Annotated in this window: 57 protein-coding genes, 1 pseudogene and 1 other annotated feature (1 of these 59 cut by a window edge); of the genes and pseudogenes, 25 read left to right on the forward strand and 33 right to left on the reverse strand. The window is 40.5% G+C overall.

The annotated features are described in order from the left end of the window. The 9 genes from greA to N4627_RS08740 form a co-directional block, all read left to right on the forward strand. A protein-coding gene (greA, locus tag N4627_RS08700; RefSeq protein WP_260964760.1) for a transcription elongation factor GreA crosses the window boundary here: on the forward strand, positions 1-175 show its 3' portion. The gene continues 344 nt to the left of window position 1, outside the view; 175 of the gene's 519 nt are visible here — the last part of the coding sequence; its start codon lies beyond the left edge, outside the window; the stop codon is at positions 173-175. 222 nt (positions 176-397) lie between these two features. After that, positions 398-1150 (forward strand): nicotinamide riboside transporter PnuC, encoded by a 753-nt coding sequence (pnuC, locus tag N4627_RS08705; RefSeq protein ID WP_003716423.1) that lies wholly within the window; start codon positions 398-400, stop codon positions 1148-1150. 100 nt (positions 1151-1250) lie between these two features. Next, the gene (locus tag N4627_RS08710) at positions 1251-1934 is read left to right on the forward strand and encodes a response regulator transcription factor (protein ID WP_003716422.1); all 684 of its coding nucleotides are present in this window, start codon (positions 1251-1253) and stop codon (positions 1932-1934) included. Next, on the forward strand, positions 1924-2910 hold the full coding sequence (locus N4627_RS08715; RefSeq protein WP_003716421.1) for a sensor histidine kinase: 987 nt from the start codon (positions 1924-1926) through the stop codon (positions 2908-2910). The genes N4627_RS08710 and N4627_RS08715 overlap by 11 nt, the downstream gene beginning before the upstream one ends. A 384-nt stretch (positions 2911-3294) precedes the next feature. Beyond that, positions 3295-4050, forward strand: coding sequence for an ABC transporter ATP-binding protein (locus tag N4627_RS08720; RefSeq protein WP_260964763.1), 756 nt, complete (start codon positions 3295-3297; stop codon positions 4048-4050). Positions 4051-4052: 2 nt separating this feature from the next. Then, on the forward strand, positions 4053-5990 hold the full coding sequence (locus tag N4627_RS08725) for an FtsX-like permease family protein (RefSeq protein WP_124031507.1): 1938 nt from the start codon (positions 4053-4055) through the stop codon (positions 5988-5990). Between the two features lie 125 nt (positions 5991-6115). Then, positions 6116-7003, forward strand: a complete 888-nt coding sequence (locus tag N4627_RS08730; RefSeq protein WP_003716418.1) for an ABC transporter ATP-binding protein — start codon at positions 6116-6118, stop codon at positions 7001-7003. Next, the gene (locus N4627_RS08735) at positions 6993-7742 is read left to right on the forward strand and encodes an ABC transporter permease (protein WP_260964766.1); all 750 of its coding nucleotides are present in this window, start codon (positions 6993-6995) and stop codon (positions 7740-7742) included. Before N4627_RS08730 ends, N4627_RS08735 begins: the two co-directional genes overlap by 11 nt. A 12-nt stretch (positions 7743-7754) precedes the next feature. Further along, the gene (locus tag N4627_RS08740; protein WP_003716416.1) at positions 7755-8447 is read left to right on the forward strand and encodes an ABC transporter permease; all 693 of its coding nucleotides are present in this window, start codon (positions 7755-7757) and stop codon (positions 8445-8447) included. Between the two features lie 128 nt (positions 8448-8575). On the opposite strand, the gene N4627_RS08745 is transcribed toward N4627_RS08740, so the two are convergent. From N4627_RS08745 to N4627_RS08775, 7 genes are all read right to left on the reverse strand, one after another. Beyond that, positions 8576-9085 (reverse strand): O-acetyl-ADP-ribose deacetylase, encoded by a 510-nt coding sequence (locus N4627_RS08745; protein ID WP_003716415.1) that lies wholly within the window; start codon positions 9083-9085, stop codon positions 8576-8578. A gap of 89 nt (positions 9086-9174) precedes the next feature. After that, positions 9175-9801, reverse strand: a complete 627-nt coding sequence (locus tag N4627_RS08750; RefSeq protein WP_040530655.1) for a helix-turn-helix domain-containing protein — start codon at positions 9799-9801, stop codon at positions 9175-9177. Between the two features lie 371 nt (positions 9802-10172). Further along, entirely contained in the window at positions 10173-12086 is a 1914-nt protein-coding gene (locus tag N4627_RS08755) for a M13 family metallopeptidase (protein WP_003716412.1), read from the reverse strand. Positions 12087-12131: 45 nt separating this feature from the next. Continuing rightward, a complete protein-coding gene (locus N4627_RS08760) occupies positions 12132-12425 on the reverse strand; it encodes a hypothetical protein (protein ID WP_003716411.1) in 294 nt (97 codons plus the stop codon). Further along, positions 12422-13717, reverse strand: coding sequence for a vWA domain-containing protein (locus N4627_RS08765; RefSeq protein ID WP_191336887.1), 1296 nt, complete (start codon positions 13715-13717; stop codon positions 12422-12424). Before N4627_RS08765 ends, N4627_RS08760 begins: the two co-directional genes overlap by 4 nt. Next, positions 13714-14889, reverse strand: a complete 1176-nt coding sequence (locus N4627_RS08770; RefSeq protein WP_260964767.1) for an ATP-binding protein — start codon at positions 14887-14889, stop codon at positions 13714-13716. The genes N4627_RS08765 and N4627_RS08770 overlap by 4 nt, the downstream gene beginning before the upstream one ends. A gap of 2 nt (positions 14890-14891) precedes the next feature. Further along, positions 14892-15527, reverse strand: a complete 636-nt coding sequence (locus N4627_RS08775; protein WP_124031512.1) for a DNA-3-methyladenine glycosylase — start codon at positions 15525-15527, stop codon at positions 14892-14894. Between the two features lie 64 nt (positions 15528-15591). Here N4627_RS08775 and N4627_RS08780 point away from each other — a divergent pair, with 64 nt between their 5' ends. After that, positions 15592-15990 carry a DUF488 domain-containing protein gene (locus N4627_RS08780; protein ID WP_003716407.1) on the forward strand — a complete coding sequence of 133 codons (399 nt, stop codon included), beginning with the start codon at positions 15592-15594 and terminating at the stop codon, positions 15988-15990. 165 nt (positions 15991-16155) lie between these two features. Here the strand turns inward: N4627_RS08780 and N4627_RS08785 are convergent, their stop codons facing one another. Beyond that, positions 16156-16473 (reverse strand): DUF7671 family protein, encoded by a 318-nt coding sequence (locus tag N4627_RS08785; RefSeq protein WP_260964768.1) that lies wholly within the window; start codon positions 16471-16473, stop codon positions 16156-16158. Between the two features lie 116 nt (positions 16474-16589). Here N4627_RS08785 and N4627_RS08790 point away from each other — a divergent pair, with 116 nt between their 5' ends. After that, the gene (locus N4627_RS08790; RefSeq protein WP_003716405.1) at positions 16590-17231 is read left to right on the forward strand and encodes an NAD(P)H-hydrate epimerase; all 642 of its coding nucleotides are present in this window, start codon (positions 16590-16592) and stop codon (positions 17229-17231) included. 149 nt (positions 17232-17380) lie between these two features. Continuing rightward, positions 17381-18382: a D-2-hydroxyacid dehydrogenase gene (locus N4627_RS08795; protein ID WP_148444419.1), complete on the forward strand. Its 1002-nt coding sequence runs from the start codon at positions 17381-17383 to the stop codon at positions 18380-18382. Positions 18383-18457: 75 nt separating this feature from the next. On the opposite strand, the gene hisS is transcribed toward N4627_RS08795, so the two are convergent. From hisS to N4627_RS08810, 3 genes are all read right to left on the reverse strand, one after another. Next, positions 18458-19735, reverse strand: coding sequence for a histidine--tRNA ligase (gene hisS, locus N4627_RS08800; protein ID WP_003716403.1), 1278 nt, complete (start codon positions 19733-19735; stop codon positions 18458-18460). A 146-nt stretch (positions 19736-19881) separates the two neighbouring features. Next, complete coding sequence (locus N4627_RS08805; protein WP_003716402.1) at positions 19882-21057, reverse strand: MFS transporter; 1176 nt, start codon at positions 21055-21057, stop codon at positions 19882-19884. Positions 21058-21154: 97 nt separating this feature from the next. After that, the gene (locus N4627_RS08810; RefSeq protein ID WP_003716401.1) at positions 21155-21775 is read right to left on the reverse strand and encodes an LVIS_2131 family protein; all 621 of its coding nucleotides are present in this window, start codon (positions 21773-21775) and stop codon (positions 21155-21157) included. 226 nt (positions 21776-22001) lie between these two features. Here N4627_RS08810 and N4627_RS08815 point away from each other — a divergent pair, with 226 nt between their 5' ends. Beyond that, complete coding sequence (locus tag N4627_RS08815; RefSeq protein WP_003716400.1) at positions 22002-22202, forward strand: LBP_cg2779 family protein; 201 nt, start codon at positions 22002-22004, stop codon at positions 22200-22202. Between the two features lie 97 nt (positions 22203-22299). Here the strand turns inward: N4627_RS08815 and N4627_RS08820 are convergent, their stop codons facing one another. Continuing rightward, the gene (locus tag N4627_RS08820) at positions 22300-23235 is read right to left on the reverse strand and encodes a LacI family DNA-binding transcriptional regulator (RefSeq protein ID WP_040530641.1); all 936 of its coding nucleotides are present in this window, start codon (positions 23233-23235) and stop codon (positions 22300-22302) included. A gap of 337 nt (positions 23236-23572) precedes the next feature. Here N4627_RS08820 and N4627_RS08825 point away from each other — a divergent pair, with 337 nt between their 5' ends. Together N4627_RS08825 and N4627_RS08830 are read left to right on the forward strand one after the other, a co-directional pair. Then, entirely contained in the window at positions 23573-25531 is a 1959-nt protein-coding gene (locus tag N4627_RS08825) for a LysM peptidoglycan-binding domain-containing protein (RefSeq protein ID WP_260964769.1), read from the forward strand. A gap of 134 nt (positions 25532-25665) precedes the next feature. Then, entirely contained in the window at positions 25666-25977 is a 312-nt protein-coding gene (locus N4627_RS08830; RefSeq protein WP_040530638.1) for an ArsR/SmtB family transcription factor, read from the forward strand. A 117-nt stretch (positions 25978-26094) separates the two neighbouring features. On the opposite strand, the gene N4627_RS08835 is transcribed toward N4627_RS08830, so the two are convergent. From N4627_RS08835 to N4627_RS08860, 6 genes are all read right to left on the reverse strand, one after another. Beyond that, positions 26095-26331, reverse strand: coding sequence for a hypothetical protein (locus N4627_RS08835; RefSeq protein WP_040530635.1), 237 nt, complete (start codon positions 26329-26331; stop codon positions 26095-26097). A gap of 187 nt (positions 26332-26518) precedes the next feature. Then, positions 26519-28498 carry an ABC transporter ATP-binding protein/permease gene (locus tag N4627_RS08840; protein WP_003716395.1) on the reverse strand — a complete coding sequence of 660 codons (1980 nt, stop codon included), beginning with the start codon at positions 28496-28498 and terminating at the stop codon, positions 26519-26521. A 122-nt stretch (positions 28499-28620) separates the two neighbouring features. Then, positions 28621-29307 carry an ABC transporter ATP-binding protein gene (locus N4627_RS08845; RefSeq protein WP_003716394.1) on the reverse strand — a complete coding sequence of 229 codons (687 nt, stop codon included), beginning with the start codon at positions 29305-29307 and terminating at the stop codon, positions 28621-28623. A gap of 14 nt (positions 29308-29321) precedes the next feature. Beyond that, positions 29322-30386 (reverse strand): ABC transporter permease, encoded by a 1065-nt coding sequence (locus tag N4627_RS08850; RefSeq protein WP_003716393.1) that lies wholly within the window; start codon positions 30384-30386, stop codon positions 29322-29324. A 5-nt stretch (positions 30387-30391) separates the two neighbouring features. Further along, entirely contained in the window at positions 30392-30910 is a 519-nt protein-coding gene (locus N4627_RS08855) for a TetR/AcrR family transcriptional regulator (RefSeq protein ID WP_260964770.1), read from the reverse strand. A 146-nt stretch (positions 30911-31056) separates the two neighbouring features. Then, a complete protein-coding gene (locus tag N4627_RS08860) occupies positions 31057-32070 on the reverse strand; it encodes a zinc-dependent alcohol dehydrogenase family protein (protein WP_003716391.1) in 1014 nt (337 codons plus the stop codon). Positions 32071-32427: 357 nt separating this feature from the next. Here N4627_RS08860 and N4627_RS08865 point away from each other — a divergent pair, with 357 nt between their 5' ends. From N4627_RS08865 to thrS, 3 genes are all read left to right on the forward strand, one after another. After that, positions 32428-34032: an Nramp family divalent metal transporter gene (locus tag N4627_RS08865; RefSeq protein WP_260964771.1), complete on the forward strand. Its 1605-nt coding sequence runs from the start codon at positions 32428-32430 to the stop codon at positions 34030-34032. 241 nt (positions 34033-34273) lie between these two features. After that, positions 34274-34849 carry a hypothetical protein gene (locus N4627_RS08870; protein WP_098044472.1) on the forward strand — a complete coding sequence of 192 codons (576 nt, stop codon included), beginning with the start codon at positions 34274-34276 and terminating at the stop codon, positions 34847-34849. Positions 34850-35188: 339 nt separating this feature from the next. After that, positions 35189-36994 (forward strand): threonine--tRNA ligase, encoded by a 1806-nt coding sequence (thrS, locus tag N4627_RS08875; RefSeq protein ID WP_003716388.1) that lies wholly within the window; start codon positions 35189-35191, stop codon positions 36992-36994. 84 nt (positions 36995-37078) lie between these two features. Here thrS and N4627_RS08880 read toward each other — a convergent pair whose 3' ends face one another. The 4 genes and pseudogenes from N4627_RS08880 to N4627_RS08895 form a co-directional block, all read right to left on the reverse strand. Then, on the reverse strand, positions 37079-37789 hold the full coding sequence (locus N4627_RS08880; RefSeq protein ID WP_098044471.1) for an MIP/aquaporin family protein: 711 nt from the start codon (positions 37787-37789) through the stop codon (positions 37079-37081). A 79-nt stretch (positions 37790-37868) separates the two neighbouring features. Continuing rightward, complete coding sequence (locus tag N4627_RS08885; protein ID WP_098044470.1) at positions 37869-38177, reverse strand: MGMT family protein; 309 nt, start codon at positions 38175-38177, stop codon at positions 37869-37871. Further along, positions 38178-39431 (reverse strand): annotated as a pseudogene (locus N4627_RS08890) (MFS transporter). Next, a complete protein-coding gene (locus N4627_RS08895; RefSeq protein ID WP_260964772.1) occupies positions 39432-40733 on the reverse strand; it encodes an alkaline phosphatase family protein in 1302 nt (433 codons plus the stop codon). A 206-nt stretch (positions 40734-40939) separates the two neighbouring features. Here N4627_RS08895 and N4627_RS08900 point away from each other — a divergent pair, with 206 nt between their 5' ends. Next, complete coding sequence (locus tag N4627_RS08900) at positions 40940-42298, forward strand: APC family permease (RefSeq protein WP_260964773.1); 1359 nt, start codon at positions 40940-40942, stop codon at positions 42296-42298. Positions 42299-42494: 196 nt separating this feature from the next. On the opposite strand, the gene phoU is transcribed toward N4627_RS08900, so the two are convergent. The 5 genes from phoU to N4627_RS08925 are packed head-to-tail and all read right to left on the reverse strand — an operon-like array spanning position 42495 to position 46627. Beyond that, positions 42495-43193 carry a phosphate signaling complex protein PhoU gene (gene phoU, locus N4627_RS08905; protein WP_003716381.1) on the reverse strand — a complete coding sequence of 233 codons (699 nt, stop codon included), beginning with the start codon at positions 43191-43193 and terminating at the stop codon, positions 42495-42497. Between the two features lie 11 nt (positions 43194-43204). After that, positions 43205-43960: a phosphate ABC transporter ATP-binding protein PstB gene (gene pstB / locus N4627_RS08910; RefSeq protein WP_003716380.1), complete on the reverse strand. Its 756-nt coding sequence runs from the start codon at positions 43958-43960 to the stop codon at positions 43205-43207. 10 nt (positions 43961-43970) lie between these two features. Next, the gene (pstA, locus tag N4627_RS08915) at positions 43971-44852 is read right to left on the reverse strand and encodes a phosphate ABC transporter permease PstA (RefSeq protein ID WP_003716379.1); all 882 of its coding nucleotides are present in this window, start codon (positions 44850-44852) and stop codon (positions 43971-43973) included. Then, positions 44852-45751, reverse strand: coding sequence for a phosphate ABC transporter permease subunit PstC (pstC, locus tag N4627_RS08920; RefSeq protein ID WP_003716378.1), 900 nt, complete (start codon positions 45749-45751; stop codon positions 44852-44854). The genes pstA and pstC overlap by 1 nt, the downstream gene beginning before the upstream one ends. A 3-nt stretch (positions 45752-45754) precedes the next feature. Beyond that, entirely contained in the window at positions 45755-46627 is an 873-nt protein-coding gene (locus N4627_RS08925; protein ID WP_260964774.1) for a phosphate ABC transporter substrate-binding protein, read from the reverse strand. Positions 46628-46740: 113 nt separating this feature from the next. Between N4627_RS08925 and N4627_RS08930 the strand changes: the two genes are divergently transcribed. Both N4627_RS08930 and N4627_RS08935 read left to right on the forward strand, forming a co-directional pair. Beyond that, positions 46741-47454 carry a winged helix-turn-helix transcriptional regulator gene (locus N4627_RS08930; RefSeq protein WP_260964775.1) on the forward strand — a complete coding sequence of 238 codons (714 nt, stop codon included), beginning with the start codon at positions 46741-46743 and terminating at the stop codon, positions 47452-47454. A gap of 82 nt (positions 47455-47536) precedes the next feature. Further along, positions 47537-48967, forward strand: a complete 1431-nt coding sequence (locus N4627_RS08935) for a C69 family dipeptidase (protein ID WP_260964776.1) — start codon at positions 47537-47539, stop codon at positions 48965-48967. Positions 48968-49023: 56 nt separating this feature from the next. Here N4627_RS08935 and N4627_RS08940 read toward each other — a convergent pair whose 3' ends face one another. Further along, positions 49024-49974: a ketopantoate reductase family protein gene (locus tag N4627_RS08940; protein ID WP_098044465.1), complete on the reverse strand. Its 951-nt coding sequence runs from the start codon at positions 49972-49974 to the stop codon at positions 49024-49026. 107 nt (positions 49975-50081) lie between these two features. After that, positions 50082-50318: a binding site (T-box leader), on the reverse strand. Positions 50319-50860: 542 nt separating this feature from the next. Between N4627_RS08940 and N4627_RS08945 the strand changes: the two genes are divergently transcribed. Then, entirely contained in the window at positions 50861-51997 is a 1137-nt protein-coding gene (locus N4627_RS08945) for a 5-methyltetrahydropteroyltriglutamate--homocysteine S-methyltransferase (RefSeq protein WP_098044464.1), read from the forward strand. Between the two features lie 179 nt (positions 51998-52176). Here N4627_RS08945 and N4627_RS08950 read toward each other — a convergent pair whose 3' ends face one another. Then, on the reverse strand, positions 52177-52413 hold the full coding sequence (locus tag N4627_RS08950) for a cytochrome b5 domain-containing protein (RefSeq protein WP_260964777.1): 237 nt from the start codon (positions 52411-52413) through the stop codon (positions 52177-52179). A 171-nt stretch (positions 52414-52584) separates the two neighbouring features. Here N4627_RS08950 and N4627_RS08955 point away from each other — a divergent pair, with 171 nt between their 5' ends. Continuing rightward, positions 52585-53100, forward strand: a complete 516-nt coding sequence (locus N4627_RS08955; RefSeq protein ID WP_003716368.1) for a hypothetical protein — start codon at positions 52585-52587, stop codon at positions 53098-53100. 95 nt (positions 53101-53195) lie between these two features. Here N4627_RS08955 and N4627_RS08960 read toward each other — a convergent pair whose 3' ends face one another. Then, positions 53196-53852 (reverse strand): SDR family oxidoreductase, encoded by a 657-nt coding sequence (locus N4627_RS08960; RefSeq protein ID WP_260964778.1) that lies wholly within the window; start codon positions 53850-53852, stop codon positions 53196-53198. 152 nt (positions 53853-54004) lie between these two features. After that, positions 54005-54313, reverse strand: coding sequence for a winged helix-turn-helix transcriptional regulator (locus N4627_RS08965; RefSeq protein WP_260964779.1), 309 nt, complete (start codon positions 54311-54313; stop codon positions 54005-54007). A 114-nt stretch (positions 54314-54427) separates the two neighbouring features. On the opposite strand from N4627_RS08965, the gene N4627_RS08970 reads away from it, so the two are divergent. Both N4627_RS08970 and N4627_RS08975 read left to right on the forward strand, forming a co-directional pair. After that, entirely contained in the window at positions 54428-55030 is a 603-nt protein-coding gene (locus N4627_RS08970; RefSeq protein WP_191336898.1) for a nitroreductase family protein, read from the forward strand. 64 nt (positions 55031-55094) lie between these two features. Continuing rightward, a complete protein-coding gene (locus N4627_RS08975) occupies positions 55095-55526 on the forward strand; it encodes a winged helix-turn-helix transcriptional regulator (RefSeq protein ID WP_191336899.1) in 432 nt (143 codons plus the stop codon). 55 nt (positions 55527-55581) lie between these two features. On the opposite strand, the gene N4627_RS08980 is transcribed toward N4627_RS08975, so the two are convergent. Together N4627_RS08980 and N4627_RS08985 are read right to left on the reverse strand one after the other, a co-directional pair. Next, positions 55582-56280 (reverse strand): dihydrofolate reductase family protein, encoded by a 699-nt coding sequence (locus N4627_RS08980; protein ID WP_191336900.1) that lies wholly within the window; start codon positions 56278-56280, stop codon positions 55582-55584. Between the two features lie 119 nt (positions 56281-56399). Beyond that, a complete protein-coding gene (locus tag N4627_RS08985; protein ID WP_260965092.1) occupies positions 56400-57542 on the reverse strand; it encodes an MFS transporter in 1143 nt (380 codons plus the stop codon). Positions 57543-57671 lie beyond the last annotated feature (129 nt).

Consider the following 57671-nt stretch of genomic DNA (forward strand, 5'->3'; position numbering starts at 1 on the left):
TGTTGGTAAGCAAGAAGCTGATTTACAAAAGCAAAAGATTTCATTTGACTCACCGCTTGGGCAAGCACTACTACATCAAAAGGTGGGGCAAACAGTTCCAGTTCAGGCACCACAGTCCACCTACCAAGTTAAAATTTTAGCTGTTCGATTAACCTCACCTGAGGAATCGGTTTAAACCAGCTTCGTAAAAAAATATTTTGAAATTAACTCGGTCCCCTGCACTAACCTAATTAAGGCAAATATCGACTGATTAATTGGCTAATTTTCTGCTTGTTTCGCTAGCGAAGAATGCTATACTAGATCTCGTTGCATTTGCACGATGTCCACAACATATTGTATTTTTTGCTTTTATTCATTTAACGTGGACACAATATATTGATATAGGAGACTTTGAGTAATGAAGAACTATTTACACTTTCTCGCTCACCAACTTAAGGGTTGGCCTCAACAAAACTACTACCTGTTTTTCTTCAGCCTTGGCTGTCAGGTAATGACCTTGGTAAACGATAAAATTACTTGGATCACGGTAATTACTTTTATCGGAACAACATTAGGAGTTCTTTGTATTTTAGCAATTAACGCTGCCAAATCCGTTAACGGTTGGTTAGGGATCCTTTCTGCTATCTGTTTTATCATTGTTGGTTTCAGCGCCAAGAACTACCTCAGTATTGGTGAACAGCTTGCCTACGTTATTACTCTGGATATTCCAGTTTTGCTCTCTGCTAATTGGAATATTAACATGGTCTCCAAAATCCGGAAATTCACTGGTAAGACCTGGGTTGTTGCTATTCTTTCAACAATTGTTGTTTACCTAGTTTCTGGTTACCTTATTGGTGCCTTAACTAATGATCCACGGCCATGGATTGATGCCATTAGCTTCTCAATTAGTTTGACTGCTGGTGTTATTTGTTTCTTACGGTACAACAACCAGTACTTCTGGTGGTTGGCTTCTGGAATCTTCCAAATGGTTCTTTGGGGGATCACATTTGCCCAAGGTGATTCTTCATTAGCAATGGCCGTTAACAGTATGGTTTACATCATCAATGATGTTTTGGCCTTTACCATTTCACCATGGTACAACAAGCGTGAACGTGCTCGTCTTGAAAAAGAAGAAGCTAAGTACTCCGCTAACTTAAATACCCAAGCCTAACATAAACTTACTAGTCCCCAACTCAGGTCCTTGTGATTTGAGTTGGGGATTTTCTTAATGTATGATCTGATTAGTTATTTGACTTTTTGGGGGTTCAAAGATGGCTAAAGTATTCGTTGTGGAAGACAATCCCACAATTATCAAAACGATCAGAACTGAATTAGCAAAATGGAAACACACAATCATCACCGTTAAAGATTGGGATCACGTGGCGGACGAAGTGGAAGAAGCTGACCCTGACCTAATCTTATTTGATATTACCCTACCAACCTTTGACGGCTTTTATTGGATTAGTGCTGTGCGGCAAATTACAAAAGCACCGATTATTGTTATTTCGGCAGCGGATATTGATAGTAATATTATGCACGCAATCGCCTCTGGAGCTGACGATTACATCATGAAGCCCTTTTCTACTGCTGTCCTGCTCGCTAAAATCCAGGCACTTCTCCGTAGAAGTCAGGAACCGGGCAATGTAGACAACCTCAATTGGGACACGAATGATCTCAATTCACTCACTAATGAATTAACGACACCCAAGGGAAGCGTTCAGCTATCTCCCACTGAAAGCGCCCTTCTCGGCGTTCTCATTACCCACCTAAATCAAACGGTTACTAAGGAGCAACTTCTTGAATGGCTTTGGCAGGGTGGTAAGTTTCTTAATGATAATACTTTAAACGTTAATATCAGTCGGCTGCGGTCTAAACTAGCAACTGTCAATTTGAATGATAATCTGCGAACTGAACGTGGAATTGGCTATCGGTTGGTGACCCGTCATGCAAAATAAAAAATTCTGGTTCTACCAATTAAAGTCATTTTTACCGCTTACCATTGGCTACCTTTTTCTTCTCGGGATTATTAAGCTCCTAACAATTTTGTATTACATCCCCAAGAGCTTTTTCTGGGATGTTATTCGCTTTAGCTTACCTTTCCTAGTAATTTGGTTCTTCATCAATAGCTACCAATCTGCTAAACGGCTAAAAGCAATCATTAAAGAACAGGGCATCCCTGCAAGCACTCCAATTGAAGCTCAACTTCTCCATACTAATAAGTTACAACGACGGAAAAGCGATCATTTAATCCGTAGCTTGCGTAATCATCAGCAAGAGCAGTTAGACCATGTTGAACTGTACTCTCACGAAATCAAAAATTCATTGACCAGTTTACAGGCAGCCGCGGAAAATAACGATATGGTTCCCAGCAAAGTAATCCGCCAAGCTGTCCAGCAAGCAAACTACCATTTAGAAATGTTATTAAATGATGAACGACTCGCAATGTCTAGTAATGACTTTAATTTTGAATGGGTTAACCTGGAAGCACTCATCATGACGATCCTGAAGCAAAACTCTTCTATTTTCATTAGTCGTCAGCTCGTCCCCAAACTCCAACACCTTAATGGGATTTCTGTCTTAACTGACAAAAAGTGGCTCCGCTTCTGTATCAACCAACTTCTAGCAAACGCAGTTAAATATTCGCCTAATGGAGCAACGATTTTCTTTAATTGGGTTGATAATAGTCTCCAAATTATTGATCAGGGGACTGGAATTCCCAGCAGTGATCTCCCCCGCATCTATGACAATGGCTTTTCTGGCAAAAACGGTCACCAAACAACTAAATCAACGGGGATGGGACTATATCTAGTTAAAAAGATCACCGCCCAGCTAAATTTCGATCTAACAATCACATCCAAAACCGGTCAAGGAACTTGTGCTACTCTCCATTTCCCAGGAAATAATGTCAGGCACAAGACCATTAAAAAGTAACAACCCAGCCCATAAACATTACAATTCTGTAAGGTTCTCCGCAATTCTGTAAGTACCAATTGCCGGAGAGCCTTTTTATAATAATGATAGAGTGTGAGCCATGAAATAGAGCGTGAAGCCGTAAAAAGCTCCCGGATGATAACGATTTCTCTCGACGAAGGCGACCTATCGCCTAGGAGAGAGGTCGTTATCTTGAGGGAGCTTAGGCTGAGCGCGTTTCGACTATGTTGCATTCGAAGCATTAGGGCGAACACATTTTGACTATGTTGCATTCAAACATTAGGCGGAAGTTGCGGTCACGGCGAACACATTTTGACTCAGTCGCCTAGAACCTCAGCTACCCAATCCTCACAAACTCAACCATCAAAGAAAGGATCAATCATCATGAACCTCTTACACCTTAGCCATATTAAACGAACATATAATGCTAATTCAAGTCACCCAGTTCACGCACTCAAAGATATTAGCTTTGACGTTAACGCTGGTGAATACATCGCAATCATGGGTGAATCTGGCGCTGGAAAAAGTACCTTGTTGAATATCATCGCAACCTTAGAAAAGGCTAGTGCCGGTGAAATTTTATTAAACGGGCAAGATTTAAGCGATCTGACCGCTGACGAGGCAGCTAAGTACCGTCGCGAACACCTTGGTTTTATTTTCCAGCACTTTAATCTCCTGGATAGTCTTTCCAACCGAGATAACATTTACCTCCCGTTGGTTCTAGCCCAGGTTCCCGTAGCAGAAATGGCTAAACGGGTTAAGCCGCTTGCTAAAGCATTAGGGATTAACAAAATCATTGATCGTTTTCCAACAGAAACATCTGGTGGTCAACAACAACGGGTAGCAATTGCCCGGGCATTAATTGCTCAACCCGATCTCCTGTTAGCTGACGAACCAACCGGTGCCCTTGATTCAAATACCAGTAATGAAATTCTTGATCTCTTTGATACTGTTAACGGTAATGGACAAACAATCATCATGGTTACCCATAGTGCTGCCGCTGCTAGTCATGCTAAGCGAACTCTTTTTATTAAAGACGGCAGAATTTACCATGAATTATTCCGTGGCGATGACTCGCTTAAGGAATACCAAGAGCAGATTAGCAATACAATGATGACCCTTACGAACGGTGGTGAATAAGGATGCTGTACTTTAAATTAATCAATTCTAGTTTTAAGCGAAACATGCGGAGTTATGGTCCCTACCTAATGGCGACCATTATGCTTGTCGCTATTAACTACATCTTTCTTGCAATTGAAGCTAACTCAAGCTTAAAGAAACTTAATACTGGGGCTGTTACTTCAGCAATGTTGGATCTTGGCTTCAAGTTCATTTTCCTCGTTACCTTAGCATTCCTAATCTATGTCAATCGCTTTCTTTGGCAGCAACGGAGCCGGGAGATCGGCCTTTATAGCATGTTAGGAATGACCAGTCATAATCTTCAACTCCTGACAATTATCGAGAAGTGCTATTTAATGGTCATTAGCCTAGTTGCCGGATTAGCCTTCGGAATCATCTTTGAAAAATTAGCCTTCCTTGGTTTCGGCTATCTTTTAAATATTGGACACATCTCTCAACCGTGGTTCGTTTCATCAGCAATTACTAAAACAATTATTTTAACCGGATGCCTTTTCGCGATCATTATGGTGATTGATCTAGTCAAACTTCACCGGTTAACTCCAAACCAGCTCTGGCATCCCGAAGCAGTAACACCAAAACGTCATGGCATTTTATATTCAATCGCCGGGATTTTAGGCTTTGCTCTTTTAATCTGGGCATACTACATTACACTCACAATTAAGCCCAAGATTTCTGCTATCTCACATTTCCTTTTAGCAGTAATTCTATTAGTAATCGGTACCTACCTAGTGTTTATCATCGGGAGCATCATTCTCTTAAAATTACTCCAGAAAAACAGCCACTTCTACTACAAGCCTCGCCATTTCATTGCTGTTTCCGGAATGATTCAGCGAATGCAGCAAAATGGCGCCAGTCTTGCCACTATTTGTTTGCTTTGTAGTTCAATCCTTGTAATTCTCTTCACTTCAATTACCCTTTACGTTGGGATTGGTAGTACGGTTAAATCCTACGCTCCAGAAGACGTTGTAATTACAAGCAATCAAGGATTAACAAAAGAGCAGAAAAGAGTAATCAACACCAGTGCTCGTCAGCACCACGCTAAAATTAATCATTACCTAACTTACAAAATGACAACTCCTCAGTATGGCTACTGGCGGGATAACAAATTCATTAGTCAGGGCAGTATTCAAAAAATGGACAGTAAAGCCAGTAGTTCAGTAATTTTATTAACAACTAACGAATATAATCGCATCACTAATCAGCATGTTCATCTCACGGGTAATGAAGCATTAACCTATACCAATAATAAGGGGCATGACGGGACGCTGATCGTTAACAATCAAAAGTATCATGCAAGAAAGCTTCAGCACTTCTCAGGATACTTCAATCCTGATCATAGTATTTATACCCCGACCTTTATTATCGCTAATAAGCTTCCGAAGTCCTTACCATTAACCACCGTAACCACCTTTAATTACCAATTATCAGGAAACCAAAAGCAACGAATTAAATTTGAAAACGCCTTACAAGCAAAGCTCGGGATTAATAACCTTTCATTTACCGGCAAGGCAACGATCACGTCGTTGATTAACAGTCTCTACGGCGGACTAGTTTTCGTTGGGATCCTTATCAGCTTGGCACTAGCGATCACAACAACAATCGTCATCTACTTCAAGCAAATTTCTGAAGGGTATGCTGACCGGAAACGATTTAAGACAATGCAACAGGTTGGGCTTAGTGAAAAGGAAACCGTTAAAAGTATTCACAGTCAGGTCTTAATGGTCTTCCTTCTTCCCGTAGTTGGTGCAATCGTTAACCTTTGTTTTGCCATTCCGGCAATTCGGCAAATCATGATTCAACTTAACTTCTACAACCTTCCGCTAATGATCACTGTGGGAATAATTGTAGCAATCAGTCTCCTTATCCTTTACCTTATTCTCTATGGATTGACTACCCGCACATATCGTCAAATTGTTGATGGCCAGGTTGAGGAAAATTAATCTCAAAAAAGCTCTTAGTATTACCAGATTCAGCGTACTAAGAGTTTTTAATTTGTTCACCTATTGATTAATGAACCCCCCCATATAGAATTAAGGTGAATTCAACTTATTGGGGAGATGATTCAATGCTAACCGTGAAGAATCTTAATATTTTCTATGGTCGTAAGCAGATAATCGAGAATGCTTCATTTAGTATCAAGCCGGGTGAAATCGTGGGTTTAATTGGACCGAACGGCGCAGGTAAAACAACCATTATGAAAACTCTTCTGGGTCTAACAAAATTCACCGGATCGATTACTTTTAACAATCAGCCCATTACTGCCAATAATCACAAGGCTCTACAAAATGTTGGGGCCTTGATCGAAAATCCTGCAATTTACCCATTTTTAAGCGGAAAGGATAATCTCTCCCTATATTCAACTGATAAAGGTGAGGTCGCTGAATTAATCACTAAACTACAAATGAATTCCTATATTCAGCGTCAGGCCAAAAGCTATTCAATTGGGATGAAACAAAAATTAGGGATCGCATTAGCTCTACTTAACCATCCCCAGTTTGTGATCTTAGATGAACCAATGAATGGTTTAGACATCGAAACTACCATTCTTATCAGAAAAATAATTCACGAGTATGCACACAAGGGAACCGCATTTCTTATTTCAAGTCATGTTTTAAGCGAACTGCAAAAGGTAATGACTTCCGTAATCATTTTAAACCAGGGACATATCATTATGGATGTCCCCGTTTCCCAATTTCAAGAAAGAGACAGTCAGCAATATCGCTTGGTAACCACTGATAATCAAACCGCCATTAAATTATTAACCGCTAATTCCATTACTGTAATCCCTACCTCTACTGGACTAATTGTTAATAAGGATGCACTCTCTCAAATTCAACAAATACTATTCAAGAACCAGGTCTGGTTACGGGAACTTGTTCCTAATGTCCCATCTTTCGAGAAGAAAATCATTACTGTCCTTAAAGAAAGGCGGGAGAATTCAAATGGGAAATAATTTGTCACAAGAAATTTATAAATTCACTCACCAGCGAACTTCTCTTTACGGCCTTCTTGTTATGATCGCGCTAATGCTTTATAGCAGCATTCCTGCATACAAGGTTAACCCCTTCTTGATCACTCAGGGATTTGGGGCTATTCAATGGTGTGCGATTATTATGGTTGCTGTCAGTGCTGATTCTATTTCAATGGAATATCGTAACAACACAATGGTCACACTTCTTTTTAAGAGTAACCACCCGTTTACCATTTACTTTGCTAAATTGATTACTCTAGTGGTTTATGGGATTACTTTGTTATTGGCTGGCTTTATTTGCTCACTGATTTTGATGCTGCTTCTAGGAAATAACTATTCGTGGTCTGACAATTTTCATGGTTATTCCCTGATTACAGCGTTAGGGTATAACTTTCTAGGCGCTTTTATCTACCTACTGTTTACAATTTCTCTCTCACTACTTTTGGTTATCTTGTTGAAGTCAAATTCAATTGTCATCATTATTGGCCTTGCAGTCGATTTTTTGGGAGCTAATTTTTCTGGGCTATTAATGAATATCCTTCCGAAACAATTATGGGCGTGGAACCCGCTTAATATGATTAACATCATTGTTCAACTATCTAATCAAAGTGTAATTAAAATTACCCATCTCAGTAATTTTGAATTATTTCTCGGTAATGGTTGCTATACCCTACTATTCATTATTTTGGGACTGTGGGCCTTTAAAAACTACCAAAAATAGGGAGGGACAAGTATGTATCCCGAATTACATCGTGAACTTTATAAACTCAGTCACCGCAAACTCACTTGGTGGATGCCCGTGATAATGATCGGCCTAATGATTATTATGGGATTAGCAACGGGGAGAGACTATTCCAATTTGCTTGTGATGACCTGTTATAATTCCAGCGACATTATTATGCTAATTCTTGTCATCCTTGGATCAACTATTTTTTCAACAGAATTTCAAAACAATACGATCCTTGCACTGATTTATCATTCATCGAGCAAACTAGCTACCTTTATGGCAAAGTACATTGCACTATTTATCTATAACGTAGCCCTTCACCTTTTAGCAATTATCTTTACCGTTCTTTTAAATATTATTCCGCTTCTCAATGCACCAGTATCATGGACAAGTATTTATAAATACCATCAGCCACTAGTAGTAAACATGCTAGCGACGACTGGTATTGACATCATAACTTCAACCTTAATTATCAGCTTACTGTGTCTCTTCTCTTGTCTGATTAACTCCGATGCAATTGTTATTGCGATTAATGCGATTATCATTTTTATGGGGAGAGGCTTTTCTGCAAGTTTACTAAACGCTAACTTGGGAATTGATCAAATCCTCAAGTGGAACCCCCTTAACATGACTAATCTCACAACTCAATATTATAATTACGCATCCTACCATCCCACTTCCATGCTTTCTAACAGCTAACTCTTCTGGGGAACTTGCTGCTATATCGTTTTGATTTCAGGACTAGGATACTTAGCGTTTAGAAGAAAAAGATTTTAAACAAATAAACTTCAAGAGCTTTACAATTAAGTTCTTGAAGTTTATTTTTACTATTCTTCTTTGATTTCTTTTTGGTAAGCTGCATAGGTGATTGGATCAAAACAGACCATCTCAACTTCATCGACAACCTGACTCGTTTTAAGAAAATCACGGATTGTTGTGATGGCAATGTGAGCAGCCCGAGCTAACGGAAAAGCATACACTCCAGTACTAATAGAAGGAAAAGCTACCGTACGACAATCGTTTTCTTCAGCAAGCTGCAAACTATTCCGGTATGAATTAGCTAACAATTCGTCCTCGTCATTAGTACCGCCATGCCAAATTGGTCCCGGCGTGTGGATAACGTACTTTGCTGGCAGACGAAAGCCATGTGTAATCCGTGCTTCACCGGTTGGACAACCATGAAATTTCAAACAAGCAGCGTACAATCCAGGGCCAGCAGCCCGATGAATCGCTCCATCAACACCACCGCCACCAAGTAACGTTGTATTAGCAGCGTTGACAATCGCGTCAACGTGAACCTGAGTAATATCTCCTTGGATTGCTTTGAGCTGGTGCATTTTTCTCCCTCCTGTCCTGATATTTTTTATTATAGAACTTAAGAGGAACTAAATCCCCTCTTTCAAAGATTTAATTCCTCTGTCGATTCTTACTGTTCAATTTTGGATTTAAATTGCGGATATAGCCAAATTGTAGCGGTAACGCAAAAGCCAAATAAGATATATCCCGTAACCCTTCCAGAAACATATCCTAAATAGTTATGGATATCTCCTGGCATTACTGAAAGTGACGAAGCAGTTAGCTCAAATTGCATCACAGCCAAGACAAGCCAACAAATATAGAATCCGTACTTCATCTTCAACCTTTTCCAGTCAATATACTTTAGAAGAACAACCGTATTGAAAATTAGCGCTAATACTAATACCCACGTGAACTTTCGCAGAGTTAAGTTACCCATTATCACAGGCTTTGCTAATAAAATTACTGACATAATAACGTTAATAATGTAGCTAAAGATAAAAGTCCGCCGTTCTTTTTTATTTATTTCATGTTCTTGCTTATAGCTATCAATCATTTTATGATCCTCCCGTAATAAATCATCTAAACTTACACGGTAGAGGTCACTAATTTGAACCAACATAAAGATATCTGGATAACTTCGGCTATTTTCCCAACTGGAAATTGTTTTTCGTGAAACATTTAGCCTTTCAGCAATATCTTGCTGGGTCCAATTATTCTTCTGTCGATAAGATTTCATTTTTTGAGCAAAATTCATCTCCAATTTAACCTCCACCGATATTAAATTGATTTCCCGGGAAATAATTCTGATACTAAGATAACCAAAAGTACGTTAAATGTCACGCTAAGCATCGTGGCAACAAAAAAGTTCCACTTGTCTATTCTCGCAAGACAAGTGGAACTTTTTGAACTTACCTTAGAAGTAGAAGTGCCGCAATCAGTGCTACTGCAGCATAGCTAAAACGTGCTCGCCAGGAACTTGCTAGAGCTAGCAGTTCTAATGCAACATTACCAAGGACTGTTAGCCGTGACCGCAACTTCCGCCTAGCTATCCCGTCCTTGATTGCAAGCCAATCATCGTCCGGGATTTTCTAGTGCTCAGTTGCTAATTCGTCACGGCTCACACACTCACCAAATATTCACCCGATCCTCAGGGGCTTTGAACATCGGATCATTAGGTTGGATGTTGAAAGCGGAGTAGAAGTCATCGAGGTTTTCGGCTTGGATATTAGCCCGGAGTTTTTGCGGAGCGTGAACGTCAATGGAAAGTAACAGTTGTTCATACTGCTTAGTGGCTTTCATTCGCCAAATTGTTGCCCAGTTAATAAAGAACTTCTTGGCGTCAAAGTCATCTTCTTGCTTGGCAGCCTCTAAGGCACAGCTCAAGCCACCGGCATCAGCAATGTTTTCGGAAACAGTCAACTTCCCATTAACCTTCTGACCAGCAAATTCAATTCCATCAAATTCTTTGATCATCTTTTGTGCTAACTGCTTGAAATGGGCGGAATCTTCTTCTGTCCACCAGTTATTGAGGTTCCCTAATTCATCAAAAAGGGCCCCGTTATTATCAAAGGCATGCGAGATTTCATGAGCAATTACCGCACCAATTCCACCATAATTCTCACTACTACTTTGCTTTAGTGAATAGAATGGTGCCTGCAAGATTGCGGCCGGGAAGACGATAATATTCTTAAACGGGTGGTAATATGCGTTTACGGTTGCCGCACTCATTTCCCAGCGCATCCGGTCAACAGGCTTGTTCCACCGACTAAACATCTCACGATTTGCGACAATGTTAGCTTGATTGAGGTTTGCAATTAATGACTCACCCTCATCAATTTTAATTTGATCATAAAGTGCTGGAATCTTATCTGGGTACCCGACCTGAATACCCAACTTGTCTAACTTCAAGATCGCCTTATCACGGGTAGCCTTGCTTAACCAGTCATTGTTAGCTAGTCGGCCCTTGTATACCTTGATCATCTGCTCAACCATATGGTGGACGTCTTCCTTGGCTTGGGGACCAAAGTACTTTTTCCCGTAATAGTCACCCATTACTTGGCTAAAGACATCTCGTGCCAAGTAATAAGCAAATTTCCGCTGATTGATTGGCTTTTTACTACCAGAAAGTGCTCGACTATAACGACCGTTAATCTCCCGCATCTCATCATCAAGGTAACTAGCATTAGCCCGGATAACGTTAATTAATGCCCAACTCTTAAACAATTCAAAGTGATCCGTTAAGATCCCATTAAGCGCCTTAAAGTATTTTGGTTCGGTTACAATGACCTTTTCCGGAGTCGTTTTAACCAACCGTTTAATCACATCTGCCAGGTCAAGCTGATCAGTTGAACCTGCTAATTCTTCGACGGTTTGCGGATTATACATTTTACTGTAATCAGCCGCTTCTTCAGCACTTTTGACATTTGGTGCAAGTAAGGCATCAAATTTCTTAGCATTTTCAATGTGTTTAGCAGCCTCATCTTTGCTATAACCCAGCTTGTCCATCAAGGTAGCAACCATTGATGACCATAGTTTCAATAATTGATCGTGCTGCTCTTTCTTATCGTCTTCATAATAGCTCTTATCTGGCAAGATCAATGAAGGAGCAGAAGCAAACAGAGCATAAACAGTTGCATTCTTCATATCAGCATCAATATCAAAGACAACCGGTGACGGCATCCCCGCCATAATCCAGTTCCGCCATTGACCCTGGTATTCATCATATGACTTTAATTCTTCAATACTTGTAAGCATCCGCTTAAGGGGCCGGGGACCAACTTTTTTACGGAAATCGAATTTTTTAGCAACCCGGTATAGCTTTACCATCTCGTTGAAACGAGAATCATCGCTTTTTTCTTTTCCCTCTGCATAAGCATCTAGATCATCCATGAGTTGCTTATCAATCTCGTCAACAAGGTCATTAAAGCCTCCGGTTGCTGGCTTATCATCAGGAATTTTGGCGGCCTTTAACCACTCTCCATTAACTGCTTCATATAAGTCATTTTTTATTTCTTGTTCATTCACTGTCACGCTCTTCATCCTCCTTATCAGTCATACATTTATTATACTATTTTTAATTATCCGTTATCCATTAAAGGGCTTTAAGAGCTCGAACCGCGCAGCTCCACTAAACCATTGAGAATGCTGGCTTAATAATTGACCAACCGCTTGATAATCATCAAGGTTAACGTTCCCGATTATTAAGTGATGGTGTTGTAGCTGACGAGCTAGAATTATATCCGCAGCCATTACCCGGTCCTGAAAGAGCATCTGATTTCCCAGATCCCAATCAACGTTCAGGAGCTTGACTGCCCGCTGGTATTCTTTCGAATGGGTTAAGATCTGTTTCATTACTGTCGGCTTTAATAATTCAGTCATTTTATTTCCTTCTTTAAGCTAAGAACCCGCCCAACCGGACGTTGAAGTGATAAATCTGTAGTTGCCCCCGTTACCAACCAATCGACCTGGTGGAAATTGTACGGGTTAATCTTTTGCTCACCCCATCCATCAGTCATGATTACTACTAATGAGTTTGTCGGATTAATATGACGATCATGGAGAAAATCAAATATGCATTGAAAACTTGTTCCTCCGCCACCAACTCGGTGAAAAATAACCCGCTTGCCATTTTCAATATGTTGATAATGCTCAGAATGAACACGCGCATCAAACGGATAAATTTCCACCGGAAGATGATCGCTATTCGTCAAGTAACTAATCTGACTTAATATCTTTTCCAGCTCATCATCAGTCACCGATCCAGAGTTGTCAACAAAGACTAAAACTCGGGGAACAAGTCGGCTAACTGCTCCCGGAAGCTCCATCCGCCAGGGTTGACGTCGATTGAACCTGTATGCTGCTTCTTCTCTTCCCGCAGCTAATGTCCCTACTTGGCGGCTAACTAATTGCTGCCAAGTAAACCGACTATTTATCTGTGGTTTCAATAAAGTTGTTAAAATATCACCTGGTAATAATCCACGATCCTTTTTCGGAGTATTCATATATGCCTGATGCAAGATCTTCTTGAACTGAGCTAACCGCAATTGTTGAATTCCTGAAGTAGGTTGAGCATCCCCTAGTTGCCATCCCTGATGCGTTTCTTGAACCACCTGAGAAGACTTTGCCTGAGTATCCTGGTCTGCACCCCGTTTACCTTTTCGTCGTAGCTTCTGCCTATCTTGATCTGACAGATTTTTTAACAACCGAAGATAGCTACTCGAATCTTGATGCGGCAAAATTCGCCGTTGCAAATAACGTTGCAGTTTTTCTAGCGTCATTGTTTCACGGGGAACTTCTGGTAAATATTGATTAACAGCAATATCCGTTGCCAATTGAACTAGTTCTGGCGTAGGAGAATTAGCATAACGTAGCGGGTGTTGCCATAATAAATGAAGAGCCTCATGTTCTAACAAAATTACTACTTCATCACTTCGCAATTCGGCTAATTTTTGAGGAACTACCCTTAACTCAATCTGATCTTTCTGCCAAAAGAGACCCAAAGTTGCATCTTGTTCCTGAACAACCCGTCGCGGAACTTGCAGAAGAATTTCACCAAGGATCCGCTGACTCTGGAGAACCTGAATAATAGCTTGAGTAAGAACACGCTGAGTCATTTCATAATCTGAAGTATTTTTTCTTAATTGCTCAAGCATTTTTGCTAGTTGATTCATTCGCCACGGTCTCCATAAGTAGCTATTTGAGCACCAGTTTCGTACAATTCTGCCACCGCACCGGCAGGATCTTCTTTAGCGGTATTATACATTTTATTTAATAATTCATCGTCTTCACCGACTTGCTGGATAAGCGAATATTGGCCATCCGGACTAATACCGGTTAAGTATGAACTAAAATTGGCTGCCCCGCTATTCTGGGCTAACGTTTCCGGATATTTTCTAACCCATTCACGTAAGAGCGATAATTTATCTGCTTCTTCTAATTGTTGGAAGTCAGTTTCTAGTCCGGCTTGGTTTATCATATCGCTTACCTTTAAGCGAACCCCGTGAGCTTGAACAAATTTAGCAAACGAAACCCCAATTTCAGTTCCCAAATCACCGCTAAACAAGTCAGGTGCCAATTGTGCTTGTACTTTTCCGGGAAGCTTCTGTAATTGGTCCAAGTTCCGCGAAACTCGCTCCCACGCTCTTGGTGTTGGTGTTAAATCAGAGCCAAATTGATGCGGCTGAACTAAACGGCTTGGATATTGTGTTAAATATTCAATTACCAACGGGTTAATTTGAGAACGCTTATCCTGTCCACGGGGCTTTTTAGCCCACTCGAGCCATTCATTAGTCGAACTAGCCATTACTAAACGAACAGTCCGATCCTTAATTGCCGCATCACCAGTTGAAACCGCATATTCACTATTTTCAAAACCTTCCATCGTGTTATCCGGATTTTCGGCAATCACAATTTTAACTGTTTCCGGAAGACGCAAACTGTTAATTTGACGTTGGAGAACCAGATTCATCAGTTCACTCTGAACAGACTGCGGTCCCCGATTAAATTCATCCAGGAACCAAATAATAGCTCGGTTAGGATTCTCTTCAGCATAGCGAACGATTGACACCAGCGTTTCAGAATAACCAAACTGAACATTTGCTAAACGGCCATGATTTTTTGTTTCAACAAAGAAGTCGCTAGTCAGCGGCGGAACCGGAATTGCAAGATCTCCCTTTTCACTCAAACTAACTACGGTGGTATATAGTTTAGCGTCCATCTTTTTAGCAACTTCCTCTACTAAGGCGGACTTTCCTAAGCCAGCTTCACCCACAATGCTGGGAACATTTCCAGCGCGTAAAACTAATGGGACCGTAATCAGGAGCTGCTGATATGTCAGGGCCATTGCTATTCCTCCCATCCATGGTTATCTAAGTTCATTTCGCGCTTCCGCAAACCAGAAACGTAAGGATTTCCCTTAACATAAAAGCGGTATGGTTTCCGACCATCCTTACCCTTTAAATTCACCCCGATCCGGCTTGTCGTTGTAATCTCACGCGGCTTCCGACCAGCAGTAAGTTCAATCGTTAAGGGGCTTGTTTCTAATGGATGACCATCCAATTCTCGTGAATGAATTCCGAGTGCTTGAACCAACTTTGCGGGACCATTACTAAGATTAAAGCCACTCATCCCCCGATTAATTGTCATTTGTTTCTGATTAACAGTCGGTTCTAGTCCCCGAATAAGGACTCCCTGAGGCTCTTCGGCATCCTGAACAACTACGTCAAAGCAGTAATGCCCCCTAATCTGGTAAAGATAAATATTTCCCGGGTTACCATAAAGCGATTCAGAATAATTCGTTCGTCGACCATTATATGCATGTGAAGCAGAATCATTTTCGCCAAGATAAGCTTCAGTTTCCACAATTAATCCACCAGTTTTTGACCCATCGACACTAGTATAAGTAATTAGTTTTCCTAATAACGATCGGGCAATCTCTTCTGTAGGACGACCTGTGAAAAACCGTTGATATTTTGTTAGCATCCTTGATTCCTCCTCAACTTGTACTATTCTAAAAGTATCACTAATTAGAAGGGGATTCACTATTATGGAATTAAAGTTAGAAAGAATTTATACAAAGCCTGCTGACCTAGATGGCTACCGAATCCTTATCGACCGTATTTGGCCCCGTGGGATCTCTAAAGAAAAAGCACACCTTGACCGGTGGATGAAAGAAGTTGCCCCAAGTAACGACTTGCGGAAGTGGTATGGTCACGATGTTGCCCGCTTCCCAGAATTTAAGGAACGCTACCTGAATGAGATTGCAACTGCGCCTTCCTACTACAACACCCTTCGTGCAATTATTCAGGAAGAACTAAAATCCCAAAACGTCATTTTACTTTACGGTGCCAAGGATGAAGAACATAACCAAGCTGTGGTTCTTGCGGACAAGCTCGCATCTGATTTGGGAGTTAAGGTTCACTCAGTTAAAAAAAGCGAAAATTAACATAATCTCCTTAATGCTCTAAAGATAAACGCCAAAAATGGATTTTTAGCATTTAGATATCCTTTTTAAGCAACAATAACCTCCGAAAATCGATTTTCGGGGGTTATTGTTTTAAATTATGATAGTAATTATGCTAAAAATTGTACTTTTGGCCTTAACAGTAACTTATTTTAATAGCTTCAACCCTTGCTGCAAAACCGCATCATCCACAAAAGTCTTTAGAAAACGTTGAAGTGGCGTTTCACTATGACGATCTTTAAATGCCATTGGCTCAGCGGCAATAATAACGGCCATCAGATTATTTTCCGTTAACATCAATTGCCCGGGCCGTTGATATTTTCCCTTTGTATGTTTCCCGGTTCGCCAAATATGGATCTTGGCGTTCCCTTGTTGATCTACTTTCAGTTGATACTGACCGTTATCATCTGTCTCAACCGGAATACATGTAAATCGTTGAACTTCATACTTTCCTTTTTTACTCACTATTCTCTTCCTCCAGCCATAAGTTAACCTAACCATATTCTACTCTCCTCTAGTCCCGCTCACAATTAACAAAAAGTGCTAAGCTAAAGGTAGTTTATATTCAGGAGGTTTCCATTATGGCAGACAAAGCAATTACCGCTGAACAAATGCGACACTATGATTCATACACAATTAACACAATTGGCATTCCGTCATTAGTATTGATGGAACGCGCAGCATTGGCAGTTCGTGATGAAGTACTAAATGCATTTCCGTTGAATTTACAAAACATTGTGGTGGTTGCCGGAAGTGGCAATAACGGCGGAGATGGACTAGATGTCGCCCGTCTCCTCCATATTGCCGGTGTAAAAGTCACTATTCTAAATGTTGGTAATCCGGACCACGCTTCCAATGAACACCAAGTTCAAGATCGAATTTGTCAGTACTATAAAATTCCGCAAACTTCAGATCTTAATGTTCTGAAAGACGCATCATTGATTGTCGATGCCCTGTTTGGTATCGGCATTGATCGTCCTGTTGAAGGCAACTATGCTACAGCAATTGAGGCTATTAATAATAGTGACGCCGTGGTGGTTGCCGTTGATATGCCATCAGGTATTAATACCGATACTGGAGAAGTAATGGGCGTTGCCGTTAATGCAACGGCAACCGTTACCTTTGCTGTAAATAAGGTTGGTTTAACTAAAAGTGCTGGTAAAAAACATGCTGGTCGGGTAGTTGTTGCTAGTGATATGGGGACATATCCAGTTGACGATTAGTGATATTAATATTCATTTTTAATTTAAATGTATAAAATATCACTGAATAAGCTTGATTTTAGATGCATTATCTCAGATAATTAGTGAAATAGTTCTCATAGTTAATATGATTCTATTGTATTTGAACTATCTTAAATGGAGGGACCATTATGAGTAAAATTTTTGCTTTTAGTATCCGAAAAGATGAAGAACCTTATTTAAAGGAATGGGCTGCTGCTCATCCTGCAGTTGAGGTTGACTTCACCGATAAGCTATTAACACCTGAAACTGCTAGTTTAGCAAAGGGTGCTGATGGGGTCGTTGTATACCAACAATTAGATTACACTCCTGAAACGCTTCAAGCATTGGCAGACTTAGGAATCACTAAGATGTCACTGCGGAACGTTGGGGTTGATAACATTGATATGGATAAGGCTAAGGAACTTGGCTTTGAAATTACCAATGTTCCAGTCTACTCACCAAACGCAATCGCAGAACATGCCGCAATCCAAACTGCACGTGTTCTTCGTCAAGACAAGGTCTTAGACGAAAAGATCGCTAAGGGTGACCTTCGCTGGGCACCAACTATTGGTCGTGAAGTTCGTGACCAAACTGTTGGGGTTATCGGAACTGGTCACATTGGCCAAGTTTACATGCAAATCATGGAAGGCTTCGGCGCAAAGGTTATTGCTTACGATGCCTTCAAGAATCCTGAACTTGAAAAGAAGGGTTACTACGTAGACTCACTTGATGATCTTTACAAGCAAGCTGATGTTGTCTCCCTTCACGTTCCTGCATTGAAGGATACTATTAACATGATTAACGATGACACTATCGCTAAGATGAAGGATGACGCAGTTCTTGTTAACGTATCACGTGGTGCATTAGTAGATACTGATGCTGTTGTTCGGGCATTGGATAGTGGTAAGCTCTTTGGTTTCGTTATGGATACTTACGAAGACGAAGTTGGGATCTTCAACGAAGACTGGCAAGGTAAAGACTTCCCAGATGCACGTTTGAAGGACTTAATTGACCGTCCTAATGTATTGGTAACTCCACATACCGCCTTCTACACTACTCACGCAGTTCGCAACATGGTAGTTAAGGCATTCGATAATAACCTCGCATTAGTTGAAGGCAACACTCCAGAAACACCAGTTGAAGTAAAGTAAACCTTAAATAAAAATTATCAATTATAGATAAAGGGGCCAGGAAAAACAAAATGTTTTTCCTGGCCCCTTTACTATTTACCGCAAATACTTTGTTGGCTCAGCAACAAAATCTGCAATCTTAACATCAACCGTATCCTTAGTAGCAGCATTCTTTAGTTGGAACTGCCCTTCATCAACTTCACGTTCACCAAAGACCGCAAAGTACTTTGCATTACGGCGGAAAGCTTCTTTAATTTGCTTACCAACCTTAACGCCACTGTAATCTTTATCAGCAACAACGCCCTTATCACGGATTTGATTTAGAATCTTAAAGGCAAGGTTATCGCCAGCTTCATTTGCACTAGCAAAGAAGACATCTAATTGATCTTGAGGAGCAAATTCTGGATTCTCTTGTTGAAGGAGCAACATTAATCGTTCTACTCCCATTCCGAAACCAATTCCACCTTCTTCAGGGCCACCAAGCTGGTTAATAAGGCCATTGTAACGACCACCCGCACAAACAGTAGTGTAGCCGCCCCCAAATACTGGTGAATCTGACATAATTTCAAAGATCGTGTGGTTATAGTAATCCAGACCACGAACCATGTTGGTATCAATTTCGTAATCAATTCCAAGTTCCTTCAATAGGGATTGAACTTGATCAAAGTAATTCTGTGACTCTTCGTCCAGGTAATCCAAAATGGATGGTGCTTGAGCAACGATCTTTTGGTCTCCAGCATCCTTACTATCTAAAACACGGAGAGGGTTCCGGTACATCCGCTCCTGAGAATCAGAACTCAATTCATCATAGTGGGGCTTCAGGAAGTTAATCAATGCTTCACGATAGTCTTCACGAACCTGCTTATCACCTAAAGTATTAATTGTTAACTTCACATTTGGAACACCGAACCGCTTAAACAGCTGCATTGCCATTGCGATTACTTCAACATCAATTTGTGGAGATTCATTATTTAATGCTTCAACACCAATTTGATGGAATTCCCGTTGGCGTCCTGATTGTGGACGTTCATAGCGAAACATTGGTCCCATGTAGTAAACCTTATATGGCTTAGGATATTCAGGACCATACAACTTATTTTCAACGTATGCCCGAACAACACCAGCAGTTCCCTCTGGACGCAAGGCAATGTGCCGGTCACCCTTATCATGGAAATCATACATTTCCTTTTCAACGATGTCCGAAGTATCACCAACATTTCGTGAAAAGACATTGTAATCTTCAAACATCGGTGTCCGGATACCGCGGTAACCAAATTGGTCAAAGACTTCACGCGCAACTTTTTCAACCTTTTCCCAAAGATTAGTCGTCCCTGGTAGTAAATCTGCGGTTCCTTTTGGTTTTTGGTATTCCATACTGGTACTCCCTTCAAAATAAAGCGCCCTCCTAAGACAAAGTGCCTTAGAGGGCGACTAATAAATTAAATCGTCTCTCTATAATTAATCGTTAATCTTAATTATCCATGTGTGATTTTACCATAGCTAGCAGACTTTTTGTACCTTTACCGTGCCTGCTGCTGGTGAATATGAAATAATTTTATTCCTACAAACATCAAGGTAACAATCATCAGCATGAAAACCGAGAAAAATAGTTCTTGATAATTGCCGTGTTCAATTACATACCCGCCATAAAGCGGCCCAATTGCTCGGCCAACTGAAATGACAATATTGTACAAGCCTTGATAGTGACCAGCATTAGCAGTCCCAGTCAATTGAGTAATCCATGCTGGCAATCCTGCAAAGCTCAATGTCTCCCCAATCGTCAAAACCACAAAGTCAATTACAAATTCGACCAAGTTATGGGCAAAGATTAAGAAGAAAAACGAACTGGCAAAAATTAAAATTCCTAACACAATCTGGGTTGAAAGCCGCATATAGGGACTTAACTTGTTAACTAATGGTTGACCGATAATAATAATGATCCCGTTTAGTGTCCATAATAAACTATATGCATAAAACGGAATTCCCATATTAGTCATATGAACTGCCATAACACTTTCCCAAAGCGAATAACTAATATGAATCGTCATTACATTAATCAAAATTAAGAATACCAGGGCAATAAATTTTGAACGGCCCTTGATTCGTCGACCTGGCTTTGAGCGTTGCTGTCCGATACTTTTAACCTCAATATTAAACGTAAAGAGTACCATTAGGGTTAAGCCTAGATAGAATGCCGAGGCAACGCTAAAGACCAGTACGACACTAATCGGCAATAAGACACCCACAAGAAGGGTTCCCAACACTACCCCCACATTAAATGCCATGTAAATGTAGTTAAACACGAAGCGTGCTGGGTGATTGGCAACCGCCGTCCCGTAGGAATTAACAATCGTCATATTAATCCCATCACCAAAACTATTAATTACCATCAGCACCGCATACCATGGCCAACCGTGAATAAAAATCAGTAGGATAATCGGAATGGTCGAACATGTCACGCCTAGCAAAGCCGTTCGATAAGAACTCCAATGGTCAAACAACCATCCCCCAATGTAATTACCAGCCATCATTGCAATTGATATCAGGAGCATCACTACTCCCGCAGTTGTTAACGTTTGTCCTAAATATTTGTTAACATACATCGTTGTTAACGGCCAGATAAAGGCAGCCCCAGTATTATTCAGCAAGCTTGCTAATGCCACCCACTTTAATTGAACCGTTTTTTCTTTCTTCATTCGTTCTTTTTCTAATCCCACAACTTTTTACTGAACTCCTCAAAAAGAAAGAGACTGAGATACAATCTCAATCCCAATATTAAATCCTTATAATTAATTAGTGTTCAGCTACCATGTTTTCCTGTGGCACCCGAAGCAGAGTATAACTAGACGCAATATGATTTGCTCGTAAGCTAAGACCATTTAACGGTGTATTACGGTAATGGCCCGTCATCACCGCAGCAAATGCATGTCCTGATTCGTTATCAATTTTCTGCAGTTTTTCCTTATTCCATGGTAAGCTCGTTGCTTCAACAGGAATAAGCTGCGCTCCATCACTAATTGAACTAAATCGGGAACTAACCATGTACTTAGAATTATCAGCCCAATAAGTGTATGACACGATCGGTCGCTTCCCTGATGTACTATGCTTAGCAAGAACATAATAATAATCGTTCCCTTGATCATGTAATTGTAATGGTTGGTACTTTGTGGATAGCTGTACCTGTTGACGATCATTGTAGTTAATCGGTTGAATAAAGCGAAGGTATACCAAGCTTCCTAACCATAAAATAGCCACCAAACTCATTACCACATACTGGGTAAACAATTTACCATCAAACCGTTTCTTCGTTTTAGCAATTAACATTAGCTGCTTTACCCGAATATAATGGATTACAAAACCTAAAAAGCCAATTCCAAGAATCCACATTAACCAGCCTAGCCAGTTCCAACTCATAATTTTAATTCTCCATTTCTTCTCAATAGACTTAACTTATATTGATTATCACACAAAATCATACCATTGTCCGCCCACATCACCAAAACTTAAATATTTATTCCATTTCATTCTCGCAATCTATGATAAACTTAATTTTGGCATCGAATCAAAGAATGTTCTACAATAGGACTAGTTAATCTTATATTAGCTTTGCTAAATAGCACTAAGGGGGGAAATTTATTTCATGGATAATTTGAACGAAATTGCCCAGGAATTGATCAAATTTGAACGTGAGCACGACATGAACGATAATCAGGTTGCTTTTGGTAGTCACTTATCTGTTGAACGGATTCACGATATCAAATCTGGTAACAGTAACGCAACTGATGAAGAAGCCGAATTAATTGAACGGTTCATGCAAAGCAACAACACCAGTAACGATTAATTTAATATTACAAGGCCCCTAGCATTCAAGAAAAATGAATGTTAGGGGCCTTATATGTATAAAAAACTCTAATTTATTCATTAGAACAGTGAACTGATTATTCCCTAAATTTTACCGGTAATGTTACTGATTCAATCTTCTTTCTCGGGTTAGCTATCCGTTCAAATAATGTCGAAATCAAATTCTCAGCAAGGGCATGGATTGGCTGAACCACAGTCGGTAATTGTGGGGCAATTTGACAAATCAATTGTGAGCCATCATATCCAGTGACAAAAAAGTCACGATTAACTTGGTACCCCTTTTGTCGATACTGCGAAATGATCCTTAGTGCTTGAACATCATTCGATGCAATTACACCATCAAATTGTTTGGCAAAGTCTGTCTGGTCAATTTCTTCTTTAGTTAAGGTTACGAAATTGTGGCCCTGATCATTCAGATAGTCAACTACCCCCTGCAGCCGATTTAACGTTGGCGAAACGGAGGTATCCTCGTCAACAATTACTGCCAACCGGTTCACCTGATGTTGGATCATAAAACGAGCGGCTAATTTACCACCACGATAACTATCGGCTGCAACAATTGGAATATTATCAGAAAGATAACGGTCAAAGGAAACGATTGGCGCAGTCAGTTGCTGATATTCCTCAATTCCCAGGTTATGGGAACCTGAAATAATTCCGTCTACCTGATTAGCAAAAAGCATGTTTAAGTACTCATGTTCAATTTCGCGATTTTCAGCCGAAGAAGCAATAATCGTCTTGTACCCTTTTAGGAAAAGCTGGTGCTCCAACTCATTAACTAATTCAGCAAAGAACGGGTTCGTAAGATTAGGGAAAATCAAGCCAATAAATTTTGACGGTTTTCCTTGCATTGCCCGTGCAAGAGCATTCGGCTGATAGTTTAACTGGTTCATTGCTTGATGAACTTTCTTAATGGTCTTTTCACTTAAGGAACCATAATTGTTAATTACCCGTGACACAGTTGTTACGGAAACACCAGCTAATTTAGCCACATCTTGTAGTTTAGCTACCATACTTCTTCCCCAATCTTTCTCAAACTGTTTTTCATTATATCCTAATATCAAGCTCTGGGGTTAAACAAAATAATTTTAATTAAACAACTAGTGATATAGTGTTTATTAATAGAAGTTATTTAGAAATATATCTTTCGATTGATAAGAATAAATAATCGTTGTTTTTATAATAACGATAAATGTTAAAATTACTTGCTCTTTTAACATATTAATGATACTTTTTATTTAGTTTGAAATCTTAATAACTTCTTAAAAACTTTTACTTTTTATTACCTTTTGATTATTGTTCGATTAGTTAATAAAGTTCCAAGAAGTTTTTCTAGGGGGAGTCAGAAAAATGAATCGATCAGAACTAACAAATTCGACAACGCATTATAAAATGTATAAGAGCGGTCGAAAATGGATGTTCGCTGGTTTAACTGCAGTTACCTTGCTAACAGCAACCGGTGCTGTAGCTCATGCCGATGAAACGCAACAAACCAGCAATAACGCCACTGAAGTTACCGCTAATACTAATTCTAATAGTAACAATACTGACAGCAGTGCTGCTGATAATGTTGCCAGTCAAAGCGCCAACACCAGCAGTAATAGTGAAGTTGTTTCTGCAACCGTTGCAGCCTCAAACGTTAAGGTAACGAGCGCTGCAGTTAGCGCTGCTAGTGCTGCCACTTCTACCGTTGCTTCAGCTTCTTCTGCAAGCTCCGCACCAACAAGTGCTACGAGTTCTGCAGTCGCTCCGCAATCAGCAGCTGCTTCAGCTAACACAACGGCAGCTTATGCAGCTCAAGCTCCAGCATCTTCAGTTGATTTAAATTCGCTTCACTTTAGCAGTAACGCTCATTCACAACAGTTTATCCAAAGTGTTGCTCAAGGGGCAATTGATGGTTGGAACCAATATCGAGTTCTCCCATCCGTTACCGTGGCCCAAGCAATTCTTGAAAGTGGCTGGGGACGGTCAAGCTTATCAACTAGTGCCCATAACCTTTTCGGGATTAAGGGTTCTTACAATGGTCATTCAGTAGTAATGCGGACTCGGGAAGTCTACGGCGGTCGCTCAGTTTACGTTAACGCTAATTTCCGGGCATACGCTAACAACTCTGAATCAGTAACCGATCATGGGCGGTTCCTCAATGTTAATAGTCGTTACCGGAACCTGCTTGGCGATACTAATTACGTTTCAGTTGCTAACAAGCTTCGTCAAGACGGCTACGCAACAGATCCTAGCTATGCAAACGCATTGATTAACCTTATTCGGACATATAACTTAACCCAACTTGACTCAGTTGCTTTCTCCGGTAAGGTCGTTACTAATAAGAACAATAACGGTGATAACAGCAGTTACAATAGTGGCAGTTCGAGTGTAAGTAATACCGGTTACTACACAGTTCAATCCGGTGATACCCTTTCTGGAATTGCTAACCGCTACAGTACTACCGTTAACCACCTTGCTTCATTAAACGATATTAGTAATCCAAACCGGATTTACGTTGGTCAACGGCTCCTTGTCCGGCAACAAGCCAGTTCACAAACTAACACTAATACTTCAAGCAATACTGCTAACACCAGTTCTAGTGCTACAGGTACATATACCGTTCAATCCGGTGACACTCTTTCCGGAATTGCTAACAAATTTGGTACCAATTATGAATCTTTGGCAAGCCTGAACAACATTTCTAATCCAAACCGGATTTATGTTGGTCAAGTATTGAAACTAAGTGCTAACTCAACTACAGCTAATTCTACTCACCAAGTAACTACTAGTACTACTTCAGCAGGTAGTTACACCGTCAAGGCTGGTGACTCGCTTTCTGCAATCGCTGCCCGGTACGGAATGAGTTACGAAACCTTGGCTCGTTTGAACAACATTGCCAACCCAAACCGGATCTATGTTGGCCAAGTATTAAGATTAGGCTCTGGTTCTACTTCTACCGTTTCCAATGTTGTTAACCATTCCACTGCTTCATCTGCTGGATCCTACACCGTTAAGAGCGGTGACTCACTTTCCGCAATCGCTGCCCGGTATGGAATGAGTTACGAAACTCTGGCTCGCTTGAATAACATTTCTAACCCAAACCGGATTTATGTTGGTCAGACTCTTAACCTTGGTACTTCAGGTTACACAAGCCATCATTATGCAGCAAGCTCATCAAGCAACGGTGGTTCATACACCATCCAAGCTGGCGATACCCTTTCCGCAATCGCTGCCCGGTATGGAATGAGCTACGAAACTTTGGCTCGCTTAAACAACATTTCTGATCCAAACAGAATTGTTGCGGGTCAACGAATCGTTCTCTAATCAAATAATTAAATCATTAAAATAATGCGCTTAAGCATGATAAAAGAATCATACTTAAGCGCATTTGTTATATAATAGAGTTATATGTATTGATATGTTTTGGCCTGAGTTTAGATAGTGAAAAGGGTGATTACATGATTAGTCAAACGGGGAGAGCTTTTGCTGACATAGAGGAGATTAGTCAATTATTTAAGTTACTTGGTAATCCGAAACGACTGCAATTACTATATCTCTTAATTCAAGATTCAATGAGCGTAACGGAAATTAGTCAACGGATGAAGTGGGAACAATCAGGGGTATCCCACCAACTGCAGCTACTCCGCAAGTTTAATTTGGTCGAACAGCGACGCGATGGAAAAACGATTATCTACCGCCTCGAAGATCCACAAGTAATGACGCTGATTGCAGATGTGCTTTCACACGCAGAGCAAATAATCCATCGGTAATTTCTAACGGAAAATAAACGGACGGGGACGTGAAATGAAGCCACAAACGACTCCTATCACATTCCCGCCCGTTTTATTATATTTAATTTTTACCTAGCGTCCCACTATCCACAGAAACTAAGTAAACTTTAAAGCAATTTGATCTTTCGCCATGATGTCCCGAATCACAACTTTCTTTCCATCATGAAAGTCATTATCGGTTAACCGAAAACTCGGGTGACTATGAGCATAAAACTTAAAATAATATGTTGGTGTCGTTGTTAAATCTTCCACTTTAAGTACACCAGTGGAACCATCAGAACAATTAAATTCTTGAGTTGCGTTTTCTTTGTCTTGGATATAAACCGTCGTCATTCCTAACACCTCCATTGTCTATTATACTGCCATTTTCGGATAACCTAAAAATATTTTTACAGTTTTATCATGATAATAGTCATTTTAGTCAAAATAGTATATTAAACATAAGAAAAGGAGCACCACCGATCGTCAGTCATGACTAATCGATTATGCCCCCTATTCAATATTATTCGATTCTGATCTTTTAATCTGCCGCAAGCGCATCAATTGGATTCAAGTTAGCTGCTCGCCGGGCTGGCAATAGAGCTGCCAAGAATGAAATAACCAACGCTACTATAAAGGCAAAAGCAATATTACCAAAAGTAATTTGAATAATATTATATTTAATCAAGTGATATAGGCCATGATTAATTGCTAATGTGGCAATAAAGACAATGATCAGGGCCAAAATTGCGGAAAAGAATCCAATAAACAACGATTCGGATGTGAACAGTCGGCGAATATCCTTTTTTCGTTCACCGAGTGCCCGTAAAATGCCGATTTCCTTGGTCCGCTCTGAAACTGACATGTACATTGTTACAATAATCATCAAGGCCGAAACAAGCAATGAAATTCCAGCAATGGCAGCAAGCAGGGTAGAGGCTAACTTAACGTAGGTATTAACAGTCTTCAAAATTGAGCCGACCGTCATTGCACCTAGGATTCGCTTATTCTGGGCATTCCGTAAATTATTAACCCGATCAGCAACAGTCTGGACCTGGTTTAGATCCTTAACATTTACAGAAAGAAAGTTAGGCTGGACGCTACCATTAGCTTCGCGAATCATCCTGGTTAGCGTTGCGGAATTAATCGAAGTCCTCACACTAGTACCATTAGAAATGCCTGATACTTTGACATTCCCCTCTGCTTGAACTGGCTTCCCTGAAACATCAACCCAGTTGAAACTAAGCTTAACTGTCTTTCCAATTAATTGCCGATACTTTTTAGCACTGCTTAATTGGATTGCTTGTTGTTTAGTAAGGACGATCTCACCATTACCTGGTTTATGACCCTTAGTAATTCCCCTAGTTGTGGTTGCATCAGTCCAGCTTTCCATTGAAGTGCCGCTTTGTTGGAGATCCTTATACGAAAGCCGGTAACTTGGTAACATATACCCCTTTTCGACAGAGGATATTCCGGCAATCTTCTTCACTTGATTAATCTCACTTTGTTTAATAAACATCGATTGCGGATCCGCCATCATGTTCTGGGTAGACATCTGTAGTTGATCCTGGGTCATCTTTTTCCCAGTGGTGTTTTTTAGGATGGTAATACTCCGGGGATTGGCTAACGAATTAATTTGGTCTTGCATATAGCCATTTACACCATTCCCCAATCCGCTGAACAGGAGGACCGCAAAAATACCAATTGCTGTTCCAAGCATTATTAGCGAATTTCGCCAAAAATTATACATCAAATGCTTAAATGAGGTCCGGTAGCTTGCCATTGCCGGAAGGACCCGTGATTGAAGATGCTCTGGATCATCCGGAATTGGATATGCGGGTCTAAGCCGTTCATCTCCATCAATTTTTCCGTCTGCAAGATGAACAATCCGGGTCCCATGATCCGCTACTTCTTGTGAGTGGGTAACGGCAATTACTAGTTTCCCGTCCTTTGCAATATCATCTAGAAGGTTCAATACTTCTTTTGTATTCTCAGAATCAAGGGCCCCCGTTGGTTCATCAGCAATGATTAACTGAGGATCATTAGCTAGTGCTCGCGCGATCGCTACCCGTTGCTTTTGACCACCAGATAAATGGTTGGGGTGCTTATTAACTTGATCAGCTAACCCCACTCGCTCTAGCAGTTCTAATGTCCGTTTTCGTCGAGCAGCTTTATCTAAGGTTGTCATATCAAGAGCAATCAAAACATTATCAAGAACTGTTAGGTGAGAAATTAAGTTATACGACTGGTAAATATAACCAACAGTTGAGCGCCGATAGTTGTCCAACTGCTTTTCCTTACTGTGATCAATTATTTTCCCGTCAACGATCACTTTCCCCTTAAAATTACGGTCTAAGCCCCCAATAATATTCATTAAAGTGGACTTTCCACCACCGGATTCCCCAAGAATCGAAACAAATTCGCCACGCTCAAAAGAAAGATCAATTCCCTTAAGAACGGGAAATTTCTGTTTATCTAGGTAATATGCTTTGCGGATATCCTTTAATTCCAGAAAGGCCATAGTCTCCTCCTTAACTGTTTTATCTAAACGCTCATTAATATAACGATTATATCAAGGTTACCGCTCTTATAAAATTACCTTGGATAATTCTAAATTAAATCTTATTATCATTTCCCGGGAAATTATTGGGGAACTTTTTCGCGCTTTAGTTTGCCATCCTCTAATTGATAAATCTTATCGGCAAATTGACGTAACCGAAGATCGTGAGTTACTACGATTACCGCCTTGTTTCGCTCAGCAGCTAATTCTTTTAATAGTTTTCCAACCATTTCCACCCGATCGCTATCAAGAGCAGATGTTGGTTCATCAGCTAAAACAATTTGTGGTTCAGTATATAGTGCTCGGGCAATTGCAACCCGTTGATTTTGCCCACCAGAAAGTTCGGCCGGATACTGTTTTAATAGTTTTTCAATTCCAAGTTCATCAAGTAATTGATGGAATTCTTTTTGATCCATGTTGCCATCTTCCTTTACCTGCTGAACCAGCTTAAATTGGTCAGCAATGTTTAAATATGGTAACAGGTTATACGATTGAAGGACAAAGCCAATTTTATTTAACCGAAATTGATCCCGTTTCTTACTCGGGAGACTCAAAAAATCTTGACCATCAATGATTACTTTCCCGCTATCCGGTGTTTGAAGGCCTCCCGCAATCGTAAGAAATGTACTTTTACCAGAACCAGAAGGCCCAAGAACTAAACATAGTTCACCAAGATTGGCCGCAAAATTAACATCCTTTAATACCTGAACTTTACCGATTCCCTTACCGAAGGACTTATTTACATTCTCTAACTTTATGGCTGTTTCCATAATTCTTCCCCCCCTTAATTAAGTGCCTCAACTGGATCAATCTTAAGAATTAGTCTTACAGGTAATAACGCACCAAGTATTCCTAAAACAATCATCACAGCAGATAATCCTAAAATTAAGGGCCAGTTCATCAAGATTGGTACCGTGGTTGGTAACATCAGTGAAGTCAGTTCAGTTAAGATAATTCCTCCAACATCACCAACAAAGACTAAGATTACTGCTTGAGCTAGCGTTGAACTAACTAAGTGCTTTGCTGGAACCCCTTGAGCTCTAAGGACTGCAAAATGAGCCATTTTCTGCATTGTTAAGATATAGAGGAAAACAGCAATGATAATCAATGAAATTACCATTAAAAATGAAATCATAAAGATAAAGGTTGTATTCTGAGCTCGGTAACCCGGCAACTTATTGATAAATTCTTTTGCGGTATAGTGAGCCAATTTGGGTTCATTGCTAGCTGCCTGCTTTTGGTTACTAAAAACACCGCTAGCAACAATTGAATTATTTACTCCTTTTAAATTTCGCCATGTTCCTAAGCTTCCGTATGCAATTGGTGCAATATTCAGTTTTGCATTTTTTGCAAAGCCAACAACTTCATATTTTGGGGAAAGTGAATTTAAGGTAACCTTCTTTCCCAAGCGGTATCCCTTATCTCTCAAACTTTCATCCAATACAATCTGGTGATCATTCTTTGCCCGGTGTCCACTAACTAATTCCAACCGATCCTGGTAAATAAATTGATCACGAGCTAAACCAACAAACTGGATGTTTTCCTTATGGTGATTTGTTTTATCGGTTGTTTCGATAACCACTGGAGTTGCCCCGACAAGCGCATCATTTTTAGAAAGGCTTTTAATTTGATCCTTTGTAATTAATGATTGACTAAGGCTATCGTTACTATCCTTATTCAAAAATACTGTCTGTGTACCCCAAGACTTTATTGCTGCGGTGTTTTCGTTCGCTAGTCCCAACATTAATCCCATTAAAATCAGCATCAAATAACTAATCAGGATAAACATTGCCATTATTAGGCCATAGCGAAATTTTTCATGTAAAATTTCCTTGATTGCTAAAAACATCTAAATCACGCTTTCTGTGTTAGAAGTCGAATTGCTTCGTAACACCGTTCGATAATCTGCTTTTCCTTCTCTGGAGTTTGGAGGCTCTCCTTGATTGCCTCATGACTTAATACCATCACTCCCCACTCTCGACTGTCCTTTGGTTGCGGAGCCTTAGTGTGACTTGGTTTAACTAGACTTTCATTTACTTGAAAATGAAGCCGAATCAAATCTTGATACGGACTGCCATTAACAGCATCTAAAAAATCTTTAATCTGTTTCCAGTACTCTTCCGCGCTAAGTATCTGGCTACTATTCGTGATCTTTTTATGAATTTCAACCATTGCTTGCTGGTAAAGGTAAGCATATGCATCTTGCAAATCATTAAAGTACTTATAAAAAGCCCCACGAGCAATTCCCGCTTCTTTAACAATCCGTGCAACCTGTGCATCAGAAACACTATGGTTACTAAACTCCAGTAATAACGATTGAACGACCTTTTTCCTTTTATCCTCATTTAAATTTAAGAAAGTTGTGCTTGGCATTTTAATTCCCCCGTTGATCGGTTGACATCGTGTCACTTTTCGTTAAATTAACAGTAACATTTCGGTGACACCGTGTCAACCTTTGAGAAAAAAAAAGGATTGAGCTCGTTCTAAACTCAATCTTTTTTATAAAATTCAACTTGTCTTTAGGCTTCTTCCCCAGCTAACTTAACAACAGCCTTAGAAACACCATCAATTCGACCATTTACAAAGTCATCAACTTCCTTAAGGTCAAATTCGTGAGAAAGCAATGGTAAGACATCAACCTTACCTGAACCCATCAAAGCAATTGCATCTTCAAAGCAGTAAGGGTTAATGAAAGCACCTTGAATGGTTAATTGCTTTTGGAATACTTCATAACTGTTAATGGAGAACTTATCATCTGGGTTACCAACACCAAACATTAATACCTGGCCACCACGAGCAGCTGCTTCAACCGCTTGTTCTTGGGTTTCTGGACGACCAACGGCTTCAATGACGATGTCGTAAGTATCGTTAGGAATCTTTTCACCCTTAGCAGTATTAATAGTCTTCGCACCAAACTTGTCGTGATTTAACTTCAACTTGTCTTCAGAAAGACCACTCAAGGTAACTTCTTCTACCCCTTGAGCAAGTAAAGTTTGAACGAAAAGTTGGCCCATGAAGCCATCACCAATAACCAATACTTTTTGGTATGGGTGCAATTCAAGAAGGTCAACCCCGTGAACAGCACATGAAAGTGGTTCAGTAACCGCAGCCGCCTTTAATGAAAGACTGTCAGGAATTGGGTATACAACCTTAGCTGGTGCAGTGAAGTAATCTTCAAATCCACCATCACGAGTAACACCAACTGCATCTAAATGTTCACAAAGTTCTGGACGGGATGTCCGGCAGTACTTACATTCGCCACAGTAGATGTTAGGGTCAACAGAAACCCGGTCCCCAACCTTAACATTCTTAACTTCTGAACCAACCTTGGCAACCACACCAGAGTTTTCGTGTCCCAATACAATTGGTGGAACAGCATCAGCTGAACCTGGTAATCCAGCGTAGAGTGCGTGATCGGTTCCACAAATACCTGCATAGGCAGTGTGAACAAGCACTTCATCAGGCTTAATTTCAGGCATATCAACGTCTTTAACTTCTAAGTTCTTAACAGCAGTTAATACAAGAGCTTTCATTACTAATACCTCGCTTGTGAAATATTTCTTTTAACTTATGCGTTTGATTATAATCGAATTAGCGCTTCAATGTCAACCGGTTAACATAATTTTTTCTTCCATTTAGTCATTTCATTCTCTGTTTCTTTTTTTAAAATAATTAATTATTTTTATGAATTTTAAATTTTATTTTTGCTTTTTGAAAGCGGTTTGATCCTCGTTAGGTCAACCAAAATTTGTCTTTTGCTTTTCCTCATCCCACTAACAAAGACCGTCAAATAGGCAATCTTCCGTTGTAGTATATTATTTTTTATGTTACCCTAAAAAAGTAATCAATTTAAGTTAACCGATCTGTTCAATTTGTGTTAACAAAAAAAGATGAAAGGTGGATTTGGCGTGGACAACACAAAAAATCAACACCGTAAGCATCATTTAATTGAATATGCTAACGGTAAGTCTCTGGAAGAGATTAACGGAACTATTAAGGTTCCACATGGTAAAGGTTTCTGGCGAACATTATTCGCTTATTCTGGCCCTGGTGCATTAGTTGCCGTGGGTTATATGGATCCTGGTAACTGGGCTACTTCAATTACCGGTGGTCAGAGTTTCCAGTACACCTTAATGACTACTATCTTGATTTCAAGTTTGATTGCGATGTTACTTCAATACATGGCGGCTAAACTCGGAATCGTGAGTCAAATGGACTTAGCCCAGGCAACACGGGCCCGTACCGGTAAAGCATTAGGTGTTATTCTCTGGATCATGACTGAGTTAGCCATCATGGCGACTGATATTGCTGAAGTTATTGGTGCCGCAATCGCCCTTAACTTGTTATTCCATATTCCGTTGATTCCATCAGTATTTATTACCGTTCTTGATGTTTTGGTATTGCTATTATTAACCAAGATTGGTTTCCGGAAGATCGAAGCAATTGTTGCCTGCCTAATTTTAGTTATTCTGTTTGTCTTTGCTTACCAAGTCGCATTGTCACACCCTAACTGGGGTGCTGCTTTTGCTGGCTTATTGCCTTCTACTAAGGCAATTGCTAAGTCACCAGAAATCGGTGGAATTACTCCATTAAGTGGTTCACTTGGTATCATTGGTGCGACTGTTATGCCTCACAACTTATACCTCCACTCAGCAATTTCTCAGACTCGGCAAATCGACCACAACGACTTGGATAGTATCCGGCAAACTGTCCGGTTCACCACTTGGGATTCTAATATTCAATTGTCATTAGCCTTTGTTGTTAACGCATTGCTGTTAATCATGGGGGTTGCCGTATTTAAGACTGGTGCCGTTCAAGATAGTTCATTCTTCGGCCTTTACGATGCATTAAACAACACTTCAATGCTCAGTAACCCAATTTTGATTGCAGTTGCTAAGTCTGGTATTCTTTCAACACTATTTGCTGTTGCCCTGCTTGCTTCTGGTCAAAACTCAACCATTACTGGTACCTTAACTGGTCAAGTAATTATGGAAGGGTTCGTTCACATGAAGATGCCACTTTGGGCTCGTCGTCTTGTTACGCGGATTATCTCAGTTATCCCTGTTTTAATCTGTGTTGGGATGACTTCAGGCGAATCAACTATCCAACAACACACTGCTTTGAACCTTCTAATGGAAAACTCACAGGTATTCTTAGCATTTGCCCTACCATTCTCAATGTTGCCATTGTTAATGATGACTAACAGTGACGTTGAAATGGGTGAATTTAAGAACCGCGGCTGGGTTAAAGTTTGTGGTTGGATCTCCGTTATTGCATTAACTTTCTTGAACCTCTACAACCTTCCTTCAACATATGAAGGATTTGATATTTGGTCAAAAGGTACTTCAGATGTCTTAGCCTACATCACCATTATTATCATCCTTATCCTCTTAGCTTGGACTTGTGTTGAACTATATCGTGGTGACAAACGCTTTGCTGCTGAAGGAAAAGGTTTCGGTCAAAAGGAAGAAAAGATGGCTGATAGCAAGGATTAAAACTTCCTTTATTATTCACTCACAAATTCTTCAAACTTTACCTGTATATTAGGAACCATAAGATAACTCCTATATCTTTTCCTCCCTAAATAAAAGTAAAGATTTAAAATTAGGGGCTGGGGTAATTCCCGGTCCCTAATTTTTTGCTTCTAAATAGCACTAAACCAGTTGATAATCCGGTAAAATGTTATAATATATCTTTGAAAATATAAGTCTCATCCTTAACTTTGAGGTGAATTCATTGAACAATCAAAATAATAATGAACGCCCTACCCGTGTTCAGCTATATGATTCAAATAACAATCGTCGTTCCCACTTGGGCGGTAAAAAGCCAAAGATGCCCCATTTTAAGGGAAAAAATAAGCTTTTCAAAATCCTGCTAGCAATCCTGTTAGCCATCTTAGTGATCATGATCATCGTCTTTTTGATCAAGCAACAAAACCCTGTTAATACTGATAACAATGACACAACAGTCTCAACCAGTAGTAAATCATCGTCACACAAAAAGAAGCATCACAAAAAGCACCAGTCTTCTAGTACCAGTGATGATGACCAGGATACTTATTCATTCTCATACTCCACCAATAACGGTGGCGGTTCACGGGGAACTCAACACTACTCTAATCAAGACCAACACACAACCGACAATAATGGCGGAAACACAACTTCTTCTCAAAACAGCACTCCACAATCAAACCAGAACAATAATAACGGGAATGCCCATCAATCTAACAATTCTGGTAATGGTCAATCTAATAACGGAAATAATGGTGGTAGCACTGGCTCTACACCAGCACCAAACTCTGCTAGTCACTAAATAAAATTCAAAAAAGGGGTTGCGATTCGTTCTCCCAGTGATATAATCATAGGCAATTAAAGGATATGCACATTAGTTACCCTCTACTAGGGAGTCGGTGCCTAGGCTGGAAGCACCGTTGAGGATCTAATTATTGTTGTACCACCTTTACTTATTGCTTGCCGAAATAAGGCGAGTCGGGTCGTGTCCGTTAATACACCTTAGAGAGGACGGTATCAGTACGTCCTGAAGATGGGTGGAACCACGCTAATTATAAAAATAATTGACGTCCCTAACGCTATTACTTTAGTAGCGTTAGGGACGTTTTTTGTTTAACTACAAAAAAGGGAGAGATTGTTTATGGCTCAAGTTGCTGTTATGTCACCAGATGGATCAGTTAAAAAGATCGATCGTGATTCAAAAGAAGGTTTACAAGCATTACGGAAGCTTTCTGCATTGATGTTGAAGGTTGCCTTAAAGCAAGAATTTAAGGGAATTCGTTTAGGGGAAGCAGTCGCTGACGAAGATGGTTTCCATGTTGATTCAGACAAGGACAACCAACAAGTTTCTGCTGACGAATTACCAGCACTTGAAGATGTTATCAAGGGAATGGCAAAGAACGATGCAAAAGTTGAATTTGTCGAAGTACCTGTTGAAGATGCTTTAACAGAAGTTGAAGCAGACCGCTTCTCAAGTGAATTGATCAAGGAAAGTGCCAAGGATGGCAAGGTTGCCATGTACCAACTTGGTGATGTCAAGGCAGTTGCCGACGACGATATTCTCCTTTATGGCGATGTTGTCAAGAACCTCCGTCTTCTTTCCGTTGCCGGTGCTTACTGGAAGGGTATGTCATCAAACCCAATGCTCCAACGGATTTATGGTACTGTCTTCTACAAGAAGGATGCCTTAGAAGAAGACCTTAAGAAGCGTCAAGAAGCCAAGGAACGTGATCACCGGGTTATCGGTAACCAACTTGATCTCTTCTTCGTTGATCCAAAGGTTGGTGCCGGATTACCATACTGGATGCCAAAGGGTGCCACTATTCGGCGGACAATCGAACGTTACATCATTGATCGTGAAGTAGCGGACGGTTACAAGCACGTTTACACTCCAGTATTAATGAACCTCGATGCTTACAAGACTTCTGGTCACTGGGAACACTACCGCGATGACATGTTCCCACCAATGGACATGGGTGATGGTGAAATGCTTGAATTACGGCCAATGAACTGTCCAAGCCATATTCAAATTTACAAGCACCATATTCGTTCATACCGTGATCTTCCATTACGGATTGCTGAACTTGGAATGATGCACCGTTACGAAAAGTCTGGTGCCCTTTCTGGTCTTCAACGGGTTCGTGAAATGACCTTAAATGATGGTCACACTTTCGTTACCCTTGACCAAATCCGTTCTGAATTTGCTAAGATTCTTCGTTTAATCATGGACGTTTACAAGGACTTTGACATTACTGATTACAGTTTCCGTCTTTCTCTTCGTGATCCAAAGAACGTTAAGAAGTACTATGCTAACGATGAGATGTGGGAAAAGTCTCAATCAATGTTAAAGAAGGCCATGGATGACCTTAACCTTGATTACTACGAAGCTGAAGGTGAAGCTGCCTTCTACGGTCCAAAGCTTGATATTCAAACTAAGACTGCCCTTGGCAATGATGAAACCATGTCAACAATCCAACTTGACTTTATGCTTCCAGAACGTTTCGGTCTTACTTATGTCGGCCAAGATGGTAAGGAACATCAACCAGTTATGATTCATCGTGGTGTTGTTGGTACTATGGAACGGTTCATCGCTTACTTAACTGAAATTTACAAGGGTGCCTTCCCAACCTGGTTAGCTCCTGAACAAGTTCACATTATTCCAGTTAATGAAGATGCTCATGGTGAATATGCTGATGAACTTGCTAAGAAGATGAAGGCTGCTAACATCCGGGTTGTTGTTGATCACCGGAACGAAAAGATGGGTTACAAGATTCGTGAATCTCAAACTCAAAAGGTTCCATACACTCTTGTTGTTGGTGACGATGAAAAGGCTAATAACGGTGTTTCTGTACGGAAGTATGGTGAAAAGGAACAAAACGAAATGAGCCAAGATGCATTTATGAACGAAATTCTCGCTGATATTGCATCATACTCTCGGGAAAACTAAAAACCATTTATCCTAAAGTAAAAGAGGTCGAAAATTCTGATTGGAATTTTCGATCTCTTTTATTTTATTCTATCAAGATGTTCTTTAGATTGTTGCTAATTGTTCTATCCAGCACGCAAAAAGGCTCCCAGCCAAAGGGCCAAGCATTGGTACCCAAGCATATGACCATTCACCTTTTCCCTTATTTGGTACGGGAAGAATAGTATAGGCTAACCGTGGTGACCAGTCCCGGGCAGGATTCAAGGCAAAACCAGTCGTTGAACCAAGGCAAGTTCCAATAACGGCAATCACAAGGCCAACCATAAATGGTTTTAGTCCTGAAGTAAAATTGCCTAAATTCAACAAGATGAAAATAAAGGCAAAGGTCGCAATAAATTCTGAAAGAAAGTTAAACAGACCGTTTTTAATTGCCGGCCGCGTAGCAAAAATGCCAACAGTATTCCCTTCCTTAGGCGTTTTAGTGACCTTAAATTGCGGGTAAAATTGAATAATCACAATGATCGCGCCAACAAAAGCACCAAAAAATTGACCACTTAAATAAGGAAGCACTGAATGCCAGGGAAACAAGCCAAAAATTGCGTATGGGATCGTTACCGCAGGATTAAGATGCCCTTGAGAACCAAGGAACCCAGCAACATAAACTCCCATTGTTACTGCTAGTCCCCAGGAGATACTAATGTACCACCAGTTACTCCCGCGACCATAACTTTGTTTTAAATTTACGCTAGCACACGCACCGCAGCCAAGGACAATTAAAATCATTGTCCCAAAAAATTCGCCAATAAATCCATGCATTCAAGCTCCCACCCTTCTTGTATTCGCTTACAGAGATGGTTTAATTTTAGCATACTTAAGTTGAAATTACTGCTAACTATTAGATCCCACGCCATTGACATCGTTTGATATCAACATGGTTTTCGTCCTTAAACGGTACCTTCTCAGCCATCAGCATTGGTTGCTGGTCAAACCATCCTGGAACAAGTCGGCCAGTAGCGGTTACTACCCTGTGACAAGGATGTTTACCATAGCCGCCGGACTTGCCAAGAGCCTTACCCACTAATCTAGCATTTCGGGGACGACCGATTATTTTAGCGATTTGCCCATAGGTTGCTACCCGACCGAACGGAATAATATCAACAATGTTCAACACAGATTGCATAAACTGCTCATCAATCTTTGTCATTTAATCACTCGTTTCTTGAGTCAACCGCGGCAACATTAGAAAAATGATTAGTCCAATTAAGAAAAGAATACTAAGAGAAGCTGCACCAACCGTGGATTTATTAGTCAATTGGGTTACAAAGCCCACAATTACCGGACCCAAAATAGCGGAAAATTTACCAAGAATATTATAAAAGCCAAAGAACTCGCTACTCGAATCTTTAGGGATCAACTGGCCAAAATAAGACCGACTAAGCGCTTGTAACCCGCCTTGACTTATCCCAACTAAAATAGCAAGAACCCAAAAATCAGCTAATGATTTTAAGCGTAACGCATCTAAACAAATAAAAAGGTAAATGATAATCCCTACTAGAATTGCTAAACGGTTTGATGTCTTCTGAGCTAGCCAACCATAAAGAATTGAACACGGGAATGCAATTAATTGAACCATAAGCAGAACAAGCATTAGCATTGTTGTTTCGATTCCGAGGTCCTTCCCGATTGCGGTCGCCATTGTAAAAATAGTATCGACACCATCAATATAAAAGAAGTAAGCAACCAAAAACCAGAAAATCTTTCGGTGCTGTTTAACGTGATAAAGCGTTCTTCCCAATCGTTTGAAACTATCCACCACTGGATCGGTTACCGCCTGAACATTATGGTACTGATGCCCATGTTCTTAACAACGGCCAAGCAAAAATTACCCACCAAACCGCAGCGAGAATAAAGCTGAATTTGGCAATTCCATAACTACTTAAAAGGCCATTAAAACCACCAGTTAGTTGTGCACCAAGAAAAATAATGAAAGCGAGACACCACCAAGATAGCCCATCCCGTAACCGGTTATTGAAACAGCGTCCATCTGCTGATTATCAGCGACATCAGTCAGAAAACTATCGTAAAAAAGATTTCCGCCAGAATAACCAATTACCGAAAGAACATAAATAATTAGTAACACAGCCCATTGATTTATCGGAACGACAGCTAACGCAAAGGTCATTGCAATCCCAACCCACGTAAACAAATTCAGCCACCGTCGCTTTGAATTAGGGTAATCCGCCAGCGCGCCAAGTAACGGTGCCATTAATGACACAATTAAAGTACCAAAACTATTCGCATAACCCCAAAATGCGGTTGAATTGGTTGCACTAATCCCGTTCTCATTTGCAATAGCCTTAAAGTAAACCGGCAAGACAGCAGTCACTACTAAAATTCCGTAACCAGAATTAGCTCAGTCATAAAAAATCCATTGCCACTGTTGCTTATTAAACTTCACTTACTTAACCTCACTTTTTATTACTCCAGGAATTACCTGACCGGCTGTTGGTGCAGGATAATGGAGTCCTAATATCTTAGCAAATGTTGGCCCTTCATCAACCAAGTGGGCTGTTTCTACTTCCTTTCCTTGGTTAATGCTTGGTCCAACAAAAATTGCAGTTGTGAAATAATTAGGCTGGTTAGGACCATAACCATGAACAGCACGGTAGCGATCATGAGTGCCAAGCGAGCTGGGATCAACCTTTTCGACAATTGCCGGCCGATTAACTTCATCGGTAAAGTAATACCCCGGTTTGGCCTCAACTAAAAAACTACATTTTGGATCGGCACCGAGCTTTACCGCTTCCGCACCACTATAAATCCGTTCAACACCTTCGACACCAGCAATTAATTGCTTCAACTTATTCAGATCAACATAGCCCTTAGTATAAATATACGTTTCTCCGTCACATGTTTTAGCGGTCACTCGCCAATTATTCTTGTACGTTGACTTTCCCTTAATCGGGGTAAGCAGGCCCTGTTTTGCGAAGGCCATGTTAAGGTGAATCATTTTATCAACATTGATTTGATAGTGGTCACCTAAAATTACAAAATCAGTATCGTCATATGTCCCCGCATCACGGCTTGCCTGAATAATCTTTGCTACCCGACGATCTAACCTTTGCAAAGCCGCCTTAGCTTGTGGAGAACGAACCCCATTCCGGTGACGCATACTGTCCATATCAACTAAATGAATTAGAGTAAGATCTGGGCGCTTATTTTTTATTGTATCTACAGCACATGCAGTCACAAAATCATCAAGCCATGGTTGCTTGATCCCTCGCCGAAGTTTTCCGTAGCGATGGTTCATTTGATAAAGAAACAGTGGCGAACTTGCTTTAAGTGACGCTAATACTTGATTCGTCCAGATCCGATTAGGAAAAATCTCTGCTAAATTATAATTTATTTTACTTCCTGCAGTAACCGGCCACAAAAATGCTGCCGTTGTTAAGCCGGCTTCACGTGCAACATCATAAAGCGGCATTGCCTTAACATCTTTACGGTACCAGTACCAATCAGGCGATTCGCGTTGTGGTTGAATTTTTGTGTTGTTTACAATGCCGTGAATTGCTGGATATTGGCCAGTAATGATTGAAGTATGTGATGGGTAAGTTAAGGTCGGAAAGATTCCTCTAACCCGTTTAACCCACGTTCCCCGTTTAATTAATTGATCAAGATGGGGAACGAATTCGCGAAATTCATCGAGATCGCGAAAGCCCATCGAATCAAGAGAGATTACTACCAATTTATGTAATGCCATTATCCCATCTGCTTCCTTTTAAGTTTTATTTCCATTTTAAAATAAAACTTAGCAGATTCGTAACCCCAAAGATAAAATGATAAAAGTAAATTCATTGAAAGAAGAGCTAAAGTAAGCGGTTACAGGATCGGCAATTTGATTCACAGCGATTTTTAATGTAAAATTAAGGTTCAGTTTTCTGTATTTTTTTGAAAGGAATCATCATTATGCAAAATCAGTTACCAAAGGGTAAAGAGCACGAGAAAACTCTCGGTCTCTTTGACCTTTCCATTTTAGGTATCGGCGCAATTATTGGTACGGGAATTCTAGTATTAACTGGAATTGTCGCCGCGGAAGATTCAGGCCCAGCGATCGTCTTTTCTTTCCTAATTGCCGCGTTAGCTAGTGGATTAATTGGCCTCTGTTATTCTGAACTAACTACTAGTTTACCTAATTCTGGGAGTGCCTTCTTCTATGCTTGGGTATCTATTGGTAAGTTCGTCGCATTTTTGGCCGGCTGGACACTAATTGGGGTCTACGTTACTACCACAGCAACGGTGGCGAATGGCTGGACCGGTTATGTTCAATCATTTTTAGAGGTTCTCGGTGTTAACCTTCCTCATCGTTTCTTAGTTACTCCAGCTGCTGGGGGGTATGTTAACCTTCCAGCTGTCCTGATGATCTTTTTAATGACAATTATCCTAACTCGAGGAACAAGCGAGAGTAAGTTAATTAATAACTTCCTTGTTGGGGTAAAAGTTTTTATCATCCTTTTATTTATTATCGTTAGCGTTCAGCACGTTAACCCAAGCAATTGGCACCCTTTCCTCCCGTATGGTTATAAGGGAATCTTCACTGGTGCTTCTGCTGTTTTCTTCTCGTTCCTTGGCTTTGACGCCCTGGCAACTTCTGCAGAAGACGCGAAGGATGTTGATAAAAATATTCCCCGGGCAATAATTTTATGTCTGATTATCTCTACCACCCTTTATGTATTAGTAAGTCTTGTTATGACAGGGGTTGTTTCCTATACCAAGTTAAATGTCTCTGAAGCCATGTCCTATGTTCTGATTGTTAAGGGGCATAGTTTCGTTGCGGAGATTGTCTCCCTGGGGGCTGTTTTAGGAATCATGGCAGTTGTGTTTGCCTTTATCTATGCTGGCTCTAACATTCTTAAGTCAATGAGTCGAAGTGCCTTTCTTCCTCAAGGCCTTGCTAAAGTAAATGCTAAAACTCAAAGTCCTAATCGAGCAATCTGGTTAGTGGGGATCTTTTCAGCGGTTTTAGCTGGTGAATTTGACCTTCACTACCTGGCATTAATTGCTAACATCGGTTCTCTAATGGTTTTCGCGTTAATTTCACTTATTGTTATTATCCTGCGTCTCCGTTACCCAGAACTTAAGCGACCATTCAAGGTGCCATTTGGTAAAACAATTCCGGTACTTTCAATTATTATTTGTATCGTTCTTCTTGTTAGCATCTCGTTAACTGCCTGGTTAACATATCTTGCTTGGATCGCTCTTGGCTTAATTATTTACTTCTGCTACTCGCTCCGTCATGCGGACGAATTCAATTTTACGAAGGAATAAGGTCCGTCTTTAATACATTCGAAAAGGGAGCGTGACAGAAGTCATTTATGACTTCGTTTTCACGCCCCCGCAAGCACAAATAGAGCTCCAGAGTTCGGATCTTACCGAGCACTGGAGCTCATTTGTGTACTGCGTTGTTCGTGTTTTATCTAAGTAATAGAGCTTATGTCACAGCCCTTTTTTATTCGGACTATGATTATTTTTGTAGTTTCCGTTTAACCATCGTTGGATCAGCCTTTCCAGGGTTCAACTCTACCAGCTTCCCTGAACCACTATAAATAATCCATTCTGCAAGGTTCACAATATGATCGCCGGCACGCTCAAGGTAACGAATTACAGAAAGGTAATCACCATACGTTTTAACGTTCTGCCCTGCTTTTACCAATGCATTCATAATTGCCCGTTGCTGTTGAACATAGATTAAGTCAACTTTTAAATCTTCATTAGCAACCTCATAGGCTTTTTGTTCATCAGTATAAACATATGCATCCAGAACCCGTTCTAACATCTCCCGAACAATCATCATCATCTTTTCAATCTGTTCTTCAATTTCTTCATTATGCTCCCGATCGCTTAAATGAATGGCTGCCCGAGCAATGTGGGATGCATAATCGCCTAACCGTTCAATGTCGCTACTTGCCTTCAAAATACTAATAATTTTTCGAAAATCGCTTGCTACAGGTTGTTGTAACGCCATTAACTTAAGCGCTTCTTTTTCAAGATTAATTTCCTCATCATTAATCTTAGGATCAGTTTTTAGGACTTGCTCTGCCAATACTGTATCGCTCTCTGTAAACGCCTTCGTTGCTTGATAAATCTGTTCACTAGCATCGATCCCCATCTCCATAAAGTGGCCACGGAGTCGCTTTAATTCATCGTTAAAAATTGCACCCATCCTACATCCTCCTAACCAAATTTACCGCTTAAATAATCAGCGGTTTTTTGTTCTCGTGGATTCATAAAAATATTTGCCGTCTTATCAAACTCAATAAGGTGTCCCTGATGCATAAATGCAGTCCAGTCTGCTGAGCGCGATGCCTGCTGCATGTTGTGGGTTACCATAATAATCGTTAATTGCTCTTTCAATTGTACTAAAGTATCCTCAATTTGCGAAGTTGAAACTGGATCAAGGGCACTGGTCGGTTCATCCATTAGAATAATTTCTGGTCGAACTGCTAATGTCCGGGCAATGCAAAGTCGCTGTTGTTGTCCTCCCGAAAGCGCAAGCGCACTAGATTTTAATTGATCCTTTACTTCATCCCACAACGCTGCCTGACGAAGGCTTTCTTCAACTCGCTGGTCAAGTACCCGTCGATCCTTTTCGCCTGCTAACCTAAGGCCATAGATCACGTTTTCATAAATTGACATCGGAAATGGTGTTGGCTGCTGGAAAACCATTCCGATCCGCTGGCGAACCCGGTAAACATTAACTCTCGGTTGGTTGATATTTACCCCGTGGAAATTAATTTCTCCCTTTACCGTTGCAAAATCATCGTTCATCCTATTCAAACTCCGCAATACTGTCGATTTACCCGAACCAGAGGCGCCAATTAATGCTGTAATTTTATTTTGGGGGAACTTTAGGTTAATATCGTGAGCAACATGCTTCTCACCATAAAGGACTTGAAGGTTTTTAGTTTCTAAAGCTGTACTTGTTTGCATTTGTTTCTCCTTACTTAGCTAAACGTTGCTTAATTCGGTGGCCAACATAGCGGGCAACAAGATTAAACAACAGAATCGTAATAATTAATACCGCAGCCGATCCATTGGAAACTGCTCGAGCATCAAGAACTAGCCCCTCACTATTCACTTTCCAGATATGAACCGCCAATGTTTCTGCTGGTCGCATTGGGTTCAGGAAACTTGTTGGCTTAAAAGGATTCCAGTCAGCATAGTTAATTGCTGGAGAACTTTGCCCCGCAGTATATATTAATGCGGCCGCTTCACCGAAGATCCGTCCAGCACTTAGTATTGCGCCAGTAATGATCCCTGGCAGTGCTGCAGGAAGAACAATCTTAGTCGTGACGCGCCATTTTGACATTCCTAACCCTAGTCCCGCTTGCCGTTGTAAATACGGGACTTGTTGAAGAGCATCCTCACAACTACGGGTCAAGATTGGCAAGTTTAAGATCGTTAACGCTAATGCCCCTGCTAACAACGAAAAGTCAAAACCAAACTGCAGGACAAAAACTAAGTAGCCAAACAGGCCAACTACTACGGAAGGTAAAGAACTTAAAACCTCAATTGCCAGCCGAAGCATTTGTGTCCACCGATTTTCTGGAGCATATTCACTCAAATAAATTGCCGCACAAAGCGCTAACGGAACTGAAACGATTAGGGTCAAAACAACTAAATAAAGGGAGTTAAAAAGCTGATCACGAATTCCGCCACCTGCAGCAAATGATTCAGCATTAGCCGTTAAGAAGTGCCAAGAAATATTGGGAAGTCCCATTGCCAAAATGTAAATTAACAAACTGAGGATTACCAACCCGACCAATCCTGCTAGCCCCAGTATTACCCCAGTTGCTATTCTGTCAACTCGCTCTGGACTCATTATCTTGCTCCTTTCTTACTTACCAACCGCATTAATAAGTTAAATGTCAAGGACATCACAAGAAGGATTAATGCCAGCGACCATAATGCATTATTCGATGCTGTTCCCATCACTGTATTTCCGATTCCCGTTGTTAAAACACTCGTGAGCGTGGCTGAGGATTCCATCAAGCTCTTTGGCACAATGGTTGTATTTCCAATTACCATTTGGACCGCTAATGCCTCACCAAACGTCCGTGCCATTCCAAATACCATTGCCGTTAAAATCCCGCTCTTCGCACTCGGAATTATTACCCGGGAAATAGTCTGCCACCGTGTTGCCCCTAACCCGGCCGATGCTTGCCGATACTTTTGCGGGACAGCTTGTAAACTATCAATGATCATTGACGTCATTGTTGGGAGAATCATTAGGAAAAGAACACTCGTTGCTGCCAGAATTCCAAACCCCGTTCCCCCAAACACTTGCCGAAGATTAGGAACAATTACGGTCAAGCCAAGGTATCCATATACTACAGAAGGGATCCCCACAAGTAATTCAATTAATGGCTGAAGATACTGATAAGTCTTTTTCGGGAGCATTTCTGTAATAGCAATTGCAACCACCAATGCTAGTGGTAAGGCTATAATTCCCGAAAAGACTGTCACACTAAATGAAGTAATGATCATCGGCAATGCGCCATAGTGATGGTGACTCGGTTGCCAGTCAGTACTTGTTAAAAAATGCCAGATTGACACCCCATTATCCTTAAAGAGCGCGATTCCTTTAAGGGTAAGAAAAATTAAGATCGTTCCTACCAATCCACCAATCAAAATAATTGCCAGGTAGCTGATCAATTTACCGACCCACTCCTGCTTGCTTTCAATTGAAGGCTGACTTAACTGTTTTTTTAAATCATCCATCGTTTACTCCTTTATCCTTGTCTTCCCGTCCGCTGTTCGTTGGACTTTCATATCATGAATATTAATGTAGTTTGCATCCTCGACTAATGATTGTTGAACCTTCTTCGTTTGCATGTAATTAATAAACTCTTTAGTTGCCTTAGTTAGCTTTTTCTGAGTATACATGTGCTCATATGACCATAATGGCCACTTATTTGTCGTAACATTCTTTGCCGTTGGCGCAACTCCATTAATTTTTACTGGCTGAACTTGGCCGTTAAGGTAAGCAAAGGAAATGTAACTAATTGATCCCGGAGTATTCTTGACAATTTCTTTTACAGTCCCGTTCGAATCTTGTTCTTGAGCATTGACTGACCGCTCACCATTCTTGAGGACTACCTGTTCAAATGCTACCCGAGTACCGCTTCCAGCAGCCCGATTAATCACCGTGATTGGTAAATTAGGTCCACCGACTTGTTGCCAGTTCGTGATCTTTCCCGTATAAATTTGTCGCAATTGTTTAAGCGATAGATTATTAATTCCCAGTTTCTGGTTTACAATTGGAACAATTCCAGAAACTGCAACGATATGATCCATGAGCTTCTTTTCATTAATCCCATCCTGCTGATCCGCAAAGATGTCTGATGAACCAACATTAACTGCTCCAGCTTGAACCTGACTCAATCCGGTCCCAGATCCGCCACCTTGGACAGTAATACTCGTCCGTGGCTTTACCTTTCGATAGTTTTCAACAACTGCTTCAGTTAGTGGCTGAAGGGCAGTAGAACCAACAATTGTGATTTTTTCTTGAGGCGGTTGTTTTTTCGCTGCAACCCAACCGGCTCCTAATCCGATAATTATTGCTGCACCGATAATCCCCGTGATTATTCTTTTCATCTTATCTCCCTAGTTGTTTTCGTCAACTTCATATGATACAAATAGAGAATATCAAGTCGATGTAAATATTTAATCTTCGCATTGTAAAAGTTGTGTAAATTTTGGAGAAGAATATGACTAACAAATTTTTACTAATGAGTCAGAACACTGAATTAACTCAGCAACTAACCACCCTCTGTAAAAAAGCACGGTGGACTCTTAGCCAAATTACAACACCAACCGGATTAGTGGTTGAACTTGAAAAGCAGCCAATTACGGGGATCTTCTGGGATCTTACTGACACAACCCTAGATACCACAATCGCGACAATGACCTTGATCCGCGAGCAGGTTCATGGTCCAATCATTGCTTTTGCGACCAAACTAACAGAACGAATTCAGCGAAAGCTTTATAAAGCACGAGTGGATGATCTGATTTTGTTTCCGTTTAATGAACGCATCATCCAACCATTAATCGAACAACGGCTGTGGCTTTATCAGCAGTTAAAGCTAAAGGAGTCTGCGCCTGTTAAAAAAAGAAGTTCACCACAAATAGCTTCAATCGGTTCATGGCAAATCGATCAGGGAAATTACACTGTCACTAAGAACGATTTGCCAGTTGAGCTTACTCCTAAAGAGTTTCAACTGCTCGCTTACTTAATTGAACATCACGATCAGGTACTCAGTCGGGAACAACTCGTAAATGGTGTGTGGGGATACGATATTCTTAATACTTCCCGAATTGTCGATATCCATATCAGTCATCTCCGGGATAAACTTGAGGATGATCCACATAAACCAGATCACCTATTAACGGTTCGTGGCTTTGGTTATAAGCTAGTAAAATAACATTTTTTAGATCCCAGCCTCGAAAGTGTCAAATAAAAGAAGATAGAACTTTTGGATTATTACACAAAGGGGATCTGATTTAATGACTCGTTTTAAAAATTCTGCTTGTACGTCCATTATGGTTGGCAAGAAAGCTTCAATGGATGGTTCAACTTTTATTGCCCGAAATGAAGACCGGGTAGTTGCAATCGAACCAAAACGGTTTATCGTTCAACCAGCAGTTTCTGGCCGAGACGAGACATATGTTTCACCATACAATAAACTAACCGTCAAATTACCAGCAACCGGAATGCGCTACACTGCAACACCAAGTGGTGACCAAAGCATGGGGCCAAATGAAGAAGATGGGTTTAACGAAGCAAATGTTGGTGAAAGTGCCACCGAAAGTGTTTACGCTAATGATCGCGTTCTTGCCTATGATCCATACGTTAAGAATGGTCTAGCTGAAGACTCAATGACTAACCTTGTCCTGCCATACATCCATAGTGCCCGTGAAGGCGTAGAATATCTGGGCAAGTTAGTGTCAAAGTATGGGTCTGCTGAAGGTAACGGCGTCCAATTTAACGACCAAAACGAGGTCTGGTACATGGAAATTGCTACTGGACACCACTGGGTAGCAGTTCGGATTCCTGATGATTGCTATGCTGTCGCTGCTAACCAAATTGCCATTGAAAAAATTAACTTTGAAGATTCAGATAACTACATGTGGTCCGATGGAATTGAAGAGTTTGTTAATCTTCATGGTTTAAATCCGGACAATGATCAATGGAATTTCCGTCATATTTTTGGGACAAATACCCAATTCGATCATCATTACAATACTCCCCGGGTTTGGTTTGTCCAACGCTACTTCAATCCTGTTGCTGCTGCTAACCAAACGCCTGAATCTTCAGAGATGCCTTTTATCCGGAAGCCAGAACGAAAAATTGCGGTTGAAGATATCCAATATATTTTGAAGTCCCACTACAATGAAACAAAGTACGATCCACTCGGTGACGGTAATGAGCACGATCGAAAAGTCTACCGGGCAATTTCCCTTTCCCGGACTGCTCAATCACATATTCTTCAAATGAGAAATAGCGTTGATTCAAAGCATGCCGCTGTCCAATGGATCGAAATGGGAGTTCCAAGCTTCAATGCCTATGTTCCATTCTTTGCTAACGCGGATGATACCGATGTTTCATACCGTGAGTTGCCAAAAAAGATGGATTTGAAGAGTGCTTTTTGGCTTAATGAAGCTCTTGCAATGGTCGTTGAAGCCCATTACAGCGAATTTAATCAGGCCGATCTCGACTTCCAAAAAGAACTTGGCGAATGGTGCCGGCGAAAGATTCACGAGGTTGATGAACATGCCAAAAAGCTTGCCGGTAAACAACTCATAACTTACCTTACTGGTCAAAACCATGAGATTGCGAGCCACTGTAACGCTAAAGCAAAAGAATTGTTATTCGACTTAATGACTCAGGGAACCGAGTTATCAAAGTTAACTTTCAAAATGGATCCAAACTTATAGGATAATCACAAAAAATGGCGACTTGGAAAAACGCTTTTCCAAGCCGCCATCTTTTATTACTTCCGATGTTCCCGCGTAGCTTCCGCAAGGTGAACTAAGTTAGTTACAAAGTTATGGGTTTTTGCTTCATAGTGGTACTTCCGCCCAAGTTTAACAAAGTAGCCGTTGATATAGTCAACCTCAACTGGTCGATTATGACTCATATCTTGATACATTGATGGGTAATGGTGAGGGTTACCAACTTTTGAAACATAGTTAACACTCTCCAGTTCTTCTGCCCGACTATTAACTAACTGGACTCCTGCCCGCTCACAAACGTCATAGGCTTCGTCAATTAGTTGCCGAGATAATTCATCCGCCTTCTCAAAGGAAGCATATTCCCCCATCGTGATTTCAAACATCGTACATAAAGTATTAACAACTGAATTAAAGACTACCTTGGCCATTAAAGTTCCCATGAAGTTATCCTTTAATGTTGGGTTGAAGTTTGCCTTTTCTAATTCTGCCATTAGCTCATCTGTTTTGGCATTCGGCTTCTCGGTATAGTTTGCCCAATTGGTAGTCCCCATCCCTGGCTTACCAACAAACTCGACTTCGCCCGGACCAGTCAAGATGGTTGCCACAAGTGCAGTTCCAGCAGTTAGCTTTTCTTTAGGGAAATATTTAAGTAATTTTTCGACGTGCCCCATCCCGTTCATCGCGGTTAAACAATACTGATCTTTGAAGAAATGTTTACACCGTTCCAACATATCGTCTAATTGCATCTGCTTCAGTTCAAAGAACACAAAGTCAGCATCGGTTGCTTGATATTCTTCTGGAGTATAGACGTTTACCGGAACGAGGTGCTTATTTTGGTGTTCACGGGTAACGTATACCCCACCCTGTTCCTTCATCTTGTCATAATGTGGTTGCCAACCTTCCACAAAGTCAACTTCATTTCCTTGTTCTTGCAGCAATACACCAAAGCGGAGACCCATTGCTCCAGCACCAACTACTGTAAACTTCATAATATCCAACTCCCTTTCTCTAGCTCACCAATAAGTCTCAGTGATAAAGCGTTCATGCTGATCGGTAATTCATAAATAAAAAAGCGCCCAAAGATTGATTAATCAACCTTAAGGACGCTCCTGCGTGTTACCACCTTTTATTCGTTAATAGCTCACACCATTAACCTCAAATGTTCAGTCATAATAACTAAACACGGTAGCGATAATGGGCTACTCCCACCGCAGATTACTAACTTCATCCTGGCACTCAAAGTGATTTTCATTAGCATCTAGTTATCCTTTTTCATCAACCAAGGACTCTCTGCAAACCCGATCCTAACTACTCTTCTTGTCAACGTGTTTTATAATTATTATTTAATTGTGTTTTAATCTAACTCGTTATTTATTAATTGTCAATATCCTTTTTAAATCCCTATTTTTATACACTTATTCGATGTGTTTATCCTATCAACGAACTAATTAAACTTAATTTTTAAAATAATGAAGATTAATCATTGACATCAAAATGAGAATATTCTAATATAATGACAATCAAATTTACAAATTGCATTGAAAAGATGAGTAGTCTTAGAAATCCAGCACAGAGAGTTGCGTTAGATGAGAAGCAATCTGGAGGACTTTGACGAAGATGGTCTTGGAGCATTTACGAACGATGAGCTAATCTAGTTAGTTGTTCACGATTGACGACCGATAAAACGTCTAGGTTTACCTTCGGGTGTACCTACTGAGGATTAGGCTGTGAGGTCTGATCAAAATAGGGTGGTAACACGTTATTTCTGAATGATTGAAATTGACGTCCCTAGGAAGAGTTAAATTGCTTTTCCTAGGGACTTTTTATTTACTCTTATTTCCTGAACTTATCTGAAAAAGAAAGGATGTATTCAATATGACTCAATTTACAACTCGCACTACTTCACCATTCCGTTATGATATTGTTGGTAGTTTCCTTCGTCCGCAAAAGCTAAAGGAAGCTCGTAATGATTTTGCCCAAGGAAAGATTAATCAAGAACAACTCACAGAAGTCGAAAATCAATGTATTACCGAACTAGTCAACAAGGAAGAAGCAGCCGGTTTAAATGCTGTTACAGATGGTGAATTCCGCCGAAGCTATTGGCACCTTGATACTTTCTGGGGATTTGCGGGAATTAAGCATACAACTCAGGAACACGGTTACCTTTTCCACGACGAAGAAACCCGTAAGGACTCTGCACAGGTTGCTGGTAAGATTTCCTTCAAGCCAGGTCATCCTGATGTTGAAGCATTTAAATTCTTGAAAAGTCTTACAGATGGTAAAGACGTCACTCCTCGGCAAAGTATTCCAGCACCGGCTCAATTCTATGCCGAATTAGTTCGTGGTGACGAAAACATTGCTGCTTTACGGAAATACTACCCTACCGATGATGAACTCTTCCATGATATTGCAAAAGCCTATCACGATTTAATCCTGGCACTCTATGATGCAGGCTGCCGCGATGTCAAGATTGATGATTGTACTTGGGGAATGGTCGTTGATGATGAATTCTGGGCAACAATGGCTAAAGCTGGCTTTGACCGGGAAGCACTCGAAAATACCTACCTGAAATTAAACAATGATGCGATCGCGGACCTTCCAGATGATCTAACCGTCACTACTCATATTTGTCGTGGAAATTATCACTCAACCTGGGCTGCTAAGGGTGGTTACGGACCAGTAGCCGATCACCTTTTCGCTAAGGAAAACGTTCAAGCCTTCTATCTCGAATATGACTCTGACCGTGCAGGAAACTTTGAACCATTAGCAAAGGTTCCCGATGACAAGTATGTCGTTCTCGGTTTGGTAACCTCTAAGAGTGGCGACCTCGAAGATCCCCAAACAATCATTGACCGAATCAAGGAAGCTGCTGAATTCCATCCCCTTGATCACCTTTGCCTAAGTACCCAATGTGGTTTTGCTTCAACCGAAGAAGGAAACATCTTAACCGAGGATCAAGAATGGGCAAAGATCAAGCTCGTTAAGCAAATTGCAGAACAGGTTTGGGGCTAGGAGAGTGCGAAGCCGTTAAAAGCTCCCGGATGATAACGATTTCTCTCGACAAAGGCGACTCGCGCCTAGGAGAGAGGCCGTTATCTTGAGGGAGCTTAGGCTGAACACATTTAGGCCCTGCCCAATTAGAAAGTCCCTGACAATCGTTAGCTCTAATGATTGTCAGGGACTTTTATTTTCTATACTAACTTACCAACAACTGGTAAATCCTTTAATACCTTATCTCCATGAGGCGACTCATTATACAGAACATCTGTTAGATCCTGACCGGCCTCATTACCGTGGTGTTTACCACCCTTCCAAGCAGCCTTATTCGAGACATCATAAACTGTTCCAGAAATGGCAACATATGCTGGTTGACCATTTTGTCCATTAAGCTTTGCTAATTCTTCGCGAGTAAAAGTCTTTTCTGCCATTAGCTACTGCCTCCTTAGTCAACAAATCTAATTATTTCATTCTCTAATTTGATTATAACACTATCAGGTCTTAAGCACTAATGTTTCGCTTCTGAACTGCCACACCACCAAACACCTTTAAAAAAATTTAAGCTGTTATAATAAAGATAATGGTTTGAAAGGAGGTCGTCCATGAAGAAGTTCTTATTGCCGATTTTAGTTAGCATGATGACATTTCTCATTACTATAACTATTACAGATAAACCCATCCAAGCAATGTCGCAAAAGTCATTAAATAACCGCGTCTACCTTGTTACTTTTATCAATTCAAATGGTTACACAACCGCGCATCAATATGTCTTCTTTACTACTAATGGTAAATCTGCTTACGTTAATATAACCGATACTGATCAATCAGGTAAACCAGTAATTACCAAAGATTCCACGAAAGAAGAAAAGGCTGCCCCACGAACAATTAATCGCTATCTCGCTGACCGGACAATCCTTAACAAAGCCACTAGCAAGAAATATTACAAAATTAAGAACAATAAGGTCACAATCGATAATGGACTAATAACAAAGAAATCATCCGGAAAGATTGAAAAGGGTGGTAACCTTGAGAAATTCACTGTTAATTTCCCTGATGGCACTCAAAAATACGACCGTGTTTTATTCCAGATGGCCCAAAAAGATTATCAATATCGATAATTTTACCCAATTCTAAAATAAGGCATCAATGATCTTCTTTTACAGAAGGTCATTGATGCCTTATTTTATTTAACTATCAGCATTAGTTATTTTCATTAAAGCCAATTTGGCTTATCGCCGTCAGTATTAGGTTTATTAACACCGAAATCCTTACGAGCATATGGAGCGGGATCAGCAATAATTTTTGCTACAAAATTACCAATTGACTTTCGTGAAACCTCAGTCCCTTTAAACGCTTCTCCTCGTTCTGTTGTTTCGTAATCAACCTCATCCTTATTTGTTAACCATGCCGGACGAATAATTGTGTAATCAAGATCAGAAGCAGAAATAACATCAGCTGCACTGCGGTAAGTTCCAAGGTAACTATCCTTTTGACCACCACCTAATTCAGCATTGTTCCACTCACCGAACTTACCAGGAACTTCATCATAGATCCCAATTGAGGAAATCCAAATAAGCTGCTTTACTCCATATTTATCCATTGCCTTAACAATATTTTCAGCTTGCTGTTTAATCTCAGGGTTCCGTAAATTAGCATAAACAACATCTGCTTGTGAAACAGCAGCATCCAACTCATCCATTTTTAAAGTATCACCTTTGATAACCTTTTCTCGACCTTCATCTACATTCTTTAAATGTTGCGGGTGACGAGTGAAAAGAAATAGTTCCGCATCACTATTCTTTAATAACGCGTTAATTGCGTGTTGGGCGATTTGGCCAGTTGCGCCTAAAATTAGTACTTGCTTTGTCATTTTATCTTCCTCCTAACCTTTGTTCACTTTTAAGTATAAGGAGATTTGAACTTATTAAAAGTAAGCACTTTTGTGTAAGATAGTTACCCTCAAGTAACATTTACTTGGCAGTCAATCAAAGGCGGTATTTAAAATTTTTTTACTAATCCAGACTAATTGATCCTTCCCCACTCTTGTAGCCCTTCAATTACTGGCTTAAGCTTTTTACCACGTTCCGTTAACGAATACTCTGTTTTAGGTGGAACTACCGGATAAACTGTTTTACTAATTAGGCCATCATGCTCCAGTTCTTTCAACTGCAACGCTAACATTCGCCGTGAACATTCGGGAATTAACTTTTGCAATTCGTTAAATCGGCATTGGGGATGCTCTAAGAGACGAAAAATAATTACACTTTTCCATTTCCCTGAAATTTGTTTTAACGAACTTTCAATTGGGCAATTTTCGACTTGCTTAGTCATTATTTTTCCCTTCTTTAATAATTATTACTAGGTGAAATAAAATTCCCCTCTTGCATCGCCTTTCAATTATACTTATTATTAGTAAGTAATCAAGCGATGAACGGAGGAATACTTATGAACTCAACATTTAACAAATTAACTGCCCAACGGCGCTCAATTTACGCTCTTGGAGATCAGCTAACTAACTCCCCAGAGGAAATTTATGATCTAATTATAACGGCAATCAAAAATTCCCCAACCGCATTCAATAGTCAAACTGTCCGTGCTGTAGTCTTATTCGGCAAGTCTTCAGATAAAGTTTGGGACATTGTCGAAGTGGCATTAAAGGAAGTCGTTAAGGATCCCCAAGCATTCGCCAAAACTCAACAAAAAATTGCTAGTTTCCGGGCAGGCTTCGGTACCGTTTTATTTTTAACCGAAACAGATACGGTTCATGAATTAGAAAAACAATTCCCAGCTTATGCAGATAACTTTGCTGACTGGGCAGAACAAGGAATCGGTGGCGCCCAACAAGCTGTTTGGACTGCCCTTGCTGAACAGCAAATAGGTGCTAGCCTACAACACTACAACCCATTGATTGATGATGCAATTCACCAAGCGTTCAACCTCCCTGATAGTTGGCAGCTTCGCGCAGAAATGCCGTTTGGTTCGATCGAAGCCCCCGCTGGTAATAAAGATTTCCGTGACGATAGTGAAAAGTTTAAATTAATCAAATAGTGATAATTCATTCTCCCTTTAGTGGTTTCATAATATAATGGAATTACTGGAGGGAGGATTTTCTATGGCTGAACAGGTAAAAATGTTTAATACAGGAGCTGACTACGCTCTTTCTCTAATTGGCGGCAAGTGGAAACCCGTTATTCTCTACCTCCTCGCTGGCCATCCCCGACGGACTGGTGAGTTAGTTAAGCAATTAGGCACATCACATAAGGTTCTCAGCGATCAGCTTCGTGAACTTGGCGATGCCGGAATAGTTGCCCGAAAAAGCTATAATACCATCCCGCCTCACGTTGAATATCGCTTAACTGAAGAGGGTGAAAATCTTTACGCTGCCCTTCGCTATTTAAATTACTGGGGCGAGCAGCAGGTTAGTAATGATCAAAACGTTAAAATTATGTGTACGGACAAAATGAAAGAGCTTGGTGATGACGGTCTTTGCGTAATTACCAAGCAACACCTTCATCATTGGAAACAAGAGATTGTTAAAAAGTAAGTATAGCAGCGGAAGTTTTGGTAAATAGAGCTTTCGCTATTTTATGTTAACTGACCTAATCCCGGTCGTAAATTAGGTGAATTCCCCCATCACCGAGTTTCTTCACTTGAGTAACGTGGAAACGTTGGTCAATAAACTTCCCCAATGTATCAAAAGTCCCCTTCTTCTTTGAATCACCAGATATATACGGTGCTACCACTAGCGAAATTTGGTTCACTAGCCCTGCTCTTAGGAAAGCACCATTAATTAACGCGCCACCGCCCAGGACCATTGTTTTGATATCAAAATAATTTTTCAACTTAACTAACGATTCAGCAAAGTTAATTTCTTGATCGCCACAAACCAAGTAGGGGATTTCCATTGATTGAAGAAACGCAAGGTAACCCTTTGATGCCTGCTTGGTGACAACTTCAATTGCGCGGTTTCTTCTTCCGGCATACGGGAAGTAATTTTTCTTCCAGCCAGCTCTTCCGCGACGATCGTAACTAACATCCCAAGTTATTGCCTTGATCCCGCTCGGTACCCAATCACGGTATTCAATTTTTTGTCCATCATATTTACTCAAATCTGGATGCCCCTTAGCAGCATACATCACGATCGTATTACTGCCGTTAGCATTGGCACTGCCTAGCCTAAACAATTGATCATCGTAATAATCGCCAGAAATTTTATCGCCAGGAAGGCCATCCCAATCACCGTCGATTTTGCCATCAATTGACATATACATATGAATAATTACCTTTGCTCGATCCATTTTAGTCACTCCTTCAATGCTAGTTTACTCTTGTTAAACATCATTTAAAACGGCCAATGTTTCATATGAAACACTGACCGTCGATAGTCTTTCAGCATTAAATAATTTAATTGTAAAAATTAATGTTTGTTTACCGCACTATTTAACTTCTGGCGATTAAAGAAGTAAATCAAAAGAATCAATGGAACGGTAATGAGCATTACTGGATAGAACCACTTAACCGGCATTGTGCTATCAACAATTCCCCCGATTACCGGGCCAAGAGTCATCCCAATATCTAATCCCAAGAAGAAAGTCGAACTAGCTAATCCCCGTTCATCATCTGGTGCAAGCATCATCGCAGTTGATTGACAAACAGAATAGATCAAGCCGTAACCAAATGCCATTCCTGCAGCCGCTAATGCCATTTCAATATTTGTCTTCATCACCGTTAGCATGATGAGGTAAAAGATCGTGGCAACAGTACTAGTAATTAACCAAGGGCCAAAACGAACGGTATCAAATTGGTTTCTTAGAAAAAGCCGAATTGCCAATAAAACAACAGCATAGATTAGGAAATACGAACCAACAGCAATCGGTAAATGACGTTGTTCAGTATAAGCAACAATATCCGCTTGGGTTGCAAAGTACGGAATTGCAAATAATGCCGTTAAAGCCGCAACTGGTAACGAATCACGTTGAATAATCTTAATATGAAGTTTCTTTTTCTTTCCTGATTGTGATTGAGGAACTGGTTTCGGTTTAGCCCGGTTACTAACAAACTGAACTGTAATTACCACCATTAACGCTGATAAGGCCGAAATAACGATGGCATCCCGATACCCAATTATCCGGTAAAGGTTAATTGACACTGCTGGAGCAAAGGCCATTGCCAAAGCATTCATCAGACCATAAAAACTCATTGCTTCACCAACATGGTTAAATGGAACCAGGTATGAAAGCCAGGTAGTCATACATACGGTACAAAGGACATACCCTAAACCATTAATTAATCGAAAGAACAATAGTAAGCCACTATTAGGAGTAATTACATAGCCCATTACCCCAAGAAAACACAACGCGCCACCAATGAATGATAGTGAATACTTCGAAAAGTGGTCGGTCAAGTTCCCCGCAATCGGTCTGAGGAACATTGCGACAATACTCATCATCCCCACAATAATCCCGGCAAACGCACTTGAAGCTCCTAATTCTTGTGCATAACCGTTAATTAACGGATTACAGTACATATTACTAAAAATGAAGAAAAACGATGCTGCCATTACCAGGACAACATCCTTTGTGAAGATCGATTCTTTTTTCTGCTTTACCACGATTTAACCAACTTCTTTCTCTCTAAACTTCTCTTATAGCAATAATCATACCGCAAACGATAGTTAATTTTTTAAAGA

It is taken from the genome of Limosilactobacillus vaginalis, from assembly GCF_025311515.1.
Taxonomy (GTDB): Bacteria; Bacillota; Bacilli; order Lactobacillales; family Lactobacillaceae; genus Limosilactobacillus; species Limosilactobacillus vaginalis.

Bases quoted from the DNA above. Each gene is read 5' to 3' on its own strand.
- N4627_RS08845 (WP_003716394.1), bottom strand. From the start codon at position 29,307: ATGGAAACAGCCATAAAGTTAGAGAATGTAAATAAGTCCTTCGGTAAG.
- N4627_RS08885 (WP_098044470.1), bottom strand. From the start codon at position 38,177: ATGACAAAGATTGATGAGCAGTTTATGCAATCTGTGTTGAACATTGTT.
- N4627_RS08790 (WP_003716405.1), top strand. From the start codon at position 16,590: ATGGCAGACAAAGCAATTACCGCTGAACAAATGCGACACTATGATTCA.
- N4627_RS08795 (WP_148444419.1), top strand. From the start codon at position 17,381: ATGAGTAAAATTTTTGCTTTTAGTATCCGAAAAGATGAAGAACCTTAT.
- N4627_RS08935 (WP_260964776.1), top strand. From the start codon at position 47,537: ATGACTCGTTTTAAAAATTCTGCTTGTACGTCCATTATGGTTGGCAAG.
- hisS (WP_003716403.1), bottom strand. From the start codon at position 19,735: ATGGAATACCAAAAACCAAAAGGAACCGCAGATTTACTACCAGGGACG.
- N4627_RS08735 (WP_260964766.1), top strand. From the start codon at position 6,993: ATGGGAAATAATTTGTCACAAGAAATTTATAAATTCACTCACCAGCGA.
- N4627_RS08945 (WP_098044464.1), top strand. From the start codon at position 50,861: ATGACTCAATTTACAACTCGCACTACTTCACCATTCCGTTATGATATT.
- N4627_RS08760 (WP_003716411.1), bottom strand. From the start codon at position 12,425: ATGACTGAATTATTAAAGCCGACAGTAATGAAACAGATCTTAACCCAT.
- pstA (WP_003716379.1), bottom strand. From the start codon at position 44,852: ATGAGTCCAGAGCGAGTTGACAGAATAGCAACTGGGGTAATACTGGGG.
- N4627_RS08855 (WP_260964770.1), bottom strand. From the start codon at position 30,910: ATGCCAAGCACAACTTTCTTAAATTTAAATGAGGATAAAAGGAAAAAG.
- N4627_RS08840 (WP_003716395.1), bottom strand. From the start codon at position 28,498: ATGGCCTTTCTGGAATTAAAGGATATCCGCAAAGCATATTACCTAGAT.
- N4627_RS08815 (WP_003716400.1), top strand. From the start codon at position 22,002: ATGGATAATTTGAACGAAATTGCCCAGGAATTGATCAAATTTGAACGT.
- pstC (WP_003716378.1), bottom strand. From the start codon at position 45,751: ATGGATGATTTAAAAAAACAGTTAAGTCAGCCTTCAATTGAAAGCAAG.
- N4627_RS08730 (WP_003716418.1), top strand. From the start codon at position 6,116: ATGCTAACCGTGAAGAATCTTAATATTTTCTATGGTCGTAAGCAGATA.
- N4627_RS08835 (WP_040530635.1), bottom strand. From the start codon at position 26,331: ATGACGACGGTTTATATCCAAGACAAAGAAAACGCAACTCAAGAATTT.
- N4627_RS08860 (WP_003716391.1), bottom strand. From the start codon at position 32,070: ATGAAAGCTCTTGTATTAACTGCTGTTAAGAACTTAGAAGTTAAAGAC.
- N4627_RS08715 (WP_003716421.1), top strand. From the start codon at position 1,924: ATGCAAAATAAAAAATTCTGGTTCTACCAATTAAAGTCATTTTTACCG.
- N4627_RS08980 (WP_191336900.1), bottom strand. From the start codon at position 56,280: ATGGATCGAGCAAAGGTAATTATTCATATGTATATGTCAATTGATGGC.
- N4627_RS08720 (WP_260964763.1), top strand. From the start codon at position 3,295: ATGAACCTCTTACACCTTAGCCATATTAAACGAACATATAATGCTAAT.
- N4627_RS08900 (WP_260964773.1), top strand. From the start codon at position 40,940: ATGCAAAATCAGTTACCAAAGGGTAAAGAGCACGAGAAAACTCTCGGT.
- N4627_RS08880 (WP_098044471.1), bottom strand. From the start codon at position 37,789: ATGCATGGATTTATTGGCGAATTTTTTGGGACAATGATTTTAATTGTC.
- thrS (WP_003716388.1), top strand. From the start codon at position 35,189: ATGGCTCAAGTTGCTGTTATGTCACCAGATGGATCAGTTAAAAAGATC.
- N4627_RS08825 (WP_260964769.1), top strand. From the start codon at position 23,573: ATGAATCGATCAGAACTAACAAATTCGACAACGCATTATAAAATGTAT.
- N4627_RS08710 (WP_003716422.1), top strand. From the start codon at position 1,251: ATGGCTAAAGTATTCGTTGTGGAAGACAATCCCACAATTATCAAAACG.
- N4627_RS08805 (WP_003716402.1), bottom strand. From the start codon at position 21,057: ATGAAGAAAGAAAAAACGGTTCAATTAAAGTGGGTGGCATTAGCAAGC.
- N4627_RS08810 (WP_003716401.1), bottom strand. From the start codon at position 21,775: ATGAGTTGGAACTGGCTAGGCTGGTTAATGTGGATTCTTGGAATTGGC.
- N4627_RS08770 (WP_260964767.1), bottom strand. From the start codon at position 14,889: ATGGCCCTGACATATCAGCAGCTCCTGATTACGGTCCCATTAGTTTTA.
- N4627_RS08780 (WP_003716407.1), top strand. From the start codon at position 15,592: ATGGAATTAAAGTTAGAAAGAATTTATACAAAGCCTGCTGACCTAGAT.
- N4627_RS08925 (WP_260964774.1), bottom strand. From the start codon at position 46,627: ATGAAAAGAATAATCACGGGGATTATCGGTGCAGCAATAATTATCGGA.
- N4627_RS08755 (WP_003716412.1), bottom strand. From the start codon at position 12,086: ATGAAGAGCGTGACAGTGAATGAACAAGAAATAAAAAATGACTTATAT.
- N4627_RS08895 (WP_260964772.1), bottom strand. From the start codon at position 40,733: ATGGCATTACATAAATTGGTAGTAATCTCTCTTGATTCGATGGGCTTT.
- N4627_RS08850 (WP_003716393.1), bottom strand. From the start codon at position 30,386: ATGTTTTTAGCAATCAAGGAAATTTTACATGAAAAATTTCGCTATGGC.
- N4627_RS08740 (WP_003716416.1), top strand. From the start codon at position 7,755: ATGTATCCCGAATTACATCGTGAACTTTATAAACTCAGTCACCGCAAA.
- N4627_RS08950 (WP_260964777.1), bottom strand. From the start codon at position 52,413: ATGGCAGAAAAGACTTTTACTCGCGAAGAATTAGCAAAGCTTAATGGA.
- phoU (WP_003716381.1), bottom strand. From the start codon at position 43,193: ATGGGTGCAATTTTTAACGATGAATTAAAGCGACTCCGTGGCCACTTT.
- N4627_RS08830 (WP_040530638.1), top strand. From the start codon at position 25,666: ATGATTAGTCAAACGGGGAGAGCTTTTGCTGACATAGAGGAGATTAGT.
- N4627_RS08960 (WP_260964778.1), bottom strand. From the start codon at position 53,852: ATGACAAAGCAAGTACTAATTTTAGGCGCAACTGGCCAAATCGCCCAA.
- N4627_RS08975 (WP_191336899.1), top strand. From the start codon at position 55,095: ATGGCTGAACAGGTAAAAATGTTTAATACAGGAGCTGACTACGCTCTT.
- pnuC (WP_003716423.1), top strand. From the start codon at position 398: ATGAAGAACTATTTACACTTTCTCGCTCACCAACTTAAGGGTTGGCCT.
- pstB (WP_003716380.1), bottom strand. From the start codon at position 43,960: ATGCAAACAAGTACAGCTTTAGAAACTAAAAACCTTCAAGTCCTTTAT.
- N4627_RS08970 (WP_191336898.1), top strand. From the start codon at position 54,428: ATGAACTCAACATTTAACAAATTAACTGCCCAACGGCGCTCAATTTAC.
- N4627_RS08750 (WP_040530655.1), bottom strand. From the start codon at position 9,801: ATGAATTTTGCTCAAAAAATGAAATCTTATCGACAGAAGAATAATTGG.
- N4627_RS08965 (WP_260964779.1), bottom strand. From the start codon at position 54,313: ATGACTAAGCAAGTCGAAAATTGCCCAATTGAAAGTTCGTTAAAACAA.
- N4627_RS08940 (WP_098044465.1), bottom strand. From the start codon at position 49,974: ATGAAGTTTACAGTAGTTGGTGCTGGAGCAATGGGTCTCCGCTTTGGT.
- N4627_RS08930 (WP_260964775.1), top strand. From the start codon at position 46,741: ATGACTAACAAATTTTTACTAATGAGTCAGAACACTGAATTAACTCAG.
- N4627_RS08775 (WP_124031512.1), bottom strand. From the start codon at position 15,527: ATGCTAACAAAATATCAACGGTTTTTCACAGGTCGTCCTACAGAAGAG.
- N4627_RS08745 (WP_003716415.1), bottom strand. From the start codon at position 9,085: ATGCACCAGCTCAAAGCAATCCAAGGAGATATTACTCAGGTTCACGTT.
- N4627_RS08955 (WP_003716368.1), top strand. From the start codon at position 52,585: ATGAAGAAGTTCTTATTGCCGATTTTAGTTAGCATGATGACATTTCTC.
- N4627_RS08985 (WP_260965092.1), bottom strand. From the start codon at position 57,542: ATGGCAGCATCGTTTTTCTTCATTTTTAGTAATATGTACTGTAATCCG.
- N4627_RS08820 (WP_040530641.1), bottom strand. From the start codon at position 23,235: ATGGTAGCTAAACTACAAGATGTGGCTAAATTAGCTGGTGTTTCCGTA.
- N4627_RS08865 (WP_260964771.1), top strand. From the start codon at position 32,428: ATGAAAGGTGGATTTGGCGTGGACAACACAAAAAATCAACACCGTAAG.
- N4627_RS08765 (WP_191336887.1), bottom strand. From the start codon at position 13,717: ATGAATCAACTAGCAAAAATGCTTGAGCAATTAAGAAAAAATACTTCA.
- N4627_RS08725 (WP_124031507.1), top strand. From the start codon at position 4,053: ATGCTGTACTTTAAATTAATCAATTCTAGTTTTAAGCGAAACATGCGG.